Annotated in this window: 48 protein-coding genes (2 of these 48 cut by a window edge); 27 read left to right on the forward strand and 21 right to left on the reverse strand. The window is 60.4% G+C overall.

Annotated features, from left to right (window positions below; translation table 11 throughout):
* The 5 genes from lpxC to mutT all read left to right on the forward strand — a co-directional run.
* Window positions 1–722: the 3' portion of a UDP-3-O-acyl-N-acetylglucosamine deacetylase gene (gene lpxC / locus OQE62_RS03505; protein WP_265720609.1), read on the forward strand. It extends 190 nt beyond the left edge of the window; only the last 722 of its 912 coding nucleotides appear in the window; the start codon falls outside the window, past its left edge; the stop codon is at window positions 720–722.
* Between the two features lie 312 nt (window positions 723–1034).
* Window positions 1035–1970 carry a M23 family metallopeptidase gene (locus OQE62_RS03510; RefSeq protein ID WP_265720610.1) on the forward strand — a complete coding sequence of 312 codons (936 nt, stop codon included), beginning with the start codon at window positions 1035–1037 and terminating at the stop codon, window positions 1968–1970.
* A gap of 194 nt (window positions 1971–2164) precedes the next feature.
* Window positions 2165–4912 carry a preprotein translocase subunit SecA gene (gene secA / locus OQE62_RS03515; protein ID WP_265720611.1) on the forward strand — a complete coding sequence of 916 codons (2748 nt, stop codon included), beginning with the start codon at window positions 2165–2167 and terminating at the stop codon, window positions 4910–4912.
* A gap of 158 nt (window positions 4913–5070) precedes the next feature.
* The gene (gene argJ / locus OQE62_RS03520) at window positions 5071–6273 is read left to right on the forward strand and encodes a bifunctional glutamate N-acetyltransferase/amino-acid acetyltransferase ArgJ (protein ID WP_265720612.1); all 1203 of its coding nucleotides are present in this window, start codon (window positions 5071–5073) and stop codon (window positions 6271–6273) included.
* Between the two features lie 7 nt (window positions 6274–6280).
* Window positions 6281–6688 (forward strand): 8-oxo-dGTP diphosphatase MutT, encoded by a 408-nt coding sequence (gene mutT / locus OQE62_RS03525; protein ID WP_265720613.1) that lies wholly within the window; start codon window positions 6281–6283, stop codon window positions 6686–6688.
* A gap of 79 nt (window positions 6689–6767) precedes the next feature.
* Here mutT and yacG read toward each other — a convergent pair whose 3' ends face one another.
* From yacG to pilB, 5 genes are all read right to left on the reverse strand, one after another.
* Window positions 6768–6977: a DNA gyrase inhibitor YacG gene (gene yacG, locus OQE62_RS03530; protein ID WP_265720614.1), complete on the reverse strand. Its 210-nt coding sequence runs from the start codon at window positions 6975–6977 to the stop codon at window positions 6768–6770.
* Window positions 6978–7035: 58 nt separating this feature from the next.
* On the reverse strand, window positions 7036–7641 hold the full coding sequence (gene coaE / locus OQE62_RS03535; protein ID WP_265720615.1) for a dephospho-CoA kinase: 606 nt from the start codon (window positions 7639–7641) through the stop codon (window positions 7036–7038).
* A 121-nt stretch (window positions 7642–7762) separates the two neighbouring features.
* Window positions 7763–8647, reverse strand: coding sequence for a prepilin peptidase (locus tag OQE62_RS03540; protein ID WP_265720616.1), 885 nt, complete (start codon window positions 8645–8647; stop codon window positions 7763–7765).
* A 6-nt stretch (window positions 8648–8653) separates the two neighbouring features.
* Window positions 8654–9868: a type II secretion system F family protein gene (locus OQE62_RS03545; protein WP_265720672.1), complete on the reverse strand. Its 1215-nt coding sequence runs from the start codon at window positions 9866–9868 to the stop codon at window positions 8654–8656.
* 202 nt (window positions 9869–10070) lie between these two features.
* Complete coding sequence (gene pilB / locus OQE62_RS03550; protein ID WP_265720617.1) at window positions 10071–11783, reverse strand: type IV-A pilus assembly ATPase PilB; 1713 nt, start codon at window positions 11781–11783, stop codon at window positions 10071–10073.
* 406 nt (window positions 11784–12189) lie between these two features.
* On the opposite strand from pilB, the gene OQE62_RS03555 reads away from it, so the two are divergent.
* From OQE62_RS03555 to OQE62_RS19465, 5 genes are all read left to right on the forward strand, one after another.
* Window positions 12190–12651 carry a pilin gene (locus tag OQE62_RS03555; RefSeq protein ID WP_265720618.1) on the forward strand — a complete coding sequence of 154 codons (462 nt, stop codon included), beginning with the start codon at window positions 12190–12192 and terminating at the stop codon, window positions 12649–12651.
* 397 nt (window positions 12652–13048) lie between these two features.
* The gene (locus OQE62_RS03560) at window positions 13049–14461 is read left to right on the forward strand and encodes a sulfatase-like hydrolase/transferase (RefSeq protein WP_265720619.1); all 1413 of its coding nucleotides are present in this window, start codon (window positions 13049–13051) and stop codon (window positions 14459–14461) included.
* A gap of 120 nt (window positions 14462–14581) precedes the next feature.
* Window positions 14582–15748: a serine hydrolase domain-containing protein gene (locus OQE62_RS03565; protein ID WP_265720620.1), complete on the forward strand. Its 1167-nt coding sequence runs from the start codon at window positions 14582–14584 to the stop codon at window positions 15746–15748.
* A 76-nt stretch (window positions 15749–15824) separates the two neighbouring features.
* The gene (locus tag OQE62_RS03575; RefSeq protein WP_322746557.1) at window positions 15825–16313 is read left to right on the forward strand and encodes a pilin; all 489 of its coding nucleotides are present in this window, start codon (window positions 15825–15827) and stop codon (window positions 16311–16313) included.
* 103 nt (window positions 16314–16416) lie between these two features.
* Window positions 16417–16569, forward strand: coding sequence for a helix-turn-helix domain-containing protein (locus OQE62_RS19465; protein ID WP_377535635.1), 153 nt, complete (start codon window positions 16417–16419; stop codon window positions 16567–16569).
* A 208-nt stretch (window positions 16570–16777) separates the two neighbouring features.
* Here OQE62_RS19465 and OQE62_RS03580 read toward each other — a convergent pair whose 3' ends face one another.
* The 6 genes from OQE62_RS03580 to imuA all read right to left on the reverse strand — a co-directional run bounded on the left by OQE62_RS03580 (window position 16778) and on the right by imuA (window position 24139).
* Window positions 16778–19999, reverse strand: a complete 3222-nt coding sequence (locus tag OQE62_RS03580) for an error-prone DNA polymerase (RefSeq protein ID WP_265720621.1) — start codon at window positions 19997–19999, stop codon at window positions 16778–16780.
* An 856-nt stretch (window positions 20000–20855) separates the two neighbouring features.
* A complete protein-coding gene (locus OQE62_RS03585; protein WP_265720622.1) occupies window positions 20856–21146 on the reverse strand; it encodes a GIY-YIG nuclease family protein in 291 nt (96 codons plus the stop codon).
* A 19-nt stretch (window positions 21147–21165) separates the two neighbouring features.
* On the reverse strand, window positions 21166–21444 hold the full coding sequence (locus tag OQE62_RS03590) for a helix-turn-helix domain-containing protein (protein WP_265720623.1): 279 nt from the start codon (window positions 21442–21444) through the stop codon (window positions 21166–21168).
* Complete coding sequence (locus tag OQE62_RS03595) at window positions 21437–21763, reverse strand: type II toxin-antitoxin system RelE/ParE family toxin (RefSeq protein ID WP_265720624.1); 327 nt, start codon at window positions 21761–21763, stop codon at window positions 21437–21439. The genes OQE62_RS03590 and OQE62_RS03595 overlap by 8 nt, the downstream gene beginning before the upstream one ends.
* 66 nt (window positions 21764–21829) lie before the next feature.
* Window positions 21830–23341 (reverse strand): Y-family DNA polymerase, encoded by a 1512-nt coding sequence (locus tag OQE62_RS03600; protein WP_265720625.1) that lies wholly within the window; start codon window positions 23339–23341, stop codon window positions 21830–21832.
* Window positions 23342–23425: 84 nt separating this feature from the next.
* Window positions 23426–24139 (reverse strand): translesion DNA synthesis-associated protein ImuA, encoded by a 714-nt coding sequence (imuA, locus tag OQE62_RS03605; RefSeq protein ID WP_265720626.1) that lies wholly within the window; start codon window positions 24137–24139, stop codon window positions 23426–23428.
* A gap of 193 nt (window positions 24140–24332) precedes the next feature.
* Between imuA and dcd the strand changes: the two genes are divergently transcribed.
* From dcd to OQE62_RS03620, 3 genes are all read left to right on the forward strand, one after another.
* The gene (gene dcd / locus OQE62_RS03610; RefSeq protein ID WP_265720627.1) at window positions 24333–24902 is read left to right on the forward strand and encodes a dCTP deaminase; all 570 of its coding nucleotides are present in this window, start codon (window positions 24333–24335) and stop codon (window positions 24900–24902) included.
* Window positions 24903–24944: 42 nt separating this feature from the next.
* Window positions 24945–26156, forward strand: coding sequence for a BaiN/RdsA family NAD(P)/FAD-dependent oxidoreductase (locus OQE62_RS03615; protein WP_265720628.1), 1212 nt, complete (start codon window positions 24945–24947; stop codon window positions 26154–26156).
* A gap of 184 nt (window positions 26157–26340) precedes the next feature.
* Complete coding sequence (locus OQE62_RS03620; RefSeq protein ID WP_265720629.1) at window positions 26341–26526, forward strand: hypothetical protein; 186 nt, start codon at window positions 26341–26343, stop codon at window positions 26524–26526.
* A gap of 37 nt (window positions 26527–26563) precedes the next feature.
* Here OQE62_RS03620 and OQE62_RS03625 read toward each other — a convergent pair whose 3' ends face one another.
* Window positions 26564–26836 carry a hypothetical protein gene (locus OQE62_RS03625; RefSeq protein ID WP_265720630.1) on the reverse strand — a complete coding sequence of 91 codons (273 nt, stop codon included), beginning with the start codon at window positions 26834–26836 and terminating at the stop codon, window positions 26564–26566.
* A 93-nt stretch (window positions 26837–26929) separates the two neighbouring features.
* Here OQE62_RS03625 and OQE62_RS03630 point away from each other — a divergent pair, with 93 nt between their 5' ends.
* Window positions 26930–27142, forward strand: a complete 213-nt coding sequence (locus tag OQE62_RS03630; RefSeq protein ID WP_265720631.1) for a DUF3820 family protein — start codon at window positions 26930–26932, stop codon at window positions 27140–27142.
* A 445-nt stretch (window positions 27143–27587) separates the two neighbouring features.
* Here OQE62_RS03630 and OQE62_RS03635 read toward each other — a convergent pair whose 3' ends face one another.
* The 6 genes from OQE62_RS03635 to gltA all read right to left on the reverse strand — a co-directional run bounded on the left by OQE62_RS03635 (window position 27588) and on the right by gltA (window position 34624).
* Window positions 27588–28112, reverse strand: coding sequence for a hemerythrin domain-containing protein (locus OQE62_RS03635; RefSeq protein ID WP_265720632.1), 525 nt, complete (start codon window positions 28110–28112; stop codon window positions 27588–27590).
* A 264-nt stretch (window positions 28113–28376) separates the two neighbouring features.
* Window positions 28377–28922, reverse strand: a complete 546-nt coding sequence (locus tag OQE62_RS03640; protein ID WP_265720633.1) for a Tll0287-like domain-containing protein — start codon at window positions 28920–28922, stop codon at window positions 28377–28379.
* 13 nt (window positions 28923–28935) lie between these two features.
* Complete coding sequence (locus OQE62_RS03645) at window positions 28936–30303, reverse strand: cytochrome c3 family protein (RefSeq protein ID WP_265720634.1); 1368 nt, start codon at window positions 30301–30303, stop codon at window positions 28936–28938.
* On the reverse strand, window positions 30303–32309 hold the full coding sequence (locus tag OQE62_RS03650; RefSeq protein ID WP_265720635.1) for an FAD-dependent oxidoreductase: 2007 nt from the start codon (window positions 32307–32309) through the stop codon (window positions 30303–30305). The genes OQE62_RS03645 and OQE62_RS03650 overlap by 1 nt, the downstream gene beginning before the upstream one ends.
* 215 nt (window positions 32310–32524) lie before the next feature.
* Window positions 32525–33049 (reverse strand): hemerythrin domain-containing protein, encoded by a 525-nt coding sequence (locus OQE62_RS03655; protein ID WP_265720636.1) that lies wholly within the window; start codon window positions 33047–33049, stop codon window positions 32525–32527.
* A 285-nt stretch (window positions 33050–33334) separates the two neighbouring features.
* Complete coding sequence (gene gltA / locus OQE62_RS03660) at window positions 33335–34624, reverse strand: citrate synthase (protein ID WP_265720637.1); 1290 nt, start codon at window positions 34622–34624, stop codon at window positions 33335–33337.
* A 643-nt stretch (window positions 34625–35267) separates the two neighbouring features.
* Between gltA and sdhC the strand changes: the two genes are divergently transcribed.
* From sdhC to OQE62_RS03715, 11 genes are all read left to right on the forward strand, one after another.
* Window positions 35268–35642 carry a succinate dehydrogenase, cytochrome b556 subunit gene (sdhC, locus tag OQE62_RS03665; RefSeq protein ID WP_265720638.1) on the forward strand — a complete coding sequence of 125 codons (375 nt, stop codon included), beginning with the start codon at window positions 35268–35270 and terminating at the stop codon, window positions 35640–35642.
* The gene (gene sdhD, locus OQE62_RS03670; protein ID WP_265720639.1) at window positions 35636–36004 is read left to right on the forward strand and encodes a succinate dehydrogenase, hydrophobic membrane anchor protein; all 369 of its coding nucleotides are present in this window, start codon (window positions 35636–35638) and stop codon (window positions 36002–36004) included. Before sdhC ends, sdhD begins: the two co-directional genes overlap by 7 nt.
* A gap of 3 nt (window positions 36005–36007) precedes the next feature.
* Entirely contained in the window at window positions 36008–37780 is a 1773-nt protein-coding gene (sdhA, locus tag OQE62_RS03675) for a succinate dehydrogenase flavoprotein subunit (RefSeq protein ID WP_265720640.1), read from the forward strand.
* 75 nt (window positions 37781–37855) lie between these two features.
* Window positions 37856–38560 carry a succinate dehydrogenase iron-sulfur subunit gene (locus OQE62_RS03680; protein WP_265720641.1) on the forward strand — a complete coding sequence of 235 codons (705 nt, stop codon included), beginning with the start codon at window positions 37856–37858 and terminating at the stop codon, window positions 38558–38560.
* A gap of 359 nt (window positions 38561–38919) precedes the next feature.
* Window positions 38920–41748, forward strand: coding sequence for a 2-oxoglutarate dehydrogenase E1 component (locus tag OQE62_RS03685; protein ID WP_265720642.1), 2829 nt, complete (start codon window positions 38920–38922; stop codon window positions 41746–41748).
* Between the two features lie 129 nt (window positions 41749–41877).
* The gene (gene odhB, locus OQE62_RS03690; protein ID WP_265720643.1) at window positions 41878–43110 is read left to right on the forward strand and encodes a 2-oxoglutarate dehydrogenase complex dihydrolipoyllysine-residue succinyltransferase; all 1233 of its coding nucleotides are present in this window, start codon (window positions 41878–41880) and stop codon (window positions 43108–43110) included.
* Between the two features lie 330 nt (window positions 43111–43440).
* A complete protein-coding gene (gene lpdA, locus OQE62_RS03695; protein WP_265720644.1) occupies window positions 43441–44883 on the forward strand; it encodes a dihydrolipoyl dehydrogenase in 1443 nt (480 codons plus the stop codon).
* Between the two features lie 146 nt (window positions 44884–45029).
* Window positions 45030–46196, forward strand: coding sequence for an ADP-forming succinate--CoA ligase subunit beta (gene sucC, locus OQE62_RS03700; protein WP_265720645.1), 1167 nt, complete (start codon window positions 45030–45032; stop codon window positions 46194–46196).
* A 2-nt stretch (window positions 46197–46198) separates the two neighbouring features.
* Window positions 46199–47071, forward strand: coding sequence for a succinate--CoA ligase subunit alpha (gene sucD / locus OQE62_RS03705; protein ID WP_265720646.1), 873 nt, complete (start codon window positions 46199–46201; stop codon window positions 47069–47071).
* Between the two features lie 222 nt (window positions 47072–47293).
* Window positions 47294–48523, forward strand: a complete 1230-nt coding sequence (locus OQE62_RS03710; RefSeq protein ID WP_265720647.1) for a pyridoxal-phosphate-dependent aminotransferase family protein — start codon at window positions 47294–47296, stop codon at window positions 48521–48523.
* Between the two features lie 300 nt (window positions 48524–48823).
* On the forward strand, window positions 48824–49504 hold the full coding sequence (locus tag OQE62_RS03715) for a TVP38/TMEM64 family protein (RefSeq protein WP_265720648.1): 681 nt from the start codon (window positions 48824–48826) through the stop codon (window positions 49502–49504).
* A gap of 35 nt (window positions 49505–49539) precedes the next feature.
* On the opposite strand, the gene mltF is transcribed toward OQE62_RS03715, so the two are convergent.
* Window positions 49540–51027 carry a membrane-bound lytic murein transglycosylase MltF gene (mltF, locus tag OQE62_RS03720; protein WP_265720649.1) on the reverse strand — a complete coding sequence of 496 codons (1488 nt, stop codon included), beginning with the start codon at window positions 51025–51027 and terminating at the stop codon, window positions 49540–49542.
* A gap of 377 nt (window positions 51028–51404) precedes the next feature.
* Between mltF and purL the strand changes: the two genes are divergently transcribed.
* Window positions 51405–55277, forward strand: coding sequence for a phosphoribosylformylglycinamidine synthase (purL, locus tag OQE62_RS03725; RefSeq protein ID WP_265720650.1), 3873 nt, complete (start codon window positions 51405–51407; stop codon window positions 55275–55277).
* A gap of 317 nt (window positions 55278–55594) precedes the next feature.
* Complete coding sequence (locus OQE62_RS03730) at window positions 55595–55918, forward strand: TfoX/Sxy family protein (protein ID WP_265720651.1); 324 nt, start codon at window positions 55595–55597, stop codon at window positions 55916–55918.
* Between the two features lie 99 nt (window positions 55919–56017).
* Here the strand turns inward: OQE62_RS03730 and OQE62_RS03735 are convergent, their stop codons facing one another.
* Together OQE62_RS03735 and OQE62_RS03740 are read right to left on the reverse strand one after the other, a co-directional pair.
* Window positions 56018–56284 carry a hypothetical protein gene (locus tag OQE62_RS03735; protein ID WP_265720652.1) on the reverse strand — a complete coding sequence of 89 codons (267 nt, stop codon included), beginning with the start codon at window positions 56282–56284 and terminating at the stop codon, window positions 56018–56020.
* A gap of 280 nt (window positions 56285–56564) precedes the next feature.
* Window positions 56565–57671: the final stretch of a xanthine dehydrogenase family protein molybdopterin-binding subunit gene (locus tag OQE62_RS03740; RefSeq protein WP_265720653.1), read on the reverse strand. 1158 nt of this gene lie beyond the right edge of the window; 1107 of the gene's 2265 nt are visible here — the last part of the coding sequence; the start codon falls outside the window, past its right edge — the gene reads right to left on this strand; the stop codon is at window positions 56565–56567.

The following is a 57671-nucleotide window of genomic DNA, read 5'->3' on the forward strand; positions in this document are numbered from 1 at the left end:
CCACCCTGGTCAAGGACGATGTGCGCATCGCCACCGTCGAGCACCTGCTGTCCGCCATGGCGGGCCTGGGCATCGACAACGCGATCGTCGAACTGAGTGCGCAGGAAGTGCCGATCATGGATGGCAGCGCCGGACCCTTTGTGTTCCTGATTCAGTCCGCGGGAATCCAGGAACAGTCGGCGGCGAAGAAGTTCCTGCGTATCAAGAAGCCGGTAACTGTGGAGGAGGGCGACAAAGTAGCCAGCTTCCTGCCGTTCAACGGCTTCAAGGTGTCTTTCACCATCGATTTCGACCACCCGGTGTTCCAGAACCGCAACCTGAGCTCCTCGGTGGATTTCTCCAGCACTTCCTTCGTCAAGGAAGTGAGCCGCGCGCGCACCTTCGGTTTCATGCACGAGATCGAGTACCTGCGCTCCAAGGGCCTGGTGCAGGGCGGCAGCGTGGACAACGCCATCGTGATCGACCAGTACCGGATTCTGAACGAGGGTGGGTTACGCTATGAAGACGAATTCGTGAAACACAAGATTCTGGACGCCATCGGCGACCTCTACTTGCTGGGCACCAGCCTGATCGGCGAGTTCGAGGCGCACAAATCCGGACACGCGCTCAACAACAAGTCCCTGCGCAACCTGATGGCGCAGGAAGACGCCTGGGAAATGGTGACCTTCGAAGACGAAGAGGAAGCTCCCATTTCCTACGTCAAGCCGATACTGGCAGTCTGAGCCAGATATCGAGAAGCCGGCATGAAAATTGCCGGCTTTTTCATGAGGCACTTCCCTGTGCTTCACCCGCTTTGCGGGCAGCCTTTGGCTGTGCAGAACGGCACTCTTGCCGTTTTGTGTTTGTGTGGGGCCCGTTGCGGGTTGCCACCGGCGCATGAAATGTGCGCCCGTTACAATTCCCGACAACCGGCCGCTGTAACATGGGATGGAATGGCCGGTTGCGAAGCCATCGGAAAGGCGTGAATGCGGGGCGGTAAATGCCCGCCGAAAGAGCATACCAAAACAACAAACAGCGAATTTCACGCGCCTGTTATGAAGATAATCCTGGTTAACGATCGCGGCGTCACGCGCACTTTTGGCTTCGGCGGCCTCAGCAAGGCCCTGCTGGGCCTGTGCCTGCTGAGCCTGCCGGTGGGCGCCTTCCTGGCCGGCGTCAACCTGCCGGTGGCGGAGTCGGATGTCTTCGACTCCCGCACCGCCAAGGCCTGGGGCAAGGCGCTGCGCAAGCAGCGGGAACAGATCAAAGAGGCCGACCGCGAGGCCCGCGAGCAACTGACCGCACTCACCGTCAAGCTGGCGGAGATGCAGGCGCGCCTGACCCGGGTGGATGCCCTGGGTGAACGCCTCACCACCGCGGCCAAGCTGGACGAGGGCGAGTTCCAGTTCGGCGACACCCCGGCCGTGGGCGGCCCGGAAGACCCGGCCATCGCCGGCGCCTCGGAAATGCCCTACCAGCCGCCGGAATTTCTCGAGGTGATTGGTGACCTTTCGGACCAGATCGAAAACCGCCAGATGCAGCTCGGCACCCTGGAGACACTGCTGGCCGATCGCCAACTGCAGGAAGAACAGTTTATCGCCGGCCGCCCCATCGCCAGCGGCTGGATGTCTTCCCGCTATGGCTATCGAACCGATCCCTTCAGTGGCCGCCGCACCTGGCACAGCGGGCTGGATTTCGCCGGCAAGAACGGTTCCGATGTGGTATCGGTAGCCGCCGGCGTGGTTACCTGGGCTGAAGACCGTTACGGCTATGGTCAACTGGTGGAAATCAACCACGGCAATGGCTACAAGACCCGCTACGGTCACAACAGCGAACTCAAGGTGAAACTGGGCGACGTGGTCAAGAAGGGCCAGGTCATTGCCCTGATGGGTTCCAGCGGCCGCTCCACCGGCCCCCACGTACACTTCGAGGTGTACAAGAACAACCGCCCGGTCGACCCCGCCAGCTATATCCGCCGCACTGGCAGATAGCGTCTATCCTTCCTAGTTGCGCAACAGACAGTCTCCCGGGAGCGCTACGGCTCAAGGAGAAAGTTGCTAGTCGTTGCGCCTTCCTGTTTACTTGCACCCCTCGTTGCAAAGCGCGCTCGACACGGGTGTCGGTATCAAAATTCCCCCGGCCCAGGCGGCCGGCAGCGCAAATAAAATGAAGTGGTTTCTGGATAATGATTGGCAATCTGATTAAATCGGTCTTCGGCTCAAAAAATGACCGTGAGCTCAAGCGTATGCGCCGCGCAGTGGCAAAGGTCAACGCGCTGGAGGAAGAGTACCGGGGGCTGGACGACGCCGCCCTCAGGGCCAAGACGGAAGAGTTCAGGAAGCGCCTCGCCGATGGCGAGACCCTCGACCAGGTACTGCCCGAGGCCTTCGCCGCGGTGCGCGAGGCCAGCGACCGGGCCCTGGGCCTGCGTCACTTCGACGTACAGCTGATCGGCGGCATGACCCTGCACGAGGGCCATATCGCCGAGATGCGCACCGGTGAGGGCAAGACCCTGGTGGCGACACTGCCCGCCTACCTGAATGCACTGGAGGGCAAGGGCGTTCACATCGTCACCGTGAACGACTACCTGGCCGGCCGCGACGCCAACTGGATGCGCCCGGTGTACGAATTCCTCGGCCTCACCGTCGGCGCGATCGTCTCCCAGCAGCCCCCGGAAGAAAAAAAGGCGGCCTACCAGGCGGATATCACCTACGGCACCAACAACGAATTCGGCTTCGACTACCTGCGCGACAACATGGTGCTGCGCAAGGAAGACCGGGTGCAGCGCCCGCAGAATTTCGCCATTGTCGACGAGGTGGACTCCATCCTCATCGACGAGGCGCGCACGCCACTGATCATTTCCGGTGCCGCGGAGGATTCCTCCCACCTCTACCTGGCCATGAACAAACTGGTGCCGCAGTTGCAGCGCGTCGAGGAAGAGGACGGCGACGGCCACTACAGCGTCGATGAAAAGACCCGCCAGGTGGAACTGACCGAACAGGGCCACCAACTGGTGGAGGAGCTGCTGTCCCGCAGCGGCCTGATGAACGAGGACGAATCCCTCTACGCGCCGGGCAACCTGGGCCTGCTGCACCATGTGCACGCCGCCCTGCGCGCCCACGTGCTGTTTCACAAAGACGTGGACTACATCGTCCAGAACGGCCAGGTGGTACTGATCGACGAACACACCGGCCGCACCATGGCCGGCCGCCGCCTGTCCGAGGGCCTGCACCAGGCCCTGGAAGCCAAGGAGAAGGTGCAGATCCAGAGCGAGAGCCAGACCCTGGCCTCCACCACCTTCCAGAACCTGTTCCGCTTCTACCCGAAGCTGGCGGGCATGACCGGCACCGCCGATACCGAGGCCTTCGAGTTCCGCCAGATCTACGGCCTGGACGTGGTGGTCATCCCCACCAACGTGCCCCGGCAGCGGGAGGACCTGAACGACCTCGTCTACCTGACCAAAGAAGAAAAGATGGAAGCCATCGTCGAGGACATCGAATACTGCCGCGACAAGCAGGCGCCGATCCTCGTGGGCACCGCCTCCATCGAGACTTCCGAGGAGATGGCCCAGCGCCTGACCAGGGCCGGCATCAAGCACCAGGTCCTGAACGCCAAATACCACGAGCGCGAGGCGCAGATCATCGCCCAGGCCGGTCGCCCCGGCACCGTCACCATCGCCACCAATATGGCCGGCCGCGGCACCGATATCGTGCTCGGCGGCAACTGGGAGGCGGAAGTGGAAGAGCTCCGCGAGAAAAAAGGTACGGAGCCCAGCGAGAACGAGATCGCGAAGATCCGGGAAGACTGGAAGCAGCGCAACGCCACGGTGATCGAGGCCGGTGGCCTGCATATCATCGGTACCGAGCGTCACGAATCCCGCCGTATCGACAACCAGCTGCGCGGCCGCGCCGGTCGCCAGGGCGACCCGGGTGTGACCCGCTTCTACCTGTCCCTGGAAGACAACCTGATGCGCATCTTCGCCTCCGACCGGGTGAAGAACTTCATGCAGATGCTGGGCATGGACCGGGGCGAGGCGATCGAACACCGCATGGTGTCCAACGCCATCGAGAAGGCCCAGCGCCGCGTGGAAGGCCGCAACTTCGATATCCGCAAACAGCTGCTGGAATACGACGATGTCGCCAACGATCAGCGCCAGGTGATCTACAGCCAGCGCAACGAACTGCTGGAAGCGGAAACCATCAGCGACACCATCACCGCCATCCGCGACGACGTGGTCGACGAAATCATCTCCGGCTTTGTACCGCCGCAGAGTGTCGAGGAACAGTGGGATATTCCCGGCCTGGAAAAACAGCTCGCCGGCGAATTGGCGCTGGAGCTGCCTATCCAGCAGTGGCTGGACGAAGACCGCACCCTGCACGAGGAAACCCTGCGCGAGAAGATCATCGCCGCCGCCCAGGACGCCTACAAGGCCAAGGTGGAGCGCATCTCCGAATCCTCCGGCGACGCCAACCTGATGCCCACCGTCGAGCGCCAGATCATGCTGCAGGTGCTGGACCAGCTCTGGAAGGAACACCTCTCCAGCATGGACCACCTGCGCGCCGGTATCGGCCTGCGCGCCTACGCCAACAAGAACCCCAAGCAGGAGTTCAAGCGCGAATCATTCCACCTGTTCCAGAGCATGCTGGATAGCCTCAAGCACGAGGTGGTGCGCGTCCTCGCCCACGTGGAGCCGATGACCCGCGAGCAGATGGAGGAGATGGAACAGCGCCGCCTGGAGCAGCAGCGCAAACAGCAACTGGAACTCCAGCACGCCCAGGCCTCCGCCATGCCGGAAGCGGAAACCCGGGAACAGCAACCCGTCCCGGAACCCATGCGCCGCGGCCCCAAGGTCGGCCGCAACGACCCCTGTCCCTGCGGCTCCGGCAAGAAGTACAAGCAGTGCCACGGCAAACTGACCTCCTCCACGACCTGATAATTGGCGGGCCCCGTACCCCGAAAGCATCACTCCCCTCTCCCCCCGGGAGAGGGGCCGGGGGAGAGGGCTCCTCCGGCTCCCGGTGGCGTACCTGATACCACCAAACCCTGCCGGTGCGCACGGCGCCCCCTACAAAACTCACCGCCGCGATGAAAATGACTCAAGACTCACTCCCCCAGATCCCCGGCATCCGCCTCGCCAGCGTCCCCGCCAGAATCAAGGACTGGCAGCGCGACGACCTGCTGCTGATCGAGCTGAACGAAGGCGCCATCGTCTCCGCCACCTTCACCCAGAATACCTTCTGCGCGCCCCCGGTGACGGTGGCGAAGGAACATATCGCGGGCGGCAACATCCGCGCACTGCTGGCCAACGCCGGCAATGCCAACGCCGCCACCGGCGAGCGCGGCCTGCGCGACGCCCGCGCCTGCTGCGCCGCGGCGGCCGACGCCCTGAATATTGCGGAACAGCAGGTATTGCCCTTCAGCACCGGCGTCATCGGCGAACACCTGCCGCTGGAAAAGATACTGCAGGCGATTCCCACTGCTGCGACCCATCTCGATGGCAGCGGCTGGGATGCGGCGGCGCACACCATCATGACCACGGACACCCGCCCCAAGACCGCCACCCGCAGTGTGGAAATTGCCGGCGAGCAGATCCGCATTGCCGGCATCGCCAAGGGCGCCGGCATGATCCAGCCGAATATGGCCACCATGTTGGCCTATGTCGCCACCGACGCCGCCATCGCCGGGCCGCTGCTGGACGAGCTGGTGAAAGAAGCCGTGCAGGCCTCCTTCAACCGCATCAGCGTCGACGGCGACACCTCCACCAACGACGCTTGCGTGCTGATTGCCAGCGGCGCCACGGGCCCGCAGCTGGGCGATCCCCGCAGTCCGGAATACGAGCACCTGAAAGCCGCCATCACCGAAGTGCATATCGAGCTGGCCCAGGCCATCGTCCGCGATGGCGAGGGCGCCACCAAGTTCGTCACCGTGCAGGTGCGCGGTGCTGCGTCCAGTGAAGAGGCGCTCAAAGTGGCTTTCGAGGTGGGCGAGTCCCCGCTGGTGAAAACCGCCCTCTACGCCTCCGACCCCAACTGGGGCCGTCTGGTCATGGCCATCGGCAACGCCGGCGTGGAAGGGCTGGAGACGGAAAAGGTGAACATCTACCTGGACGATGTGCAGGTGGTAGAGGCCGGCGGCCGCGCCCTGGATTACACGGAAGAGGCCGGCGAGCAGGTATTCTCCCGGGCCGAGTTCGCCATCACCGTCGACCTGGGTCGCGGCGACTGCAGCGAACATATCTGGACCTGCGACTTCTCCCACGAATACGTCACCATCAACGCCGAATACCGAACCTGAGGTCATTATGGGAAAAGTGATTCACGTGGCAGTGGGCGTGGTGATGCGCGAAGACGGCAAAATCCTCATCGCCCGTCGCCCGGACCACCTGCATATGGGCGGCCGCTGGGAATTTCCCGGCGGCAAGGTGGAAGAGGATGAGACAGCACAGCAGGCCCTGGGCCGCGAACTGCTCGAGGAAGTCGCCATAGAGGCAAAGAAACTGCAGCCGTTAACGGAAATCCGCCACGACTACCCGGAAAAGACCGTGCTGCTGGATACCTGGTGGGTCACGGACTTCGAAGGCGAAGCGAAAGGCTCGGAAGGCCAGCAGATTGCCTGGATTGACACCGGCGAACTGGGCGATCACCAATTCCCCGACGCCAACGCCCCCATCCTCGAAGCCATCCAGAAAGCAAAACCGATCCCCACGTAGGGTGTGCCCCCTATACGCGAACGCGTATCTCCCCTCTCCCACCGGGAGAGGGGCCGGGGGAGAGGGGGAAGAATGGCCCTCAATGCCGGGTCCGGGAAGGATCCAGGTCCCCACTCAAAACATCGTCGTAAACCGGCTGCCCCGGAATCTTGTGGCCCTCACTGGCCCACTCCCCCAGATCGATCAGCTTGCAGCGCTCGCTGCAGAACGGACGGTGCGGGAACTTCTCATTCCACTCCAGGGATTTCTTGCAGGTGGGGCAACTGAGGGTAGGGGACTCTTTCGACATAACACATCACAAACTGAATTCAACGGTGGCGGCAGTGTAAAGGCTCGGAGCCGGTGTGTCAGTCAGTAGGCTGACTGGCCATTTCCCGGTATTTCCGGTGCAGCGCCTCAACCTGCTCTTGCAGCCCTGCCAGACTCCCACTGTTATCCAACACATCGTCCGCCTTCTCCAGCCGCCCCTGTCGGGAGAGCTGGGCCGCCATGATCTTGCGGATCTGCTCCGGATCGTTGCCGTCCCGTGCACTGGCCCGCTCCAACTGCAGCGTCTCGGGCAAATCCACTACACAGACCCGATCCACGAGTTCAGTCTGCCCGGATTCGATCAGCAGCGGCGATTCCAGAATCGCATAGGTGCTCTCATTGGCCCGCAGCGCCCGCACAATCTCCTCGCGGATCAGTGGGTGCAGCAGGCCCTCCAGCCAGCCCCGCTCGGCGGGATTGTCGAAGATCAGCCCGCGCAGCCTGGCCCGATCCAGCGCCCCGGTATCCCGCAGCACATCGGCACCGAAGTGCTCCGCGATCTTCTCAAGCGCCGGCTGCCCGGGCTCAACCACAACCCGCGCCGCCCAGTCCGCATCCACCACATTGACTCCCAGCTTCCGGAAGCACTCCGCCGCCGCGGACTTGCCGCTGCCGATACCGCCGGTCAACCCCACAATAAACACGACAACTCTCCTTGCCCTCCAGGCTTTGTTCGTACCCCGTGAAACAGGTCAGTTGTTGTAGAAGGGAGGCCTCTGCGGCCTGACGAGGCCCAAAACACAAAACAGCGGACCGAAAGGCCCGTCAGTGACCGAGCCCCGAAAACGCCAGATACCACCCGATAAGCTGCTCCCCCCAAAGCATTGCAATCCACCCGGCCCCGGCCAGGTAGGGCCCGAACGCAATCGGCAGGTTCTTGTCCCGCCCGGCAATCGCACTCCATACCAGCCCGGCTACCGCACCAACAGCCGCAGACAGGAGAATCACCAGCGGCAACATCTGCCACCCGAACCAAGCCCCGATGGCCGCCAGAATCTTGAAATCCCCGGCCCCCATGCCCTCCTTGCCGGTCGCCAGCTTGAAGAGGTGGAACACCGACCAGAGCGCCAGGTATCCGGCGATGGCCCCGATCACCGCATCCTGCAGCGGCACAAACAGGCCCCACAGATTGATCGAGAGCCCGGCCCATAGCAGCGGCAGGGTGATATTGTCCGGCAGCAGTTGCCTGTCGAAATCGATCCCGGTCAGCGCGATCAACGCCCAGGTAAACACACAGCCCGCCAGCGCCTGCCAGGTAAAGCCCAACTGCCAGACGACAATAACGGTCAGGATTCCCGTCACCAGCTCCACTACCGGATAGCGCCTGGAAATGGCCGTACCACAGAACCGGCACTTGCCGCCCAGCATCAGATAGCTGACCAGCGGCACATTGTGCCAGGGCCTGATCTCCGCATCGCAGTTGGGGCAGTGGGAGTGGGGCAGGATCAGGTTGAAGGGGGCTTCCAGTTCTTTCTTCTCTGCCGGATCGAGTTCGGTTTCAAAGTAGCTGTGGAAGTCGCGCTTGTACTCGCGCTCCATCATGATCGGGAGGCGGTAGATGACCACGTTCAGGAAGCTGCCGAGTAGCAGGCCCAAAATAAAAGCGCTGCCGAGGAGCAGCGCTTGGTTTGAAACTAAAAAATTCAGCATTTGGTTCTAGATTACGTTGCCAAGGTTGAAAATTGGCAGGTACATGGCAACCATCAGGCCGCCAACCAGAACACCCAATACTGCCATAATCATGGGTTCCAGCAGGGTGGTGAGGTTGTCGACCAGATTGTCTACTGCTTCTTCATAAAAGTCCGCAGCTTTTGCCAGCATCTCGTCCAGAGAGCCGGATTCCTCGCCGATTGCGGCCATCTGTACCAGCATGGTCGGGTAAAGGCCAGACTGGCGCATAGCTGCATTCAGGGGAATACCCGTAGCAACGGAGTCGCGAATTTTTAACGTGGCCTCCTCATATACGCTGTTCCCTGTAGCGCCTGCCACAGATTTAAGTGCGTCGATCAGGGGGACGCCCGCAGCAAACGTAGTGGACATTGTGCGCGCAAAACGCGCAGCGATGGAATTGTAGGTAATAACGCCCAGTACAGGTACGCGCAGCATAAGCCGGTCAAAAAATTCTGCTACCTTCCGGTTGCGTTTTTTTATTTCAATGGTACCACCGATACCGATGACCAAGGAGATTAATGCCACAAACCAGTTTGCCTGCATCCATTCCGAAAGGTTGACAACGAAAAGAGTGAAAGCAGGCAGATCTGCGCCAAAGCCGGCAAATGTCTCTGCAAACTGAGGTACTACCTTGATCAACAGGATCGAAGTTACAATGATGGCGACCACGATCACCGCAATTGGGTAGGTCATGGCCTTTTTGATCTTTTTCTTCAACGACTCCGTTTTTTCTTTGTAGGTGGCAATGCGGTCCAGCATGGTTTCCAGTGCACCGGACTGCTCGCCGGAAGCCACCAGGTTACAGAAGAGATCGTCGAACTGGAGCGGATGCTTGCGCAAGGCATCGGCGAATGCAGTACCCGATGCGACATCGTCGCGGATCTTGTAGATCAGCTCTTTAAGCCCCTGGTTGTCCAGGCCGTCAGCGACGATCTCAAAACTCTGCACTAGTGGCACACCCGCCTTCATCATGGTGGCCATCTGGCGAGTGAACAGCGCGATATCGGTAGGTTTTACTTTCTTGCTGCCGCCGCCAAACAGGGGTTTAGGCTTTTTTTGTACCCGGTTGGCAATAATGCCCTGTTTGCGTAGCTGTGCTTTCACAAGTGCCGAGCTGGTCCCTTTGATCTCTCCCTGGACCTTGGTGCCTTTGCTATCTACTCCCTTGTAGGTATAGGCGACTGTTGCAGCGTTGGCCATGATTGTTGTTCCCGATGTTTGTTTTACTTCGACCGCTACTTGAGGCCGCGTAGGGTGGATAAGGCGCAGCGTGTCTATCGTCATTGTTCGATGGGCACGCTGCGCCTTGCCCATCCCGGTATCTGATCGGCGCTGTAGGAGCCTGCTTGCAGGCGAACTTGAAGCCAATTTTCCAGGCCGGCAGGCTCCTGCGGAAATCCTTCTAGTCCTTGGTGACCCTGTTGGCCTCCTCCAGGCTGGTGGTGCCCATCACCACCTTGCGCAGCGCGGAGGTGCGCAGGTTGTTGAACCCCTCTTTGTGGGCCTGGTCGGCAATCTGAATCGAGTTGCCACCTTCCATTATAATTCGGGAGATGCCATCGGTGATGCGAACCACTTCATACACACCCACGCGCCCCTTGTAGCCCTTGGAACACTGCTCGCAGCCGACCGGCTGGTAGATCTTCCAGTCCTTGCGCTCGATCGTGACCGCATCGAAGCCTTCCTGCTTCAGCACTTCGTCCGGCAGGTTGACCGGCTTCTTGCATTCGCTGCAGAGCCTCCGCGCCAGTCGCTGGGCAATGATCACACTGACCGAGGTGGCGATATTGAAAGTGGGGACCCCCATGTTCATCAGGCGGGTCAGGGTTTCCGGCGCCGAGTTGGTGTGCAGGGTGGACAGCACCAGGTGGCCGGTTTGCGCCGCCTTGACTGCGATTTCGGCCGTCTCGAGATCCCGGATTTCACCCACCATCACGATATCCGGGTCCTGGCGCAGGAAGGAGCGCAGGGCCTCGGCGAAGTCCAGCCCCACCTTGTTGGAGACATTGACCTGGTTGATGCCCTCCAGGTTGATCTCCACCGGGTCCTCCGCCGTGGAGATATTGAGCTCCGGTGTATTGAGGATATTGAGGCCGGTATAGAGGGAGACTGTCTTGCCCGAGCCGGTGGGCCCGGTCACCAGGATCATCCCCTGCGGCTGGGCCAGCGCATCCATATAGATCTTTTTCTGGTCCTCTTCATAACCCAGCGCGTCGATGCCCATCTTGGCCGAGGAGGGGTCGAGGATACGCAGGACGATCTTCTCCCCCCAGAGGGTCGGCAGGCTGTTGACCCGGAAGTCAATGGCCTTGGTCTTGGACAGCTTCATCTTGATGCGGCCGTCCTGGGGGACCCGGCGCTCGGAAATATCCATCCGGGACATGACCTTCAGGCGTGCGGAGATACGGGTGGCCAGTTGGATGGGCGGCCTGGCTACCTCGTGCAGTACCCCGTCGGAGCGCAGGCGCACGCGATAGCTCTTCTCGTAGGGCTCGAAGTGGATGTCCGAGGCCCCGGTGCGGATCGCGTCCAGCAGTACCTTGTTCACAAAGCGTACTACCGGGGCCTCGTCGCCCCCGGGTTCGTCGTCGGCCTCCTGAGCCGAATCGTCGCCGCCCACCTCCAGGCCGTCGAGCTCGTCATCGTTCATGCCCTGCAGGCCGGCGCCCATATCGCCGCTGTCGGAGAGGTAGCTGTCGATGGCCTTGGCCAGCTTGTCCGCCTCCACCAGTACCGCGTCGGTATTCAGGCCGGTGTTGAAGTTGATCTCGTCCAGGCCGGCGAGGTTGGTGGGGTCCGCCACCGCCACAAACAGGCGGTTGCCCCGCTTGTACAGTGGCAGGGTAAAGTGTTTGGTGATCAGCTTCTCGTCAACCAGGCCCCGCGGAATCAGGTCGAAGTTGTAGCTGCCGAGATCGAACAGGGGGGAACCGAAAGCCTGCGCGGCAATATTGGCCAGCTCCCGGCTCTTGACCAGCTTGGCCTCCACCGCATGCTGGGCAAACGGCTGGTTCTCCCGCCTGGCCGCCTTGCTCGCCGAGGCGGCAGTGGCCTGGTCGAGAACGCCGTCGGTTACCAGCCGCTTGGCCAGGCCGCTCAGTTGAATATCGCTCATTAAGTAACCGTCTGAATCTGGTGCTTGTTATCTGCGCCGGCCGGCTGCTTTTTGTTCGATCTGTCGCCGGAGCCTCGTTTGCCAAGCCTTCAAATATATCGAAATAAGGCCGCCGGGCCAAATACTTGGGGCCTCTTTTTGAGAAGGCGTTGCAAGAATACGGAGAAAGTGCAAGGGGAGAAATTGACGTTTTTTGTCAGGCTTTGATGGGCGGTGTCAGGTGTTGGTAGCCGCGCTTTTCCGTGTCGGGACATGCCTGTGACTGACCTCCCATTTGTGCTTGTTGTGTTGGATCTCGCGCTTGCCAGAATTGGCACAAACCTTGTATCTTATTCCGCGACTTCCTCACGGGATGCGTTCCCTTACGGGATTCACCAAACCAAAAGTCTGTATGGAGACGGTTACAATGAAGAAACAACAGGGTTTTACTCTTATTGAATTGATGATCGTGGTGGCGATCATCGGCATTCTGGCTGCTGTGGCTATTCCGCAGTATCAGAATTACGTATCCAAGTCACAGGTTACCCGCGTGATGCAGGAAACTGGGGCTATGAAAACGATTATCGAGACTTGCCTGCTCGATGGGCGTACTACTATCGGCACTGGCGCGGGTGAGTGCGATCTGGGCTGGACTGAAAGCAATTTGATCGGTGGCTCTGCAAATCTGGAGGGAGGCAAATTAAAAGTCACTATTGGTGAAGATGCCGATACCCAGAGCTCAATTGCTGCTACCTTTGGTGAGAATGCTGCCACCTCCATTGCTGGCGATTCGCTGACTTGGACTCGCTCTACTGCTGGCATTTGGTCTTGTGATACGGATGTCGACGATAATTACAAGCCGACAGGCTGCACTGGTTCCGGTTCCTAATACAATATAGAAACCGACCGAATAAACGCCCCATATACTGTGGGGCGTTTTTTTGTCTGTGCAATTTTCACGCTGGAAATATAAAATAGCTGGATAAAAACATTATATTTGATTTTACCTTGATAGGTGGCTCCGCTGTAGGTCTCGCCAGTAGGAGTCGATAGTTTAATTTTCGGTAGATTAAGCGTGCATGTTCAAAAGGAATATGGAAGTTATGGATTCAGGGCTATATGTAATTCTGCGCTAATACGCCGACCCAATACTATATATTAGACTACAGGCTGGCACTATTACTGTGAGTCTCATTTTTTCCGCGCTAGTGCACAGTGTTTGCTAGAGTGCTGAGATTTATAATCTAAAAAAAGAATCGGGTTTGTTGTTTACTTCAGGGGGGGGGATGTTAGAAAAGGAATATTCGTGGAATTGGGGGAATTTTTTCTGGGCCATATTGGTCGTTATTCTTGCACCTAATCTATTTTTCGGTGTGCTGGCGCAGCACTTGGACCTTGGGCGACCTTATATCAATATTGATTATGCCTTGGTAATGTTGGTTGTCATTCTGAACCAACGTTTACTAGGTATATTCTTTCTATTCTTATCTTTTTTCTTTGATGCCCTTGGCTTGGTAGGGCAGGTTTTCCCTATTCTGCGCTTGACTGACATTTTCTACGTGTTCTCATTTGTTGGAATTACACCTTGGATATACAAGTTCTATATCCTTGTGTTTATCTTGGTTTATATTTTCTGCTGCATGCTATGCATGAGAAAAAGTAATTCAAGAAAGAGACTCGAGATTCTTTTCTGTGTCAACGTTTTGGTTCTTGGGTATTTTTATACGGCTATATTTGGGGGGGAGGATGGAAAGCGAATATGGCGACATACCGAGAACCCAATAATAGATAGTCAGATTGTATTCGGTCTTGAGAGTCGCGAAACAGGCTTTGTTCAGGGGTTGGATGCTGAGGGTGCTCTCTTTGAAGATGTGAAGATATCAGGCGCGACGGCTCCGTGGTTCGATGCTAACAAGGAAGTTGATGAGAAGGTATTGCTAATTGTTAGTGAATCTTGGGGGGTGACGGATAAGAAACTGCAAGAAGCTATATTGGCTCCAATTCTAGATTTGCGTGAGAGTTTTACGGATTGGAAACGGGGCAGTATCGATTTCAGAGGGATTACCGTCCAGGCTGAGATGAGGGAGCTTTGTCAGCTCCATCCCCTTCATTTCAATTTTGAAGAGCATACAGAAGAATTGAAGCAGTGTTTACCTAATCTTTTGAAGAAAAGGGGGTATAAAACCCATGCCTTTCATGGCGCTGCTGGCCTGATGTATGACCGTATGAGATGGTATCCCGATGTCGGCTTCGATAAAATGACTTTCTTTGAGAGTCATGTGTGGCCTCGCCGTTGCTACTCATTTCCCGGTGCGTGCGATTCAGATATGGCTGACTACGTAAAAAAATCCCTGGAAGCGAAAGGAAAAGTTTTCTCATATTGGTTAACCCTAAATAGCCATTATACGTATGACAAAAGGGATATACACTCGGATTACCTGGACTGCGAGCACTTTAATTTGAAAGTCGGAAGCCAAAGCTGTAGAAATTTCAAACTGCATGCTCAGTTCTTTAATGACCTCGCCGGGTTGCTTAAGAGTCCTGTAATGTCGAATACTAGAGTGGTTGTAGTGGGCGATCATGAGCCGCCGATAACAAATGCGAAGGAGAAAGAGCAGTATTTTACAGAAGGTAAAGTGCCGTGGATCTCCCTTAAGGTTAAAAATATAAGGGGCGCTGAAACTGTCGCAAAAGGGTAAATTTATTTTGGGCGCTAAATGTCAGAGATAATAAAAGACTGCCTTCAGTACAGGTTGAGTGAATAGTGTGGACGATGCTGTTTGACTTTTGGTTGGGCTTTAAATTTTTGAGATAATGCGATGTTAAGTAAGTCAGTAAAGCAAGCCATCGTGCTGCTATTTATGACATTGGTGTTTTTTCTTGGGGTTCACTTTTGGCTGACTGATAAAAAAGGCGTACTGCAGACTGTTTATCCTCTGCCGGCTTCCTTTTCAGAGCTGACCATAAAGTGTGATGGTCGAGCGCCGTTCTGGCTTAAAGACATGATGCGTGATGGATTATGGGAGCTTAAAGCTCTCTCTTCCCAGATAGCTTATATTAATAGTGATGGTAAGTTGCATCATTGTGAAAGTGGCTGGCAACGACGTAGTCTTTTCTCTGAGCGGACTTCAAAAAATTCTCGTTATCGCTACGGTAGTCTTACTAAGCCAATTACCTCAGCTGCTATTTTGTTGTCGGTTGAAAAGGGCATTCTTTCTCTTGATACTTCTTTTCTATCCCTTCTTTCTGGGGGCGGCTTTGAAAAAAAATCACAGGTCTCTCCTCAGGGAAAGCTTTCCGTAGAAGCGTTAATGCGTCACGAGTCTGGTGTGGTCGGTGAGATTTTTGTCGAAAAGAAAAAGCCCTGGTGCCCTTATCAAATGACAGAGTTGGGAAGGGTCAAGTTTCATACCTTAGAAGCTGGTAAGCACGAGTATTCGAATCTGGGCTATTGTATTCTTGGTGAGGTGATTTCTCGAAAACTGAACGGAGACTATCGGACTATAGTTAGCGATATGTTCGACTTTTACTCTCTTGGTATAAGGTTTGCTGGGGAGCAGGGCTTTCCAGATGAAGTGTGGCACGACTATCGTTTCCATGATTTTTATGGTCCAAGTGTACTGCCAGAATTTGATTACTATGCAGTTTCGTCGACAGCTGGCATGACAGGTAGCGCAACTGCGTATGCATTACTGATGCGGGACATTCTGGCTAGAGATATTGCTGATTTTCTCGGGACTGATTCTGATAGATGTAATTTTTATCAGATTCGACAATGTTACGGAAATGCGTTTTATCAGTATATAGCTCCGAACGGTGATTCATTTAATGTTAAAGAGGGCTATATGCCTGGTTCTTCGGGAGTTGTAGTAATCAATGACGATAAAGAGATTTTTGTGTGGCTGGGAAATTCAGATACTCTAAATGCCAGAGATGGCGAGCGCATGAAAAATTTTATTGATGTATTGGCGCGAGGTCCATTTTAGATACGGGGAGGTCGATCTTGGATAACCTTGTGATCAGTTTTTCTATTTATAGATGCCTTTGGGAAGGATAGTCGTAATGGAAAAGCAATATGGATTTACTCTTATAGAGGTGATGATTTCAGTGGCCATAGTTGGTATTCTGGCGGCTATCGCAATTCCTCAATATTACGATTACGTAGCACGTGGTCAGGTGAGTCGTGTAGTTAGTGAGATTTCCTCACTGAAAACATCGGTAGAAGATGAGTTAATGAGAGGGTTGGCGCCGTCGATCGATGAGAGTTCTGTCGGCTCCCCTCAAGCTGAGTTGGGATTTAGAGGGTCTGATCTATTAGGCACGGCGGGAAACTTGACGGCTAGTGACTTGACTATTAACGGTTTTGCTGTCGGTGATCTAACAGGTTCTCTTGATGTAATTATAGGTGGAAATGCCAGTCCATCTATAGCGGGAGCATCTATTTCCCTTGTTCGCTCAGATCAGGGGCTTTGGACTTGTCAAGTGGATGGGACTGGTGCCGGTGCTGGTTGGAAAGTTAGTTATATTCCAGCTGGCTGCGATGGTTCTTAAGTATTGATCGATCTTCGCTTGCCGAGCTTCTGTTTAGCCTGAGTTGGAGGGGTGAGGTGGTGTAGACTCCTGCCCCTTTAACCACCACGTTGAAGTTGCACAGATGGGCTATCACCACCTCACCGGGGAAGAACGGTACCAGATTTCTGTCTTGAATAAAGCCGGGCACAACCAAATCGAGATTTCGGAGTTGATCGGGCGCAACCCGGCAACGATAAGCCGGGAGCTGCGACGCAATCGCGGGGTCAGGCGTTAGCCAAAAGAAAGGGCGCTGCACTTCGTATTTGAATCCGGGCATGGTGACAGTGAGGTGAGTCAAGAAACAGGCGGTGGGGAGTCTGGTGAGATTCGGGTATCCTGGAGCCTGGGTAGCGCGTCTCTGGGGCAGGTCCTGCCGTTATATGAGTCTGCATCGGATTGGTTGGTGCGCGCGGCGCACTCTGCGTTTACTGGGAAAAATACCTTCAATGAAAGCTTCTCACCGCCTGTATTCCCTGCCACGCCAGGCAGCGGATCTTCTGCCCCACCAGGTGAACTACTGAATAGCCTTTATCCGTGCTGACCTGCACGGTGCCGCCGATCTCCAGAATATTTCCCCGTTTTATCTCCGCCCGGTAGCGCTGCTGTACCTGCTCCCATAGCACCACATTTACCACCCCGGTTTCGTCCTCCAGGGTCAGGAATATTACGCCGGAGGCACTGCCGGGGCGCTGGCGGCAGGTGACCAGGCCGGCGATGGTTGCCCACTGGCCGTTGTGGAAATGGGGCAGCTGTTGTGCCGTGTTGTGTTTGCGGAATCGGTCCCGGCGGCGCAGCAGGGCGATGGGGTGTTCTCGCAGGGTCAGGCCGGTGCTGGTGTAGTCGCTGTAGCTGTTGTCCTCGGTGGAGTTGCCGGGGGTGTGTTCGGTCACTGTGGTGTCTTCCGCTTCCGGGTTGAGGGAGCGCCAGGTGTCCAGATAGCGGTTTTCGGTCAGGCTTTTGAAGGTGTCGGCGCTGGCCAGGGCCGTGATCTGGTCTTTGGGGAGCCGGGTCAGGGTGCGGAACTGGGTGAGGGAGGTGAAGGTGTGGGATTCCCTCAGGGTGGTAATGGTGGTTGCGGAGGTTTCATCCAGGCTCTTGATCAGGCGCATGCCGAGGCGGAGGGGTGGTTGGTTCTGGTTTGTTGGTTGTTGATGGGGGCCGTCGGGCGTGTTGATGGGCACGCTGCGCTTTGCCCATCCTACAGTTGTTGTGTTGGGTGTTGGTGATTCGGGGGAGTGGCACTCGAGGTGGCTTTGTTCGAGGCCCTCTCCCCCAGCCCCTCTCCCAGAGGGAGAGGGGGGCGGCAGTTCGAGGTTGTGGTGCCAGGTGCTATTGAGAATGTCGATTGGTAGCACTTTCACGTTGTGACGTTGGGCGTCGTAGACCAGTTGGGCGGGGGCGTAGAAGCCCATGGGTTGGCTGTTTAGGAGGCCGCAGTAGAAGGCGGCCGGGTGGTGGTGTTTTACCCAGGCTGAGAAGTAGGCGAGCAGGGCGAAGCTGGCGGAGTGGGATTCGGGGAAGCCGTAGGCACCGAAACCTTTCATCTGGTTGAAGAGTTGTTCGGCGAAGTCGGTGCTGTAACCATTGGCCTGCATGCCGCGGATCAGCCTGTCGCGGAATTTGTACAGGTCTCCGTTCTTGCCCCAGCTGGCCATGGCGCGGCGGAGTTCGTCGGCCTCGCCGCCGCTGAAGCCGGCGGCGACCATGGAGAGCTGGATCACCTGTTCCTGGAATATGGGGACCCCTTTGGTGCGTTCGAGCACCGGTTTCAGTTTTTCGTGGGGGTAGGTGACCGCTTCCTCGCCGTGTTTGCGGCGCAGGTAGGGGTGGACCATGTCGCCCTGGATGGGGCCGGGGCGGACGATGGCGACTTCGATCACCAGTTCGTAGAAGCTCTCCGGTCTCAGCCTGGGCAGCATGCTCATCTGCGCGCGGGACTCGATCTGGAAGACGCCGACGGTGTCGGCGCGGCAGATCATCCTGTAGACGTCCGGGTCTTCGCGGGGGATATCCTGTAGCTCGAGCCTGGAGCCGTAGAGGGCGATAGCATTCAGGGATTTGCGCAGGGCGGTGAGCATGCCCAGTGCCAGGACATCCACCTTCATCAGTTTCAGGTCTTCGATATCCTCTTTGTCCCACTGCACGATGGTGCGGTCCTCCATGGCCGCGTTCTCGATTGGCACCAGGTGGTAAAGCGGTTGTTCGGTAATCACGAAGCCGCCCACATGCTGGGACAGGTGGCGGGGGAAGCCGTGGATCTGTTGCAGCAGTTGCGGCAGGGCCCTGCCGATGGTGCTGTGCGGGTCCAGGCCGACTTTCTGCATCTGCTGCGGGAAGTCTTCCATTTTGTCCCACCAGGCGCGTTCGGCAATCAGTTGTTCGATGGTGGCGGCGCCGATACCCAGGGCCTTACCGATATCCCGCAGGGCACTTTTGAAACGGTAAGAGATCTTGGTGGCGGCGAGGCCGGCGCGGTCGCGGCCGTATTTGCGGTAGATGTACTGGATGATTTCCTCGCGCCTTTCGTGTTCGAAGTCCACGTCGATATCCGGCGGCTCGTTGCGCTCGCGGGAGATAAAGCGCTCGAACAGGAGCTGGACTTTTTCCGGGTCCACTTCGGTGATCAGCAGGCAGTAGCAGACCACGGAGTTGGCGGCGGAGCCTCGGCCCTGGTAGAGAATGTGCTGGCTGCGGGCGTACTGGACGATATCGTGGATGGTGAGGAAGTAGTGTTCGTACTCCAGTTCGGCGATGATCTCGAGTTCACTGTCGATCTGCCTGGCGATACGCTCGCTGGGTCCTTCTGGCCAGCGTATTTTTGCACCGGTCTCAACCAGTTCGCGCAAGTGGGCGCTGACGGTTTTGTTTTTTGGCAGCACTTCGGATGGGTACTGGTAGCGCAGTTCGCCGAGGCTGAAATGGCAGCGGTCGGCGATGGCGAGGGTATTCTCTAGCGCATCGGCGGGGTAGAGGGACTGGATATCCCCGGGGCTGCGCAGGTAGCGCTCGGCGTTCTGTTCGATCCGGTAGCCGAGCTGGTCCAGGGTGCAGTGGTGGTAGTTGGCGTTGAGCACATCCTGCAGGGGTTTGCGGCTGCGGCAGTGCATCAGGGCGGCACTGGTGGCCACCAGTGGCAGTTGTTCGCTGCGGGCAAATTCTATCAAGGCGTGGTTGCGGCGGTTCTGCTGTGGCAATAAGTGGTTGCTGAAGGCGATATACAGGCGCTTGCCGAAGTGCTCTTTCAGTGGCTGTAGCATCGCCAGCGGCTCCCGGCCCGGTAGCCAGATGGCGATGCTTTTGTGGCAGAGGTCGAGCAGGTCACGCAGGTGGGTGCGGTAGTGGCCTTTTTCCTCGCGCAGGCGCGAGCGGGAGATCAGTTGGCAGATCTCGCTGTAGGCGGCCTGGTCCGGGGCCAGCAGTACGACTTTTTCGCCTTCTTCGGTCTGGAAAAGACTGCCGCAGATCAGTTTGAGTTGGCTGCCGGCGGCTTTCAGGTTTTGTAGCTCCCTGTAGGCGCGGACTACGCCGGAAAGGGAACACTCGTCGGTGATGGCCAGGGCCCTGTAGCCGAGTTGGTGTGCGGTCTGCACCAGTTCCTGCGGATGGGAGGCGCCCTGGAGGAAGGAGAAGTTGCTTTGGCAGAAGAGTTCGGCGTAGTACTGCATGGGTGCGTCACTCGTGTTTGTATCGAAGCCGCTATTCCAGCGGAGGCGTTATCCCGGTATCGGATCGAGTCCGGTATGACAAAATGATCCGGGATTCGATTGAGGGGCCCCGTTCCCTGGATTCCGGCCTTTGCCGGAATGACGGCAGGGGGCCTTGTCATCCCGGACTTGATCCGGGCTCCAGTTGAGGGGCCCCGTTCCCTGGATTCCGGCTTTCGCCGGACTGACGGCAGGGGGCCTTGTCATCCCGGACTTGATCCGGGATCCAGTTGAGGGGCCCCGTTCCCTGGATTCCGGCCTTCGCCGGAATGACGGCAGGGGGGGCCTCGTCGTCCCGGACTTGATCCGGGATCCAGTTGAGGGGCCGGTTCCCTAGATTCCGGCTTTCGCCGGAATGACGGCAGGGGGCCTTGTCATCCCGGACTTGATCCGGGCTCCAGTTGAGGGGCCCCGTTCCCTGGATTCCGGCTGACGCCGGAATGACGGCAGGAGGCCTTGTCATCCCGGCCTTGATCCGGGATCCCGTTGAGGGGCCGGTTCCCTAGATGCCGGCTTTCGCCGGAATGACGGCAGGGGGCCTTGTCATCCCGGCCTTGATCCGGGATCCAGTTGAGGGGCCCCGTTCCCTGGATTCCGGCTTTCGCCGGAATGACGGCAGGAGGCCTTGTCATCCCGGACTTGATCCGGGATCCAGTTGAGGGGCCCCGTTCCCTGGATTCCGGCTTTCGCCGGAATGACGGCAGGAGGCCTTGTCATCCCGGACTTGATCCGGGATCCAGTTGAGGGGCCCCGTTCCCTGGATTCCGGTACCGGATCAGGTCCGGCATGACGTTCCTTTGCCGGAATGACGAGACGCTTAGAATATTTCGGAGTAGAGGTCTCGCCAGTGTGGATTGAACTGTTCGATTAAATTGAGCTTCCAGATCCTCTTCCAGTTTTTGATGGCTTTTTCTCTGCTGATTGCATTCTCCATAGTGCTGTGCATTTCGTACCAGACGAGATTCTTGACGGTGTACTTTTTGGTAAAGCCATCGATAAAGCCATTCTTGTGTTGCCATATCCTCTGTACCAGGTTGGAGGTGGCACCCGTATAAAGAGTACCGTTGCGCTTGCTACTAAGGATGTAGATACAAGGTTGTCTGTTCACTATTGAACATGCCTTTATATTATGCCGCGTGGAACTCTACAGTGATTTCAAAGCCGCACGCATGTGCGTATTTCTTTAGAACCTTCCAACTGGGGTTGGTGTTACCTCTTTCCAGACGGCAGATATTACTTTTCTGGGTACCCATACGCTGTGCCAGCTCTTCCTGGGTCAGGCCGGCAGCAGTCCTCATTTTCAGGAGTTTGTCGATTAGTTCGAACTCTTCTTCAAGAGCATCGTATTCGTGCCGCACTTCAGGGGTTTGAAGTGCGCGCTCTTTCAGTTTCTGGAGTTCACTCATTGTGATTGATCTCTTTCATTCGGGCTTGTGCCAGGCGCAATTCTTTCACGGGTAGTTTCTGGGACTTCTTGACGAAGGCATGCAAGATATAAATTCTCTTGCCCTGTGCATAACAGAATAGTGCCCTGGCAATTCCCTCGCTGGCTTTCGCCCTGATCTCAAACAGCCCATTGCCCACGGGGGCAGTGTGGGGCGCGCCCAGATTGGCGCCATAGGATTCTATTAGTTCGAGAAGCCTGAGCATTCGCGCCTGTAGCTTGGGTGGCATTTTCAGGATGTCATCCTCAACGCCATCGCAGAAGTTGACTGCCCATTCCACTTTCTTCTCCAATGAAATATTATCATATATGATAACTTATAAGTGTTCAAATTACATACAGAAGGCTTAGGAATATATTCCCTGCAGATACCAATCCTCCGATGTCAGGTCCTGAAACACCCAGTAGAGCCCCCCTTCCTCCCCTCGGGCGATGTAGTAATCCCGCCCGTGGCGGCCGTGTTGCCACCAGTAGCCGTCGATCCGCTCAGGGCCCTGTAGCAGCTTGATCTCGCCGCGGTAGAAGAGGCGGTGTTCGCGGCTCTGCAGTTTGTCCGGGCGCTGCAGCAGCCAGGTGGGTCGGGGGGCGTTGACGGGGTTTAGCTGATGGCCCTTCCTGTTCCGGCCGCTCTGCAGTACCAGGGTATCGGCGCTGGCCCAGGCCTGTTCCGGCAGGTGGCTCTCCCTGAGGGTGACACCGGAGAGGGCCTCGTGACCCAGGCGGGCCTGGAGTCTGTCCAGTAGCTGGTGGCTGCGCTGTAGCGCGGTGTTCTCGCCGAACAGGTCGTCGTCCAGTGCTTGTTGATCCAGGGGGTGCAGCCGGTCGCAGGTCAGGGTGAGGGCCTGTATCGGCTGTTCCAGGGTCAGTCTTTCCAGTTGCAGCCTGGTCAGTGCGATCAGCCGCTGCGGGTCCAGCAGCGGGCGCGAGGTTTCCACGCTGAAGACTTTGCAGCCCCGCTTTCCGAAATCCAGCTTCCAGCGCAGCTGCTGGCTGTAGAGCTGGCGGCGCTGCAGTTGCTGGCAGAGTTCGCGAACCAGGCGGCCGGCGGGAAACAGCAGTTGTTCGCTGTTGTCCAGCGGGCTGGGGAAAAACAGCTCGTTGTGGAATTCCGGCGGTGGCGTGTAGCTGGGTACCGGGTCGTGGCGGCCGCCGTTGAGGCGCGCCAGGTAGTCGACGAAACCGCGGCCGAAGCGGCTGCCCACTTCGGACAGGGGAATGGCCAGCAATTGGCTGACCCGCTTGATACCGCAGGCGTAGAGCTTGGCGATGGTCTTGTTGTCGCAGTCGAGCAGTTTGCTGGGACAGAAGCTGATCCACTGGCGCCACTGCTGGGCCGTGGGCGGGGTCCCGGTTTCCCGCAGCCACTGGCGGTGTTCCGGTAGCTGGCTGAGCATGCGCGCGGCGCTGGGGCTGTGGCCAAGGCCCATGAAGGTACTGATGCGCATCTGGCGCAGTTCGCGCTTGAGTTGTTGTAGCAGCGGCTGCAGGCCGCCGCTGGCCTTGAGACAGCCGGAGAGTTCCAGATAGAGGCAGGCGAAGCGGTTGTCGCCGGCGTCGATGGAGCCGGCGGCCTGGGGGGAGACTACCGGGGTGAAGCTGTAGCCCCATTGGGCCAGTTGCTGCAGTTGCTGCTCTTCCCGCCGGGTGTCGCGCTGCAACAGTTGCAGGTCGGCGCAGAGGGCGCAGGCGGTGGCGATGGTGAGGCCGGTTTCCACGCCGCGTTCGGCGGCAGGGCGGTTGGCGTCTACGATCAGTTGCTCTTCCACCACGGCCTGGGCGGTTTTCCGGTCGCCGTCTCGCTGGGCGCGGGTCAGGACTTCCAGGGGGAGTTTGGGGAATTGGAGGCAGAGCCAGAGCATGGTGTGTTTCCGTTTTTCCAGACGTTACGTAGAAACGGGGCCTGGCGGCACCGGTGCGCACGGCGCACCCTACGCCAGTCCCCATCAATGCAGGGGCCGGTCGCGGCGGGTCAGGTCCGGGTTGCGGGCCAGGTGGAGTTGCTGGCCGGAGCGGCCGCCGAGCTGTTTCAGCAGTTTTACTGCCAGTTGTTCGCCGTCGCTGGCCAGGCCCAGGCGCAGGCTGGCCGGGGAGGGGCTGGTGGCGGTGGAAGCGGGGCGGAAATGGAAGTGGCTGCAGTCGCCCTCGCGGGCGGCGAGCTGCAGGCGGCGGAGGTCTTTGTCTACCGGGGCCTGCCGGCCCTGCCAACTGAGCAGGGCGCCGCAGCAGCCGGATTGCAGGGACTGCTCGACTGCCCAGAGCTCGTCCTTGTGGCCGCGCGGGTGCAGGATCAGCAGCTTTTCCAGCTGTACGCCGGCGCTGGCCAGCGCCGGGGCGTAGGGGATGAAGGGCGGGTTGACCAGTACCACCATCTGTTCGCGCCGGGTCATTTCCGCCAGGGCCGGCAGCAGCAGGGACATTTCGCCCACGCCGGATTGGTTCACCAGCAGCTCGGTGGTGGCGCCGCGGGGCCAGCCGCGGCCGGCGAGCAGGGCGTCCAGGGCGGCGTAGCCGGTGGTGATGCCGCGGCGACTGTTTTCCGGGGAGACGCCGTTGGCGGCCTGCCAGATATCCGGCCGCGCGAGTAGCCGGCTCAGCCGCTGGTGTCTGGAGTCTTCGCTTAACTGCTTGTTTTGCAATATATTTTCGGCGTTGCTCACGATTTTTGGCCCTCTCTTTGCACCCCGTTGGGGTGTGACTGTATATATGTACAGCTATTACTGGCAATTTATACAGTAGTTGGTCCGGGGCAACAAGGGGATGGAGTTCTGACTGGCACTTTTTTGTACAGCGCAAACCGGCTATTATTCGGCCTCTTCAGAAACAGCCACAAAAGTACCCAGGGGGAGCGGAGTGAGTATCAAGTCCGACAGGTGGATTCGCCGGATGGCCGAGCAGCACGGCATGATCGAGCCGTTCGAGGCAGGCCAGGTGCGCCACAATGGCAGCGGTGAGCGGCTGATCTCCTACGGCACCTCCAGCTACGGCTACGACGTGCGCTGTTCCGGCGAGTTCAAGATCTTCACCAACGTGCATTCCGCCACCGTGGATCCCAAGACCTTCGACGAGAACAGCTTTGTCGATGTGGAGGGGGACTCCTGTGTGATTCCGCCGAATTCCTTCGCGCTGGCGCGCACTGTGGAGTATTTCCGTATTCCGCGCTCGGTGCTGACGATTTGTCTCGGAAAATCGACGTATGCCAGATGTGGCATCATAGTCAACGTAACGCCCTTGGAACCCGAATGGGAAGGTCACGTCACCCTGGAGTTCTCCAACACCACCAACCTGCCGGCCAAGATCTACGCCAACGAGGGCGTGGCGCAGATGCTGTTTTTCGAATCCGACGAGGTCTGCGATGTGTCCTATAAAGACCGCGGCGGCAAGTACCAGGGCCAGCGCGGCGTGACGCTGCCGCGGGCCTGATCCCCTCCGGATCGCGGCCGAAGGGCCGCGGAACCTCTTTTCATGAATAAACCTTCTGCAAATACCCTGCCCGGGCGTGTCGATGTCTTGATCGTCGGCGCCGGCGCCGCCGGCCTGATGTGCGCGGCCACCGCCGGCCGACGGGGCCGCAGTGTGCTGGTGCTGGACCGCGCCAACAAGGTGGGCAAGAAGATCCTGATGTCCGGCGGCGGCCGCTGCAATTTCACCAACCTGTACACGGCGCCGGAAAATTTCTACAGCCGCAATCCGCACTTCTGCAAATCGGCCCTGGCCCGCTACACCCAGTGGGACTTTATCGCGCTGGTGGAGCAGTACGGGATTCCGTACCACGAGAAGACCCTGGGCCAGCTGTTCTGCGACAACAAGTCCAAAGACATTGTCGACCTGTTGCTGGCGGAATGCCGCGCGGCCAGGGCGCAGGTCCGCACCCGCTGCGAGATCGAATCAGTGGCCGCGCGCGACGGCGGGGGTTACCGGCTGCAGACAAGTCTCGGTGCAGTGGAGTGCGAATCGCTGGTGATTGCCTCCGGTGGCCTGTCGATTCCCACCATGGGCGCCACCGGATTCGGCTACGATATTGCGCGGCAGTTTGGCCTCGATATAGTGCCCACGCGTGCGGCGCTGGTGCCTTTTACCCAGCACAAAGACGAACTGGAGCAGCAGCAAGACCTGCCCGGCAGCGCACTGGCGGTAACCGCCAGCTGCGATGAAGGTGCCTTCAACGAGCAGATGCTGTTTACCCACAGGGGCCTCAGCGGGCCGGCGGTGTTGCAGATCTCCAGCCACTGGCGCGAGGGACGGATGGTGGCATTCGACCTGGCGCCGGGTACGGACCTGCCCGAATGGTTAAAGCAGCAGCGCACGGAAAAGCCCGACACCCACCTGCACAGTGTGCTGGCGGATATCTGGAGCAAAAAGTTGGTCCGGTTCTTCCTGCAAAAGCACGGTATTGAAAGCCGGCCCCTGAAACAGTACGGCGAAAAAGCACTGATGGAGATCGGCGAAAAACTGCAGACCTGGAAGCTGGTGCCGTCGGGCACCGAGGGCTACCGCACGGCGGAAGTGACCCTGGGCGGTGTGGATACCGACAACATTTCCTCGCGCACCATGGAGTGCAAAAGCCGGCCGGGGTTGTATTTTATCGGTGAGGTGCTGGACGTGACCGGCTGGCTGGGCGGGTACAATTTCCAGTGGGCCTGGGCCTCGGGGCACGCGGCTGGGGAAGCGGTTTGATCCCGAAAGCGGGTAGGGTGCGCCGGCCGACTCGTTGTCTGTAAGCGGACCCAGTGGCGCCCTGCTGCCGGTGGCTGTTTGCTCAACAGCCTCATCGGCAATCGTTTCACAAACAGCCCCCGGCAGCAGGGCCTTCACACCCGGCTTCAGGATTCTTTTCACCCGTTGCGCAGAGGTTCGACAAATGGGCGATGTGATTCGTTTCAAGAAGAAAACCCCTTGGCAGAAACACAAGGGCAAAAGCCTGTGCCGCGAGGGGTTTCACAAGTGGGTGGTGGTGACGGAGCGCAAGTTCGATGTAAAGCGGGGAAAGCTGGTCACCGAGTACCGCTGCCAGCGCTGCGGCAGGTCGAAAACCAGGCTGTTGTAGGGAAGGTCGGGGAGCCCGGCCGGACTCCCCGGGCGGCTCAGCGCCTGTACACGCGGTTGCCGTGCCGATCGTAGCGGTAGTGCTTTTTCTTCTCGCGATCGTACAGCCAGCCGCCGACGCCGCCGAGAACAGCGCCCGCCGCTGTGGCCCCCGGTTCGCCGCCGCTGATCAGGGCCCCGGTCACCGCGCCGATACCGACACCGGAACCGACCCGCCGGTCGCTATCGCTCATGTTGGCGCAGCCCACGGTCGCCAGGCTGGCGGCAAGAATTGAGGCCAGCCCCATACGTCTGACAGATTCGAATTGCATAGAAACTCCCGGTAATGCTCAGTTCAGGGATTACCCGGAGCAGTGTAGGGTGGCGGAATCCCATCGACGATATTTTTCTGGACGGAAACCGATATGCTGGAAAAACAGGATCTGCTGGATATTGCCCGCACTCCCATGCCCTTTGGCAAGTATACCGGGCGTATGCTGATCGACCTGCCGGAGGAATACCTGCTCTGGTTTGCGAAAAAAGAGTTTCCTGCCGGGCGCCTGGGCAGGCTGATGGCGCTGACGCTGGAGATCAAAATCGAGGGGCTCGAGGGGTTGGTGAAGCCACTGAAAGAGTAGCTGTTCGCATGGGGCCCCGGGTATCGGCGCGGTGCGCCTGTATCGCGCCCTGTCGTCATTCCGATGAATGCAGGAATCCAGGTTTCGTGACTCGCCTCTGGATCCCGGGTCGAGCCCGGGATGACGCCGCGTCCACCGGCATGGCGAACTCATTGGCAAATAGTTTGGAATCACGTCCGCCGACACTAATATATAAATACCCGGGCGAGAGCAGTCCCCGAGGGAAAAGGGGAGCAAGAAGAAGCGGTCCGCAACTGGAGACTGGACTGACCCGTAAATAGACCCACAGCGGGTGACCACTGGTCTGATAGCAAAGACTTCAGCGAGGTGAACAGCGGGAGTAGAGCCAGTCAGCTTCGTAAGAGGGAGCGGTCGAAATGAATTCGGCCGCTTTATTCTGTCCGCAGGTTTTCCCCGCCACTGTATACATCGAAAGTACCTGTCGTCAGGCGGGTTCGTAGAGGATGTAGAGTTCCTTCTCCTCGAGCGAGACCCGGCGGGTCAGCGCCTCTCCCACCTTCCGGTAGTCCCGCTCGAAGCTGCGCAGCATCTGCTCGGAAAACGCCTCGTGGTTGTAGCGTTTGCAGAAATGCATCACGGCGTTGGCAATCTCGTTCATGTCCGTGCGGAAATCCTTCACTACCTGCAGGGTGTGCACATCCCCGGCCAGGTGCTGTTCCAGGTAGACGTAGAAGCGCACATTTTCCTTGATCAGGTGCGCCTGGAAACCGGATTTGAAGAGGGTCAGAAGGTGTGCCAGCCGGTAGAAATCCCGCTGCTGGAAGCCTTCGTCCCAGATTCGCTGGAAGAGGTCCACCAGAGTGGCGTGGTCTTTCTTCAGCGAGTGGACCAGGGTGGGGTCGTAGCTGATGGTGCGGCCCCCGGTTGCGGTGGCGTGGTTACTGCGCTGGTAACGCTCCTCGAAGTTGGCGTTGTCGCTTCGGAACAGGTCGGTAATAAAACTGAACATACTTCCCCCTTCAGGTTTTTATCGGTGCAATTCCGTTTTCGGTCGCTGTAGTTTGGCAGTACCGACTGGGAAGTGGAGGTCCGGATCTCCGAGAGAAGCTAGTGCAGTTACGCGTTGTGCAGCGGACTTTTCTTCCGTCTTGAGATGGGGGTCAAGTTTTCAGGAGGGAGGTGGCGCCAGCGGTTTCAGAAGCGCGTCGATCAGATAGGGGGTCGTATTTTCCGGGGCGATCCCCTGGCCGCCCCGGAAAATGCGGCAGAATCATCAGAGCGGAATACGCACCACGACACCGCCCATGGTTTCGTCCAGTTCGAAATCCGTGCGCGGACTATCGATATGGTCGTTGTGACAGCTGACGCAGGCCGGCGAGACGGCTACGTCCGGGTAGATGGCAGTGAAGTATTCCGTGTCGCCCAGGGTTTCTCGGCCGTAGAAATTTTTCCCCGGGTTGTCGATCACGAACTGCAGCCCCTCTTTTTCCAGCTCGGTGCGCGGCTTGTTCTGCTTGTTGATCGCCCACAGGGATAGCAGCGCATAGTTGAAACCGGCCTCCTTCTCCGCCACCCGCTCGGCGCCCATGCGCATCATTTGGGCCGGCAGCGGCAGGGCGCTGTTATCTTTCCAGTGTTCGTCGGCTTTGATCACCTTTTCCTCATTCTGCAGCCGGTTTACCACATTGTTGGTGTAGCTGGCGCGGTCGGCCTCGATCACGGCAAAGATGGCGTCGGCCATCCGTTCCGGCGCGATCCCCTGCTTCTGCCCGCAGGCGCTCAGCAGGGCGGCGGCGACGATGAAAGTGACAATACGCATGGTGTTTCCCCTCCTATTGGGATTTTTTGTTGTTGGCGATTTGTTTGATCCGCTCCCGGATCAGGTCGAAGGTCCTGTGCCCGGCATCGGGCTTGCGGTTGAAGTTGTGTGCGATCAGCGCTTCGTCCGCCAGTGCGGCGAGCGCGAACTCGGCCCCGTGGCAGTTCAGGCACACCGGCAGCATCTTGTCGTTGGGGCGCAGGTTGTGGTTCTGGTTGTGGTTGACCAGGATGCGCTCGCCTCCCTGCGGGCCCGGGTGTGTTTCCCGCGGCAGGTGGCAGCCGGCGCAGCTGACGCCGGCAGGATCGCCGGCGCTCCACTGGCGGAAGTGTGCGGACTCCGTGAAAGCCTGGCTGTGCTCGTCGTTGTGGCAGCCGAGGCAGGCTTCCACCGCGGCGAACTGCAGATCGGTTTCGTGCGGTCCGTGGCAACTGGTGCAACTGAGCTCGCCGCTGGCCGACTCGCGCATCGGCAGTAGTGCCTGCTGTGGCGACATGGCGCCGGCGCGCTCGACGAAATCCTGTGGCAGCCTGGAGGAGAGACGCATACCGTGCTTGCCCTGTGTAAACGTCTCGCGCTGTTCGCTGTGGCAGCTGCCGCACCGGGCGACGATTTCGGCACTGGAAAACTGCATCTGGCCGTCGGTGTGGCAGCCGCTGCAGTTGACGTCCACACGCGCGTGCACGCTGTCGGCCCAGGTCCCGGCGATATCTGCGGAAGCGCCGGCTGAGATGTCCGCATCTCCTGTCTGCAGGGGGGGTGTGTCCGGGTGTTCCCGCAACCAGGCGTGCATCGCGGTGCGCGCCGGTAGACGGGCATCGGGCAGCAGGCCGGGTTGGCCGGCGTGGGCGATCAGGAAATCCTCGTACAGGTTGCGGTTGTCGTGAAAGTTGTGACAGCCGGCGCTGGCGCAGCTGTCGAAGGCGAGTTCCCGATGGCTCGGCCGGTTTTCGGCGATATCGCTGTGGCAGTGGAAACAGAAATCCCCGGCCAGGGTGACGCCCATATCGCGGGTGATCTCCGGCTTGTGCTCTACATGGCAGGTGACGCACTGGCGCGCGTCCAGCTTGCCGAGCAGCGCGGCATTGCGCGGATCCAGGAATTTTGTCCGCGGGTGCGAGTCGTCGGCGATTTCCAGTTCTTCGGCGTGGCAGTCCAGGCAGGCCTGCTGCATGGCGTCGGCGCCGGAGAAGCCGTCGCTGTGGCAACTGCTGCAGGCCATTTCCATCTGGTGGTGGCCGTGTGTGGGTTCGCCGCTGATAAACAGGGACTTGTCGGACAGCTCCAGGTTGTAGGTCGCCGAGGCGGCGATCAGCAACGTGACTATCAGCCCCCAGTGCCAGAAGCGAAAGCGCCGGAAGTTGAAGCGAGAACCTTTCATCAGAAGTAGTAGACCGCGAGTATGTGGTAACCGATCAGCGCCGGCATTGCCCAGAGGAGGGCGTAGTGAACCCGCGACCACCATTTGCGGTGTTCGCGCAGTTTGATGTCCGTCCAGTGGTGGTTGCGGGCCATGAAGACGCCGACGAGGGCGCCGGTAGTGGTGGCGGCGAGAAAGTCCAGCATCAGCACCAGGTTGAGGTTTTCACCCAGGCGGAAGCCGGTATGGACCACCAGCACCGCCAGCGCCGCGCCGCCGATCACGCTGTGTACATAGCGCCAGTGATCCACATGGCCGTAGTGCAGCCGGCGCCAGCGCTTGCGCAGGCTGAGGGTGGCGGTAAGCAGGCAGCACGCCAGCAGGGTGTAGCCGCTGACCTGTTTCCAGAAGTTGTCGTACCAGAGTTCCTGCCAGTACCAGTGACTCTGCACGCTCTCGGAAACCGGTGCCGGCGGCATCAGCAGGGCCAGGGCAATCAGCAGCAGGGAGATGATTGAGGTCACCAGGATGCCGCGCGCGTGGCGCATCACCAGGTTGGGGGCGGGGGCGTCCAGCAGTTCTGCCACCAGCGGGCCGCAACTGCCGCACACGGATCCGGCGTTGGTCGCCTGCTGCAGTTCCATCGGCGTGCGCTTGCCCTGGGAGATGGCCCGGCAGAGCTCGCCCTTGCTGACATTGTTGCACTGGCACACCAGGTAGCTGTCGGGCTGCGCCTTGATACCGCGCTCGGCGCGCTTTTCCCACAGCCGGCCCTCGCGCTCGAAGCGCTGCAGGGCGCGCCCGATGACCGTGTCGCCGTCGGCGACGGCCTGGCGCAGGCGGTTGGCCTCATCCCAGTTGCCGATATACACGGCGCCGACGATGCGCTGGCCGCTGAGCCGCAGCAGCCGGTAGAGCCCCCTGAAGCGATTGCGGTAGACGTATTGCTGCTGGCTGTTTTCCTCGCCGCCGATCACGGCACAGGGAATATGGGCGATCTTGAGCTGGATATCCGTGGGGCTGCCGCGGTAGGGGCGTGGGTCCGACAGATCGCGGGTTTCGCGACAGATATGGGCGCAGCAGGCCTCCGCCTGCTCGTAGCCGGGGCGCACGAACTGGTAGATCCGCCGCGCGAACTCGGCGCATTCGCCCACGGCATAGATATGCGGGTCGGAGGTGCGCATCCACTCGTCGGTGACGATACCGCGGCCGGTTTCCAGTCCGCAGGATTCCGCCAGGGTGACCGCCGGGCGGATACCGGTGCAGAGCACCACGGCGTCGGTCGTCATTGTCCCACCGTCGGCGAAGCGCAGCCTCTCGGCGCGGCCGTCGCCCTCGATGGCCGCCAGCGGCTCGCCGGTCCGGAGCTCGACCCCCAGTGCGGTCATCGCATTCTGCAGGTACTCGGCGCCCTCGTCTCCCAGCAGCCCGCCGAGTATCTGCCCGCGGGATTGCAGGGTCACGCGGTTGCCCCGGGTCTTGAGCGCCGCGGCGGCCTCGAGGCCCAGGGCGCCGGCGCCGATTACGCAGATATGGCGGTCGCTGTCGCGCAGGCGGATCAGGGCTTCGGTATCGCGCAGGCTGCGGAAGGGGTAGACGTTGGACAGGTCTACGCCGGGGATGTCCGGTACGGCCGGTTCCGAACCGGTGGCCAGGATCAGTTTGTCGTAGGGCTGGCGCCCGCCGCCGGTATCGATCAGAACCCTGTTTTCGCGGTCGATGGTGCTGATGCGACGGCTGTTGAAAGTCGCCAGGCGGCTGTCCGGGTCGCTGTGTACCGGGTTGTCGAGATCGGCCAGGGAGAGTTGGTCGGCCAGGTACTGGGAGAGTTTGACGCGGTTGTAGGGGTTGGTGGCTTCGTCGCCAAACACCACCACCTGCGCCCGTCCGCTGTACTCCAGCAGCTTCTGGGCACAGCGGATACCGACGGGGCCGTTGCCGACAACGGCGTATACCGGATAGCCGGAGTCGGTGGGGTTGTTTATCGACCTGTGGGGAGAAGCTGGTAGCTCGAGTTCATCGGCCATGGTTCCCCCCGGAAAGACTGCTGTTGATCAATGGCTATACCCTGTTCCGGATTTTTATTATCGCCTGACTGCAGTTTCCGCTCTCTTAATCTAATAATTATTCTTAATATAGAGTTTAAATGCTTAATGTGAAAATAAAAAGAAAAAAACGCCAAACAAGCCCGGTATCCGGGAGGGGAGGGAGCGGGTACCGGGGGCACCGCTCGCCGGCATGGTTATGCCGGCTGGTAGAGGGTGTAAAGCTCCTGCTCTTCCAGGGTCACGCGCCGGGTAAGGGCCTCGCCGATCTTCTGGTAGTCGCGCTTGAAGTCCCGGATCATCTCGGCGGTGTAGGCCTCGTGGCTGTAGCGCTTGCAGAACTGGACCACGGCGTTGGCGATCTCGTTCATGTCGGAGCGGAAGTCCTTCACAATCTGTAGTGTGTGTGCATCGTCGGCCAGGGTCTGTTCCAGGTAGACATAGAAGCGCACATTCTCCTTGATCAGGTGCGCCTGGAAACCGGATTTGAACTCGGTCAGCAGTCCGGACAGCTTGCGGAAGTCCTGCCGTTCGTAACCCTCGGACCAGATGCGCTGAAAGATATCGACCAGCGCGTGATGGTCTTTCTTCAGCGCGTTGACCAGTGTCGGGTCGTAACTGATGGTGCGGTTGGGTTTGCCCCCGGCCACGGTGCTGCGGGCGTAGCGCTCGTCATTCGCATCGCTGTCGCCGCGAAAAAGGTCGGAGATGAAGTTGAACATGAATGGTTGCCCCTGCTGATGGCTGTGACGCGGCGCCCCATGCGCCGCGTGGAAATGCCCCGTCTCACCGGCTTCCATCTCGGGGAATGGCTACAGTGGACCGGAGTTCTAAAGTCTGGAGAAGTTAGAGGAAAACGGACTTCTCTGCAGGGTACCAATTGAGATTTGGGATATTTGTCACGTTTTGCGCAGTGAAATTGCAGGCGGGTGCCAGCTGCGGTCGGTGGGGGGGGGCGGGCAATAAAAAACCCGGCATGTGCCGGGTTTTTTCGTCGGGCCGCGATCTCAGCGATCTTCCAGCGGTTTGTAATCGCGCTGGCTGTAGCCGGTGTACAGCTGGCGCGGGCGGCCGATCCTGTATGGGTTGGAGATCATTTCGTTCCAGTGGGCAATCCAGCCGGCGGTGCGGCCGGTGGCGAAGATCACGGTGAACATGTCGGTGGGGATACCGATCGCCTTCATGATGATGCCGGAGTAGAAGTCCACGTTCGGATAGAGTTTCTTCTCGACGAAGTACTCGTCTTCCAGCGCGATCTTCTCCAGTTTCTTGGCGATGCGCAGCAGCGGATCGTTCTCCGCGCCCATGGCACCGAGTACGTCGTCGCAGATGCCCTGCATCACGCGCGAGCGCGGGTCGAAGTTCTTGTACACGCGGTGGCCGAAGCCCATCAGGCGGAAGGGATCGTTCTTGTCCTTGGCCTTCTTGATGTACTCGTCGATACGGCTCTCGTCGCCGATCTCCTGCAGCATGCTCAGCACCGCCTCGTTGGCGCCGCCGTGTGCCGGTCCCCACAGGGTGGCGATACCGGAGGAAATGCAGGCGAAGGGATTGGCGCCGGAGGAGCCGGCCAGGCGTACCGTGGAAGTGGAGGCGTTCTGCTCGTGATCGGCGTGTAGCAGGAAGATGATATCCATCGCCTTGGCCACTACCGGATCGATCTTGCTCGGTTCACAGGGGGTGCCGAACATCATGTGCAGGAAGTTTTCGGAGTAGCTGAGGCTGTTGTCCGGGTACATGAACGGCTGGCCCTTGGAATGCTTGTAGCACATGGCGGCCAGGGTCGGCATCTTGGCAATCAGTCGGTCCGCGGAGATTCTGCGGTGTTCCGGATCGGTGATGTCGAGGGAATCGTGGTAGAAGGAGGCGAGGGCGCCGACCACGCCGCACATCATGGCCATCGGGTGAGCATCGTAGCGGAAGCCCTTGAAGAAATTGACCAGCGACTCGTGCACCATGGTGTGGTTCATGATGCCATTGAGGTACTGTTTCTTCTGCTCGGCGTTCGGCAGTTCGCCGTTCATCAGCAGATAGCAGGTTTCCAGGTAGTCGGAGTGCTCCGCCAGCTGCTCGATGGGGTAGCCGCGGTGCAACAGCTGCCCCTTGGCACCGTCGATATAGGTGATCTCGGATTCACAGGACGCGGTGGACATGAAGCCCGGATCGTAGGTGAACAAGCCCTTGCCGGCCAGGCTGCTGACGTCGACAACGTCGGGACCGAGGGTGCCGGAGTGGACGGGCAGATCGAGGGCGCCGTCGATACCGTCGACCGTGAGTTGCGCTTTCTTATCGGACATTGCGGACTCCTAAAAACTGTTCTTGTACCGGCTCCTGCGCAGACAATTTGCTGCCAAATTGCACTTGGGCCCACACTTTTCACAAGTCTCCTGCTGTCGCTCCCGGGGGCGGCACGGCTGCCTTTCAGTCGGTCGGAGTGCCCGGTTGTACTGCAGGTACATTCGTGCAGTTTTGACTGTTACGACAGGGCAGACATGCCGCACTCCGGGACCGCCCCGTTGCGGAAATCTGTGAGAAATGCGGGCCAGCCGGGCTTCTGAGCGGGGCCAAACTTAAGTTGCGCGCCGCAAATTGTCAATCCGGAAAGAGTGAACAACCAGTCCCGAAACGACAGGAAATGCGGCGGGCGCCACCACTGGTAGAGCTTTCACCTGTATCCGGCGGGGTTTGTCTGCGGAAATTCCGCCGTCCCGGAATGGGGCGGGAAGCCTTGGGGCCGGGCCGCACAATGACCCCGGGGCAGAGGACGTTCGTTGTGTTTTCAGGACCGAATGCCTATAATCCGCGGCGCTTGCGCCATGGTAAGGCCACTTTGTTCAAGGCTCGCACAGGTCGAATGCAAAGTGATCAGCAGGCGGTTCGCCCCTCCATTTGAAAGCAAACGGGCGCCCGGTCGTTCAGGGCAATAAGGTGTTTTATCCTGTGAACAAAAACAGACCTGTCAATCTAGACATTTCCACTATCAAGCTCCCCGCTGCCGCTCTGGTTTCCATCTTGCATCGTATCTCCGGCGTGGTCCTCTTCGCCGTTGTGGCACTGCTTCTGTGCATGCTCGATGCCAGCCTCGAATCCGAGCAGGGCTTCGCCGACGTAGCGGCGGCCCTCAGCAGCCTTCCCGCCAAACTCATCCTGTGGGCTTCACTGGCGGCGCTTATCTACCACCTGGTGGCCGGCATTCGCCACCTGTTCATGGATCTGGGGGTCGGTGAGTCCCTGGAAGGTGGTCGCCGCAGCGCGGTCGCGGTGCTGGTGTTGAGTGTAATCCTGATTCTGTTGGTGGGGGTGTGGTTATGGTAAGAACAGTAACAAGTTTTGGTCGCAGCGGTACATTCGACTGGCTGTACCAGCGTGTCACCGCGGTCGTTCTGATCGCTTATACCTTCTTTATTGTGGGTTTCATCTTTCTCAGTGACGACTTCGGCTACGAAAGCTGGTCGGCACTGTTCGCCCAGCCCTGGGTACGCATTTTCAGTCTGGTGGCTCTTCTGTCCACCGTGGTTCACGCCTGGATCGGCCTCTGGTCCGTGGTGACCGACTACATCACCAACCGCATGATGGGGGGCAAGGCCACTGTGCTGCGCCTGATTGTGGAAGTGCTGTTGGCCGCGGTTGCGGTGATCTATGTGGTTTGGGGCGTCGAAATTCTGTGGGGTGTGTAACTGATGGCGAATATGAGAACCATAAGCTTTGATGGCATCGTAATCGGCGGTGGCGGCGCGGGTATGCGCGCGGCCCTGCAAATGGCCCAGTCCGGTTTCAAGACTGCGGTCATCACCAAGGTGTTCCCGACCCGTTCGCACACCGTATCCGCCCAGGGCGGTATTACCTGCGCTATTGCCAGTTCCGATCCGCAGGACGACTGGCGCTGGCATATGTACGACACCGTAAAAGGTTCCGACTATATCGGCGATCAGGACGCCATCGAGTACATGTGCTCCGTGGGTCCGGAAGCGGTGTTCGAACTCGAGCACATGGGCCTGCCTTTCTCCCGTACCGAGCAGGGCCGTATCTACCAGCGCCCCTTCGGTGGCCAGTCCAAGGACTTCGGCCGCGGCGGCCAGGCGGCGCGCACCTGTGCGGCGGCGGACCGCACCGGCCACGCGCTGCTGCACACGCTGTACCAGAACAACGTCAAGCACGACACCGTGTTTCTGAACGAGTGGTTTGCGATCGATCTGGTGAAGAACCAGGACGGCGCCGTGGTGGGCGTGATTGCCATGTCCATCGAGGACGGCGAAGTGGTGTTCATCAAATCCAAGGCCACGGTGCTGGCCACCGGCGGCGCCGGCCGTATCTTTGCCTCCACCACCAACGCGCATATCAACACCGGCGACGGCGTGGGCATGGCCCTGCGCGCCGGCTTCCCGGTGCAGGATATCGAGATGTGGCAGTTCCACCCCACCGGCATCCACGGTGCCGGCGTGCTGGTGACCGAGGGCTGCCGCGGCGAAGGTGGCTACCTTATTAATAAGGACGGCGAGCGTTTCATGGAGCGCTACGCCCCCAACGCCAAGGACCTGGCTTCCCGCGACGTGGTGGCCCGCTCCATGGTGCTGGAAATCCTCGAAGGCCGCGGCGCCGGCCCGGACGGCGACCATGTGTTCCTGAAGCTGGACCACCTGGGTGAGGAAGTGCTGCACTCGCGCCTGCCGGGCATCTGCGAGCTGGCGGAAACCTTTGCCCACGTGGACCCGGTCAAGGCGCCGATCCCGGTGGTGCCCACCTGTCACTACATGATGGGCGGTATCCCCACCAATGTGCACGGCCAGGTCCTGACCCAGGACGCCGCCGGCAACGATCAGGTGGTTGAAGGTTTCTACGCCTGTGGTGAGGTGGCCTGTGTGTCCGTACACGGCGCCAACCGCCTGGGCGGCAACTCGCTGCTGGACCTGGTGGTCTTCGGCCGCGCTTCCGGCCTGTTTATCGAGCAGAGCCTGCGCGAGGGTATCGAGGCCCGCGAGGCCTCCGAGTCCGATATCGAGGCGGCCATGTCGCGCCTGAACCGCCTGGAAGAGAGCACCGAAGGCGAGAAGGCGGCCGACCTGCGCAAGGAGCTGCAGGGCGTGATGCAGAATCACTTTGGCGTATTCCGCCGCGGCGATTACATGGCCGAGGGCGTGAAGAAGCTCGAAGACCTGCGTAGCCGTATCGAGAACGTGCAGCTCACCGACAAGAGCCGCGCCTTCAACACCGCCCGTGTCGAGGCGCTGGAACTGCAGAACCTGCTGGAAGTGGCCGAGGCCACGGCCATTGCCGCCGAGACCCGCACCGAGAGCCGCGGCGCCCACGCCCGCGAGGACTACCAGGAGCGCGACGACGAAAACTGGCTGTGCCACTCCATGTTCTTCCCCTCGGAAAAACGGGTCGGCAAGCGCGCGGTCAACTTCGCGCCCAACACCGTGGACACCTTCGAGCCCAAGGCACGAACCTATTAAACGCCCGGTATCCCGCAGGAGCCTGCGAGGCAGGCTTCTGCGGGGCGAGACCGGTTAAATCGGAAAGCCTGTAGAATGTTGAAAGTAAGCATTTACCGTTACAATCCGGAGACCGACAAAGCGCCCTACATGCGGGATTACGAGCTGGACACCGAAGGCAAGGACCTGATGGTGCTGGACGTGCTGGAGCTGCTGAAAGCGGAGGACCCGACCCTGGCCTTCCGCCGCTCCTGCCGCGAGGGCGTGTGTGGTTCCGACGGCATGAACATTTCCGGCCGCAACGGCCTGGCCTGCACCACGCCGCTGTCGGAAGCGGCACCCAAGGGCAAGCTGGTGTTACGCCCGCTGCCGGGCCTGCCGGTGATTCGCGACCTGGTCGTGGATATGGAACAGTTCTACGAGCAGTACAAGAAGATCGAGCCGTATCTGCAGAACGATACCCCGGCACCGGCGATCGAGCGCTTGCAGTCCCCGGAAGACCGCGAGAAGCTGGACGGCCTGTACGAGTGCATCCTCTGCGCCTGCTGTTCCACCGCCTGTCCGTCTTTCTGGTGGAACCCGGACAAGTTCATCGGCCCGGCCGGCCTGCTGCAGGCCTACCGCTTCCTGGCGGACAGCCGCGACGAGGCTACCGACGAGCGCCTGTCCAACCTGGACGATCCCTTCAGTGTCTTCCGTTGCCACGGTATCCAGAATTGCGTGAACGTTTGCCCGAAGGGCCTCAATCCGACCCGCGCAATCGGCCATATCCGCAATATGCTGTTGACCCGTGCTGTGTAGCAGCGACGGGGCAGAATTGAGCCCGGTTGGGCCCGCACAGCGGGCCCGGCGCCAACGGCGGCGCCTATCCAACTACTAGAATGCCGGCCAATGAGCCGGTGCTGAATGAAAAAGGGGGCTGGTGCTAGTCGGGCTCTCCGGAGCTGCCATCCGTGGCGCAACCTGGAGGATTCTTTCTGGCCCCGGCCCCGCCCGCCGGCCCGGCGCTGCACGTAATCGCGGTGCCTTCGGCCCATGGCGGGGCGCCAAACCGCGCACAAAGCAGTGCTTTGCGCGCGCCTGGTTTGGCCCCCTTTTTATGAGTGAAAGGAAAGCGCAGTGCCCGAACCCCAGGCGCTGCAATCGAGGTAGGCATCAAAATGCACGAAAGTACCATGGAGCAGCTGTGGCGTAGCTCCCATATCTCCGGGGGCAATGCCGCCTACGTGGAGGAGCTGTACGAAACCTATCTGCACGACCCCAACAGCGTGCCGGAGGAGTGGCGCAGTTACTTCGACAGTCTGCCCAGGGTCAGTGGTGGCAGCGACGTATCCCACTCGGCGGTGCGCGCCCACTTTGAACTCCTGGCCAAGAATCGCTCCCGCCCGCTGGCCGCTCCCGGGGCCGGCTCCATCAATGTCGAACACGAACGCAAGCAGGTCAAGGTCCTGCAGTTGATCAACTCCTACCGCCACCGCGGCCACAAGAAGGCCACCCTGGACCCGCTGGGCCTGATGGCGCGGGAGCAGGTTCCCGATCTGCAGCTCAACTACCACGGCCTTACCGAGGGCGACTTCGACACCACCTTCCAGACCGGCGATCTCTTCCTCGGCAAGGGCGAGGCCACCCTGCGCGAGATCGTCGGCGCCCTCAACCGCACCTACTGCGGCAACCTGGGCGCGGAGATCATGCACCTGTCCAACCTGGACGAACAGCAGTGGTTCCAGCAGCGCCTGGAGCGCAGCCAGTCCACGCCCAACTTCGGCGCCGACGTGCGCACCGAGATACTGCAGCGCCTGTCCGCCGCCGAGGGCCTGGAGCGCCACCTGGACTCCAAGTACCCGGGCACCAAGCGCTTCGGTGTCGAGGGCGCCGAGAGCCTGATCCCGATGCTGGACGCACTGATCCGCCGCTCTGGCACCTATGGTGTGAAAGAGGTGGTCATGGGCATGGCCCACCGCGGCCGCCTGAACACACTGGTCAACATCCTGGGCAAGAATCCCTCGGACCTGTTCGAGGAATTCGAGGGCAAGAAGACCCTGGATACCTCCGGCGACGTGAAATACCACCAGGGCTTCTCCTCCAACGTGATGACGCCGGGCGGCGAGGTGCACTTGGCGCTGGCCTTCAACCCGTCGCACCTGGAGATCTGCGGTCCGGTAGTGGTGGGCTCGGTGCGCGCCCGTCAGGACCGCCGCGGGGACACCACCGGCGAGCAGGTGATGCCGATCAATATCCACGGCGACGCCGCCTTCGCCGGCCAGGGCGTGGTGCAGGAAACCCTGCAGATGTCCCAGACCCGCGGCTTCTATACCGGCGGCACCGTGCATATCGTGCTCAACAACCAGGTGGGTTTCACCACCAGCAAACAGGACGACGCCCGCTCCACCGAGTACTGCACCGACGTGGCCAAGATGATCGACGCCCCGGTGTTGCATGTGAACGGCGACGATCCGGAAATGGTGGTGCTGGCGGCACTGCTGGCGACGGATTACCGCTACGAGTTCAAGAAGGACATCGTCATTGATCTGGTCTGCTACCGCCGCCGCGGCCACAACGAGACCGACGACCCGTCCGGTACCCAGCCGCGCATGTACCAGACCATCCGCAAGCACAAGACCACCCGCACCCTGTACGCGGAAAAAGTGGTCAATGACGGCGTGCTCGACAAGCCGGCCGCGGACAAACTGGCCAGCGACTACCGCGACCGGCTGGATCGTGGCGAGGATGTGGCCACCGGCCTGGTACAGCAGCCGGACGAGTCCATGTTCGTGGACTGGGGCCCCTATCTGAACCACGACTGGCAGACACCGGCGGACACCGGCATGGAGCTGGCGAAGCTGAAAGATGTCGCCAAGCGCATGACCACGGTACCGGATGGTGTGGTGATGCAGCGACAGGTGTCCAAGATCTACGAGGACCGCCGCAAGATGGCCGGCGGCGCCCAGCCGTTGAACTGGGGCATGGCCGAGACCCTGGCTTACGGCACACTGCTGGACCAGGGCTATATGGTTCGCCTGACCGGTGAGGACGTGCGCCGCGGTACCTTCTCCCACCGCCACGCGGTGGTGCACAGCCAGAAAGACGGCTCCTGCTACGTGCCGCTGCAGAATATGTACGAGGACCAGCCGGCGTTCGATATCTACGACTCACTGCTGTCGGAAGAGGCGGTGCTGGCGTTCGAATACGGCTATGCCACCACCACGCCCAAGTCGCTGATTATCTGGGAAGCCCAGTTCGGCGATTTCGCCAACGGTGCCCAGGTGGTGATCGACCAGTTCATCACTTCCGGCGAACACAAGTGGGGTCGCATGTGTGGCCTGGTGATGCTGCTGCCGCACGGCTACGAGGGCCAGGGGCCGGAGCACTCCTCTGCGCGCCTGGAGCGCTTCATGCAGATGTGTGCCGAGCACAATATCCAGGTGTGCAACGCCACCACCCCGGCACAGATTTTCCACCTGCTGCGCCGCCAGGCGATCCGCCCGATGCGCCGCCCGCTGGTAATCATGAGTCCCAAGTGGATCCTGCGCCACAAGCTGGCTACCTCCAGCCTGGACGAGCTGGCCAAGGGCCGGTTCCAGAACGTGATTCAGGACGACGGCGTGGACCCGGCCAAGGTCAAGCGCCTGGTGCTGTGCTCCGGCAAGGTCTACTACCATTTGCTGGAAGCGCGCATGGAGAAGGAACTGGAGGATGTGGCCCTGGTGCGCATCGAACAGTTGTATCCCTTCCCGGACGAAGAGTTTGTCGATGCGGCGTCCGCATTCGAGAAGCTCGAGAGCGTGGTCTGGTGTCAGGAGGAGCCGATGAACCAGGGTGCCTGGTATCACAGCCAGCATCATATGCGCCGCCTGCTGGCAGAGACACACCCGAAGCTGGAGCTGGAATACGTCGGCCGTGCAGCCTCTGCCGCTCCGGCGGCAGGGTATATGTCCACGCACCTGGAAGAGCAGAACAAGTTCATCAACGAGGCGCTGACGGTTAAATGACAGGGCCCGGGACCTTCGGGACCCGGGACCCGGTAACAGCAGTGCCCCTTCGCTCCTTTCCCGCTTGCGGAAAGGGCGGGGGAGAGAGCAAAGAAATTAACGCAGAGTCAATCTCAGGAAACAGGAACAATGACGATCGAGATTAAAGCGCCAACTTTCCCGGAATCCGTTCAGGATGGCAGCATTGCCACCTGGCACAAGAAGCCCGGTGAAGCCGTGTCCCGCGACGAGCTGATCGTGGATATCGAAACCGACAAGGTGGTACTGGAAGTTGTCGCCCCGGCTGACGGCGCCATCAGTGAGATCATCAAGGACGAGGGCGACACCGTCCTGTCCAATGAAGTGATCGCCAAGTTCGAGGAAGGCGCCGGTGGCGGCGAATCCAAGGACGAGGGTGCTAAAGAGGAAGCCGGGGAAGAGAAGAAAGCGGAAGCGCCCAAAGAGGAAGCACCCAAGGAAGAGGCCAAGGGTGGCGACGGCGATCAGTTGGTCAACCCGGCCGCGCGCAAACTGGCGGACGAGAAGGGTGTCGACCTGTCCACCGTAACCGGCACCGGCAAGGGTGGCCGTATCATCAAGGAAGATGTACAGAAAGCCGAGAAGGCTCCCGCTGCGGCACCGGCTGCGGCCGCTGCGGAAGTCGCCACTGCCGGCGGCGAACGCGTGGAGAAGCGCGTGCCCATGACCCGCATGCGCAAGCGCATCGCGGAGCGCCTGCTGGACGCCTCCCAGTCCACGGCCATGCTCACCACCTTCAACGAGGTGAACATGAAGCCGATCATGGATCTGCGCAAGAACTACAAGGAGCTGTTCGAGAAGAAGCACAACGGTACCCGCCTGGGCTTTATGGGCTTCTTTGTGAAAGCGGCGGTTGAAGCGCTGAAACGCTACACCGCGGTGAACGCCTCCATCGACGGCAACGATATCGTCTACCACGGTTACCAGGATATCGGTGTTGCGGTTTCCTCTCCCAAGGGCCTGGTGGTGCCGATCCTGCGCAACGCCGAGAACATGGGCCTGGCGGATATGGAAAACAATATCCGCGACCTGGGTGTGCGCGCCCAGGGCGGCAAGCTGTCCATCGACGAGATGACCGGCGGCACCTTCACCATCACCAATGGCGGTGTCTTCGGTTCCCTGCTGTCCACACCGATCCTGAACCCGCCGCAGACTGCGATCCTGGGCATGCACAAGATCCAAGAGCGCCCGATGGCGGTGGACGGCAAGGTGGAAATCCTGCCGATGATGTACCTGGCGCTGTCCTACGATCACCGCCTGATCGACGGCAAGGAAGCGGTCGGCTTCCTGGTGGCGATCAAGGAAATGATTGAGGATCCGGCGCGGATTCTGCTCGAGGTTTAACGGGGGCTATTTCTGGCTCCGTGGCGGCGCTGCTACCGGTATTGTTTTGCGAGACACGCCGTGAATACGTCCCTGTAGGCTTGTCCGCGAGGTCCCTCTCGCGGACAGTCTCGCAAAACAATACCGGCATCAGCGCCTTCGCATCGAACTTTGATGTCGTCACAAAACCGATGTAGGAGCGGGCCATGCCCGCGATCGCGGCCGCAGGCCGCCCTGGGAACGCCGAGCTGGTCTTTAACGCTGAAGGCTTCTTGTGAGTGCTGAAGGCTCCAGCTCGGCAATGCGGCCGCAGGCCGCACATTGAACACACCAAAAAATTTGGAACTGATCATGTCGGACAAATTTGACGTAATCGTAATTGGCTCCGGTCCGGGGGGATACGTAGCAGCAATCCGCGCGGCACAACTGGGCCTGAAAACCGCCTGTGTAGAAAAATGGACCAACAAGGACGGCAAGGTGGTCAACGGCGGCACCTGCCTGAACACCGGCTGTATTCCGTCCAAGGCGCTGCTGGACAGCTCCTGGAAATACCACGAGGCCAAGGATTCCCTCGACGTACACGGCATCGACACCGGCAAGGTGAAGATCGACGTGAAGAAAATGATCGAGCGCAAGGACGGCGTCGTGAAGCAGATGTCCGGTGGCATCTCGGGCCTGTTCCAGGCCAACAAGGTCACCTCCATCGAGGGCACCGGCAAACTGCTGGCGGGCAAGAAAGTGGAAGTCACCGACCACGATGGCAAGAGCACCACTTACGAGGCGGACAATGTGATCCTGGCGTCCGGTTCCGTACCGGTGAATATCCCGCCGGCCCCGGTGGACAACAAGATCATCGTCGATTCCACCGGCGCTCTGGAATTCACCGAAGTGCCCAAGCGCCTGGGCGTGATCGGTGCCGGTGTGATCGGCCTGGAGCTGGGTTCCGTCTGGAGCCGCCTGGGTTCCGACGTGGTGGTACTGGAAGCCTTGGACAACTTCCTGTCCGTCATGGACCAGCAGATCGCCAAGGAGTCGCAGAAGATCCTGAAGAAACAGGGTCTGGATATCCGCCTGTCCTGCCGTGTCACCGGCACCGAGGTGAAGGGCAAGGAAGTGGTCGTTACCTACCAGGACAAGGACGGCAATGAGCACCAGGAAACCTATGACAAGCTGATCGTGTGTGTGGGCCGTCGCCCCTATACAGAGGGCCTGCTGTCCGAAGACGCGGACGTGAAAATGGATGAGCGCGGCTTCATCTACGTCAACGACCTGTGCATGACGTCTGCTCCGGGTATCTGGGCTGTCGGCGACGTGGTGCGCGGCCCGATGCTGGCCCACAAGGCTTCCGAAGAGGGCGTGGTGGTCGCCGAGCGCATCGCCGGCCAGAAGCCGATGATGAACTACGACGTGATCCCCAACGTGATCTACACCCACCCGGAAATCGCCTCCGTGGGCCGCACCGAAGAGCAGGTGAAGGCCGACGGCGAGCCCTACAACGTGGGCGTTTTCCCGTTTGTCGCTTCCGGCCGCGCCGTAGCCGCCAACGACACTTCCGGCATGGTGAAAATCATCGCCCACGCGGAAACCGACCGCGTGCTGGGTGCCCATATCGTCGGCCCGTCTGCGGCGGACCTGGTGCAGGAAGTGGCGATCGCGATGGAGTTCGGCTCCAGCGCCGAGGATATCGGCATGACCGTATTTGGTCACCCGACGCTGTCCGAGACAGTGAAGGAAGCGGCCCTGGCGGCCAATGGCCATGCGATCCATATCGCCAACCGCAAGAAGCGCAAGTAAGCGCGACATTTCATATCGGGGCGGCTGACCGCCCCGTTTTATTGGCAGGATTTGAAATTTGCAAAGGCGGAAATTTCAGATTTTGTGTTAGGTGCAGAGCAATCTGCAATTGGTAAACACATTTCTAATGTGAATTGGTATTGATTATGAACTTGCATGAGTATCAGGGCAAACAACTGTTTGCGGAATACGGATTGCCGGTTTCCAAAGGCATTGCAGCGGAAACCCCGGCAGCGGCAGCAGCGGCGGCAGATGAAATTGGCGGCGACAAGTGGGTGGTAAAAGCCCAGGTACACGCCGGCGGCCGCGGCAAGGCCGGCGGTGTAAAGCTGGTGGACTCCAAAGCCGAGATCGAAGAATTCGCCAAGAAGTGGCTGGGTGAGAACCTGGTTACCTTCCAGACCGACGAGAATGGCCAGCCGGTTTCCCGCATCCTGGTGGAGAGCTGCACCGATATCGATCAGGAACTCTACCTGGGCGCCGTCGTCGATCGCACCACCCGTCGCATCGTTTTCATGGCCTCCACTGAAGGTGGTGTGGAAATCGAGAAGGTAGCGGAAGAGACCCCGGAAAAAATCCTCAAGGCCACCATCGACCCGCTGGTGGGCGCGCAGCCCTACCAGGCGCGCGAGCTGGCGTTCAAACTGGGCCTGAACCCGACCCAGGTGAAGCAGTTCACCAAGATCTTCCTGGGCCTGGCGAAAATGTTCCAGGAAAAGGATCTGGCACTGCTGGAAATCAACCCGCTGGTGATCACCGACGAAGGCAACCTGCACTGCCTGGACGCCAAGGTCGTGATCGACGGCAACGCCCTGTACCGCCACGCGGACCTGCGCGAAATGCACGATCCGTCCCAGGAAGACGCACGCGAAGCGCACGCGGCCAAGTGGGATCTCAACTATGTCGCCCTGGATGGCAATATCGGCTGCATGGTGAACGGCGCCGGCCTGGCCATGGGTACCATGGATATCGTCAACCTGCACGGCGGCAGCCCGGCCAACTTCCTCGACGTGGGTGGCGGCGCCACCAAAGAGCGCGTGGTTGAGGCCTTCAAGATCATCCTGTCCGACGAGAACGTCAAAGCCGTTCTGATCAATATTTTCGGCGGCATCGTACGCTGCGACATGATCGCCGAAGGCGTGGTCGGCGCGGTGAAGGAAGTCGGCGTGAAAGTGCCGGTTGTCGTTCGCCTCGAAGGCAACAATGCCGATCTGGGTGCCGAAGTGCTGAGCAACAGTGGTCTGAACATTATTGCGGCCACCAGCCTGACTGACGCTGCACAACAAGTCGTCAAGGCCGCGGAGGATAAATAATCATGTCTGTACTGATTAACAAAGACACCAAAGTCATCTGCCAGGGCTTCACTGGTTCCCAGGGCACTTTCCATTCCGAGCAGGCCATCGCCTACGGCACCAAGATGGTCGGCGGTGTCACCCCGGGCAAGGGCGGCCAGGAACACCTGGGCCTGCCGGTTTTCGACACCGTGAAAGAAGCGGTTGAAGCCACCGGCGCGGAAGCTTCCGTGATCTACGTTCCGGCTCCGTTCTGTAAGGATTCCATCCTGGAGGCGGCCAACGGCGGCATCAAGCTGATCGTCTGCATCACCGAGGGTATTCCCACCATGGATATGCTGGATGCCAAGGTGAAGTGCGACGAGCTGGGTGTGCGCCTGATCGGCCCCAATTGCCCGGGCGTCATCACGCCGGACGAGTGCAAGATCGGCATCATGCCGGGCCACATCCACAAGGCGGGCAAAGTGGGCATCGTGTCCCGCTCCGGTACCCTGACCTACGAAGCGGTCAAGCAGACGACCGATCACGGCTTCGGCCAGTCCACCTGCGTGGGCATCGGCGGCGACCCGATCCCGGGTTCCAACTTCATCGACATCCTGGAGATGTTCGAGAAGGATCCGAAGACCGAAGCCATCGTCATGATCGGCGAGATCGGCGGTACCGCGGAAGAAGAGGCGGCGGCCTACATCAAGGAGAATGTCTCCAAGCCGGTGGTTTCCTACATCGCCGGCGTCACCGCGCCTCCCGGCAAGCGTATGGGCCACGCCGGTGCGATCATCTCCGGCGGCAAGGGCACCGCGGATGAGAAGTTCGCCGCGCTGGAAGACGCCGGTGTCAAAACCGTGCGCTCCCTGGCCGAGATCGGCGACGCGCTGAAGGAAGCAGCCGGCTGGTAAGCTGGCTCCCGGGACCGCGGAGCTCCAGCTCCGCACTCGGGCCGAAGGCCCGCCCCAAAAAGGCCGCCTCGCGAGAGGTGGCCTTTTTATTGACATTCCGTTTCCCCGAATTTACCGTCCCACACCCGCCAGACAAAATCTGGCTCTCGCTGTTTCCCCCTCGGCCAAAAGCCTTCCGGTCAGCAGTTTTTACTGTTTTTCCACTGGCTTCCAGGTCGAACCATGAGTGCCCTCAATCCCACCCCGCCGCAAAGCCGGGAACCCATCGCCGTTCCCAGCGTACAGCCCCTGCACCAGATCCTGCCCGGAGAACCCCTGTTGATGATGGGGGCCGGTCCGGTGCCGATTCCGGACGCAGTGGCGCGGGCCAACGGCCAGGTGATCAACCACCTTGGGGCCACCATGTCCACGATTATCGGCCAGGTGAAGTCCATGGCGCGCTACGTGTTCCAGACGCGATCCCAGTGGGTGATGGGCATTGCCGGTCCCGGGTCGGCGGCGATGGAAATGGCCATCAGCAATCTGGTCTGGCGGGGCACCCGGGTACTGTGTCTCGACAACGGTTATTTCAGTGCGCGTATGGCGGAGATGTGTCGTCGTTGCGGTGGCGATGTACGTTTACTGGAGTGCGAGGCCAAAGCCCAGGCGGATATCGATGCCGTGGTGCGGGCCATCGATGAATTCTGCCCCGAGTGCGTCACCCTGGTTCAGGGGGAAACCTCCAATACCATCTGCAACCGGAACTTGGACTGCATTGCCGCAGAGGCAAAAAAGCGCGGCTGCCTGACCATTGTCGATGCGGTCTGCACCCTCAGCACCATGCCGCTGGAAATGGATAATTGGCAGATAGACGCGGTGATTACCGGCGGCCAGAAAGGCCTGGCCTCTATTCCCGGTGTCTCCCTGCTGGCTTTTTCCGAGGAAGCCTGGAAGCGCATTCACCGGCGCCCGACAACCCCGGTGCACTGGTGCCTGGATGCGCTGCTGGCGGAGAATTTCTGGCACAAGGGCTCCTACCACTACACGGCGCCGGTCTCCGGCGTGCTGGCGCTGCACGAGGCCCTGCGCCTAGTCTGTGAAGAGGGCCTGAGTGAGCGCTTTGAGCGCCACCAGCGCTGCTCCACCGCACTGCAGAACGGTATCGAGGCCATGGGGTTGAAACTCTACGCGCCCGGCGCCTGTCGGCTCAATTCGGTGGTCGGCATCGAAGTGCCCGAGGGTGTTGCCAACAGTGATATCTGCGCGCAGATGTCGCGCAAATACCGGGTGGAAATCGCCGGCTCCTTCGGTTTGCCGATTGTGCGGGTGGGGCAGATGGGCGAGCAGTGCCGCGCCCAGAATCTGTACCGCACGCTGCACGCCATCGGCTGCACCATGAGAGATTTGCAGGTGCCGGTGGACTTGCCCAGTGCCATGGCCGAGCTGGAGATCTGTCTTCTCCGGGGTGAGTAGCCTAGTGTGGTGTAAGGTATTAAATGCAGATATCAGCGGGCCGCTAAGCGGCCAGATGCAAGGCGCACTTGCGCAGGCATAGTGGTTCTATGTCGAGCAAGTGCAACGCCGCAGATGGCTGCTTAGCGGCCCGCCCGGAGGGAGCCTCCCTCTTCACTTGGTAGAGAGGGTCCACAGCGGCGCTAGTCTACAATCCCAGGGGGCTTCTCATGCCGTCGACTCGGGGAATGCTGGACGCGGTCTGGCGGCGCGAATTGCGCGTGCATTTCGAAATGGAATTGGATCGGTAGCCGGGTCTTTATGGGCAGGAAATTTTTACTGATTGCCGCACTACTGGCGCTGGGTCTGGCTTTCTATTCCTTCGATTTACACCACTGGCTGACACTGGATAACCTGAAGCAACAACAGCAGCAGTTTATCGACTGGCGCCAGCAGTCCCCCATCCTGGTGGGCCTGCTGTTTTTCGGGCTCTATATCCTGGTCACCGGCGTGTCCCTGCCGGGGGCGATCATCATGTCGCTGGCGGTGGGTGCGCTGTTCGGGCTCTGGTGGGGCACGCTGATTGCGTCTTTCGCATCGAGTATCGGTGCCACCATCGCCTTTCTCGTATCCCGCTACCTGCTGCACGACTGGGTTCAACAGCGTTTCGGCGGGCGCCTGCGGGCAATCCATCTGGGGATGGAGCGAGAGGGCCGCTTTTTCCTGCTTGCGCTGCGACTGGTGCCGATTTTCCCATTTGTGCTGATCAATATCCTGATGGGCTTGACCCATATCCGCACCTGGCCGTTTTACTGGGTCAGCCAGATCGGCATGCTGCCGGTAACCGTGGTTTTCGTGAACGCGGGTACACAACTGGGGCAGGTCGAAACGCTTTCCGACATTCTGTCGCCCGAGTTGATTCTGTCTTTCGCGTTGCTGGGGCTATTTCCGCTGCTGGCGCGGTGGCTGCTCGGGCTGATCAAGCGGAGGAGGGCCGGGTAACAGGTGCGCGCGGCGCACCCTACTGAGCGTCCCGATCAAAGCGCCGAGGCTGCCGCGGCCGTCTCCGCCTTCATCGTCGCCACATCCGCCAGCGCTTCGGCTTTCCGTTCGCTGGCTTCGGCCTCGGCCAGGCGCTCTTCCTCGATGCGGCTGCTCCAGCTCAGCAACGTCTGGTAGTGGCGGATGTTCTGTACGTAAGTGACCGGTTCCCAGCCGCGGGCGTAGCCGTGTTTGGTATTCTTGTAATACTGGCGCTTGGCCAGCAGCGGCAGGTGTTTGCGCACTTCCTGCCAGCGGTCCGGGTTGCCGCCCATCTTTTCGGTGAGTACACGCGCGTCCTCCAGGTGGCCGTAGCCGACGTTGTAGGAGGCGAGTGCCATGAAGGTGCGGTCTGGTTCGCGGATGCGCTCGGGGAGCTTGTCGCGGATCTGCGCCAGGTAGCGGGCGCCGCCCTCGATGCTCTCCTCCGGGTCCAGTCGGTTTACACCCAGTTCCCGCGCGGTGCTGCGGGTCAGCATCATCAGGCCGCGCACACCGGTGCGGGAGCGGGCCCTCGGGTTCCAGTACGACTCCTGGTAGCTGAGTGCTGCCAGCAGGTGCCAGTCGAGGTTGTAGTCGGCGGCCGCCTGCTGCAACTGCTCCCGCCATTTGGGCAGGCGCTCGCGGGTGCGCCGGGCAAAGGCCTGGGCGCCGCCGGCGTTCAGTTTGCTGACGTGGCCGAAGAACTCCTCCCGCAGCTCGGCCACCAGGCCGCTGGTGTTGGCCCGCAGCATGAAGCGCCGCGCGGCGCGGTAGAGGCTGTCGTCTTCACCTTCGGGGAAGGCCCAGGCCACCGGCTGGAACTGGCTCAGGTTGAAGGCCACATAGGTGTTGGCGTAGAGGCCGCGGTGGACCGAGTAGGCGTTGGAATCCACTACGGCGTAGTGGTACTCGCCCTCGTCGACCATCTCGATCAATTCCATCGCGTCCACGTCGGAGAGCTCGTCCCACTCCAGGCCCGGGTAGCGTCTGGACAAGCGGTGCAGTTGTTCCGAGTGGGCACTGCCGGCGATCAGGGCGATACGTTTGCCTTCCAGGTCGCCGATGGAAGTGGGGCGCTCCTCGCCCAGGCGATAGATCACCTGCTGGCGTATCTCGAAGTAGGACGGGGTAAAGCGCACCTGTTCACGGCGCTCCGGCGTGACGGTAAGCCCGGCGGCGGCCAGGTGGGCGCCCTCCTGGGGATCTTGCAGGAGGGAGAACATCCGGTTCAGGTTGTGGACGTCGCGGATTTCCAGCTCCACGCCCAGTGCCGCGGCGAAGGCGCTGAGCATGCCGTACTCGAAGCCGGTGTGGGCGCCGCTGGCGTCTTCGTAATAGGTGGTGGGGCCATTCTGGGACAGTACGACCAGTTTGCCGGAGGTCTTCACCTTCTCCAGCGTATCCGGGGTCTTGCTCGCCACGATCAGTGAGGCACAGCAGGCCAGCACCAGACCCTTGGTCAGGCGGCGGCTGTAGCGCAACAGGCGGCGTTTCATGATCATAGGCAGTCCCCTCTAGTCCCTTAGTTCTTATCTTTCGCTTTCGTGGCAGCGGATACCGGCGGTGCTCGTCCTGAGCGTCGAGGCCGGTATAAAGGTTGCCAATTTTACCTGATTAGGCGGGAAATTGCCCAAACCGGAAACTGGCTGTGTGATCTGTCGAGTTGCATCTATGGGCTAATTTTAGTAGATCAACCCGGAGCCCCGGCCGGCAGGACGACTTGCCCGCCAGTTTTGTTGTCTGTCCGGCAGTGTTGGAGCGGCGTCGCTTCGGGTACAATTGCGCCCTCTCCAATTCCCGGGGCTCTGCGCAATCTTCCGCCGCGCGGAGCTCCCAGCCTGATTCAGGTTCACATTCAGACAAGAGGCAAACTCCCGCAATGCTAGTTCTGCGTGGTGCTCCCGCACTGTCGAAATTCCGCCATCAAAAGTTACTCAGCCAACTGCGCGCCCTGCAGCCCGCCATCGAAGAAATCTACGCCGAGTATGTCCACTTTGCCGACAGCGATGAACTGGGCGACAGGGACAGGGCGGTGCTCGAGCGACTGCTGCAGTACGGCCCCTCCCGGGAGCAGCACGAGCCGCAGGGCGAGCTGCTGCTGGTGGTGCCGCGCCCGGGCACCATCTCGCCCTGGTCCTCCAAGGCCACGGATATCGCCCACAACGCCGGCCTCGAGCAGATCCAGCGCCTGGAGCGGGGTATTGCCTACTATATTACCGGCATCGAATTAACCGACGCTGAACGGGAAAGACTGGCGCCGCTGCTGCACGACCGTATGGTGGAAGCGGTGCTGGCCGATTTCGATCGGGCCGAGCAGCTGTTCCGCGAAGAGCAGCCGCGCGAGCTGGGCAGCATCAACCTGCTCGACGGCGGACGCACCGCGCTGGAAGAGGCCAATGTGAACCTGGGCCTGGCGCTGGCGGCCGACGAGATCGACTACCTGATGAAGAGCTTCGAGGAGCTCGAGCGCAATCCCACCGACGTGGAACTGATGATGTTCGCCCAGGCGAACTCCGAGCACTGCCGCCACAAGATCTTCAACGCCAGCTGGACCATCGACGGCCAGGAGATGGAGCACTCCCTGTTCGGCATGATCCGGAATACCTACCGCATCGGCGGCGACAATGTACTGTCCGCCTATTCGGACAACGCCGCGGTGGTGGTGGGCAGCGAGGCCGGCCGCTTCTACCCGGACCCGGAGACGAAGGCGTACGGTTTCAGCGTCGAACCGATCCACCTGCTGATGAAGGTGGAAACCCACAACCACCCCACTGCGATCGCCCCCTTCCCGGGCGCCGGCACCGGCGCCGGCGGCGAGATCCGCGACGAGGGCGCCGTGGGCCGCGGCTCCAAGCCCAAGGTGGGCCTGACCGGCTTCACGGTCTCCGACCTGCAGATCCCGGACTACCTGCAGCCCTGGGAAGTGGACTACGGCAGGCCCGGACGCATCGCCACCGCACTGGACATCATGATCGACGCTCCCGTCGGCGGTGCTGCCTTCAACAACGAGTTCGGCCGCCCCAATATCTGTGGCTACTTCCGTACCTTTGAAGAGGATTTCGACGGCGAGCGCCGCGGCTACCACAAGCCCATCATGATCGCTGGCGGTTACGGCAATATCCGCGAGGAACATGTGGAAAAGCCGGAGTTCGAGCCCGGCGCCAGGCTGGTGGTGCTGGGCGGCCCGGCGATGCTGATTGGCTTGGGCGGCGGCGCCGCCTCCAGCATGGCCAGCGGCTCCAGTTCCGAGGACCTGGATTTCGCCTCGGTACAGCGGCAGAACCCGGAAATCGAGCGCCGCTGCCAGGAAGTGATCGACCAGTGCTGGCAGTTGGGGGGCAAAAACCCCATCGCCTTTATCCACGACGTCGGCGCCGGCGGCCTGTCCAACGCCTTCCCGGAACTGGTGAAGGACGGCGGCACCGGCGGCAGCTTCGAGCTGCGCGACGTGCCCAACGACGAGCCGGGCATGAGCCCGCTGGAAATCTGGTGTAACGAATCCCAGGAACGCTATGTACTGGCAGTGATGCCGGATGATCTCGAGTACTTCGAGAGCATCTGTGAGCGCGAGCGCGCGCCCTATGCGGTGGTGGGCGAGGCCACCGAAGACAGGAAATTGCTGCTGAACGACAAGAAGTTCGACGCCAAACCGGTGGACCTGCCCATGTCGGTGCTGTTCGGCAAGCCGCCGAAGATGCACCGCGAGGTGGAAAAACGCGCTGTCGACACCAGGGAATTCGAGACCGCCGGCATCGACCTGAACGAGGCCGCCGAGCGGGTATTGCGCCTGCCCTCCGTGGCCAGCAAGAGCTTCCTGATCACCATCGGCGACCGCACCGTGACCGGCCAGGTATCCCGCGACCAGATGGTGGGCCCCTGGCAGGTACCTGTGGCGGACTGTGCCGTGACCACCGTCGCCTACGACAGCACCGCCGGCGAGGCCATGGCCATGGGTGAGCGCACCCCGGTGGCGCTGCTGGATGCACCGGCCTCCGGCCGCCTGGCAGTGGGCGAGGCGATCACCAATATCGCCGCCGCGCCGATTGCGAAGCTATCCGATATCAAGCTGTCCGCCAACTGGATGTGCGCCGCCGGCCACCCGGGCGAGGAGGAAAAGCTCTACCGTACCGTGGAAGCCGTGGGTATGGAACTCTGCCCGGAACTGGGTATCACCATCCCCGTGGGCAAGGACTCCATGTCCATGCGCACCGCCTGGAACGACGGCGGTCAGGACAAGGCGGTCACCGCGCCGCTGTCGCTGATCGTCTCCGCCTTCTCGCCGGTCACCGACGTGCGCAAGGTGGTGACACCGCAACTGCGCCGCACGAAAAAGGGCGAGAGCGAGCTGATCCTGGTGGACCTGGGCGCGGGCAGGAATCGCCTCGGCGGCTCGGCGCTGGCGCAGGTCTACAGCCAGCTCGGCAGCGAGCCGGCGGACCTGAATGATGCCCGCCGCCTGAAGGGCTTCTTCGAGGTGATGCAGGAGCTGCTGGCCGAGGAGAAGGTCATCGCCTACCACGACCGCTCCGACGGCGGCCTCTTCGCCACCCTGGCGGAAATGTGTTTTGCCGGCCGCGCGGGCATGGACGTAGAGATCTTCGATCTGGGCGAGGACCCGGTGGCGGCGCTGTTCAGCGAGGAACTGGGCGCGGTGCTGCAGGTGCCGGCCAGCGACGCCGGTATGCTGGAGCGGCGCTTCGCGTCCGCGGGCGTGCCGGCGCACCGTATCGGCAGCCTCAACGAAGATGGTCAGTTGCGCATTACCCGCGAGGGCACCGAGATCTTCCGCGGCTCCCGCGCCCGTATGCAGGAAGTCTGGTCCGAGACCAGCTATCGCATCCAGGCGCTGCGCGACAACGCCGACTGCGCCGCACAGGAATTCGCCGCCATTGCCCGCGAGGACGACCCGGGCCTGTCGGTGCAGCTGACTTACGATATCAACGAAGATATCAGCGCACCCTACGTCAAAAAGGGCGCGCGGCCGAAAGTCGCGGTACTGCGGGAGCAGGGCGTCAACAGCCAGGTGGAGATGGCGCATTCATTCCACCGCGCCGGCTTCGAGGCCGTGGACGTGCATATGAGCGATATTCTCGCCGGGCGCGTTAAACTGGACGACTTCAAGGGGCTGGTGGGCTGTGGCGGCTTCTCCTACGGCGACGTACTCGGCGCCGGCGAGGGCTGGGCCAAGACGATCCTGTTCAACGCCCGTGCGCGGGACCAGTTCGAGGACTTCTTCAACCGACAGGACACCTTCGGCCTGGGGGTGTGCAACGGCTGCCAGATGTTCTCGGTGATCAAGGAACTGATCCCCGGCGCGGATCACTGGCCGCGCTTCGTGCGCAACCTGTCCGAGCAGTACGAGGCGCGCTTTGCGCTGGTGGGGATCGAGGACTCCCCGTCGGTGCTGTTCCAGGGCATGGCCGGTTCCCACATGCCGGTGGCGGTCGCCCACGGTGAAGGGCGCGTGGAGTTCGCCGACGAAAAGGCGCTGGAAGCCTGTGAACAATCCGGCACCATCGCCATGCGCTACCTGAACAACCGGCGCGAGATCACCCATACCTATCCGGCCAACCCCAACGGCTCGGCCAACGGTATCACCTCGCTCTGTTCCGAGGACGGCCGCGTCACCATCATGATGCCCCACCCGGAACGGGTCGCCCGCGCCGTCAGCAACAGCTGGCACCCGGACGACTGGCAGGAGGATTCCGGCTGGATGCGGTTGTTCCGCAATGCGCGGGTATTTGTCGATTAACCTGGAGCGCGGAGCTCCAGCTCCGCAAGCGGGCCGCAGGCCCGCCTTTCGGCTGGAGACGAGATTCGCCTCTGCAAATCGTGTCCTTTCCACTTTCTTCGTCGAGTACGACATTCCCCTCGCCTGCGGCAGCTTTCCCATTCCCTGCTATACTTGAAAAGTTATTCACAATAATTTTTCGCGTATGGCGCTGGCTTTTTTTAAACGAAACCCACCCCATCCACTTATCTGCCTTCCGCCGCAGAGAAAATCTTTCGCGCCTTGTGAATCCACCCTGTTCCCTTTCCGTACGGCAAGGATCCGTTAAGGAGACTGTTATGGCTTACAACGAAAACCTGGCAGAAAAAGTACGCGAGCTGTTGCAGGAGAGCGACGGTCTGTCGGAAAAAAAGATGTTCGGCGGTCTCGCCTTTATGCTGAACGGCAATATGGCCTGCGGCGTGGTGGGCGAGGAACTGATGGTGCGTGTGGGACCCGACGGCTACCAGGAGGCACTCGCCGAGCGCTACACGCGGCCGATGGACTATACCGGCCGGCCGCTGAAGGGCATGGTCTATGTGGAAGAGGACGCGGTGGCCGCCGATCTCGACAACTGGGTCAACCGCGGTGCCGAGTTCGCCAGCACCCTGCCGCCGAAATGAGCGGGTTGTTATTCAGCGCGGATCTATAAGGGTTATGGCCCCGGCGCTATACGCAGAGTGCCCACGGCGCGTGTAGCGGCACTGAATGGAGCGCGACTGTCAGGCGACCAGGATCATCGCGGCCAGGCCCACAAACATCGCCGGCCACCACCACTTGCTGCCCTCAAGATATTCCAGCAGGGAAAAGAAGCCAAATGCCAGCAGAAAAGATATGCCGGCTCCGGCCAGCAGCCAGAGATCGAGGCCGCCGAAGAGTGCGCCCAATACCAGTACCGCGGCACCCCAGATCAGGGAGCAAAGCATCACATTGCTGGTTTGAATAAAGGCGTAGATCAGTGCGATCAGCAGTGGGATTTTAATCAGCATCGGCTTTCCGTCTTCTTGTTATTGTTGCCCCGCGAGGTGTTCACCTGTATGGGATGGGTAAAGGAGCGCGGCAATGTGCCCATCTATTGGCTGTTGATGGGCACGAGCCCGCCATGGGCAGCGGGCATGCAGAAAACGCATGAAGCAGTTTTCTGCCTTCGCTTTGCCCATCCTACCAGAACAGGGAATCTCGTGCCGTAGGAGCCTGCTTGCAGGCGAAAAGGTCGGGGCCCGTTAGCCATTCGTCTGCAAGCAGGTTCCTACAGGTGTATACGGCGTTCTAACCAATTTTCAGGTGCTTGTTGATCGGCAGCTCCCGGATTCTTTTCCCGGTCGCAGCAAAAATCGCGTTGGTAATGCTCGGCGCAACGGGGGGCACGCCCGGTTCGCCCACGCCGGCGGGCGGCTCGTCGGAGGCCAGCACTTCCACCGACAGGGGCGGCGACTGGTGTATGCGCAGCAGCGGGTAGTCGTGGAAGTTGCTATTGCTCACCGCACCGTTTTCCATTTTGATTTCGCCCATCAGCGCCAGGCTCATGCCGAAAATCATCGCCCCTTCCATCTGCGAGTGCACCCGGTCCGGATTCACCGCCAGGCCCACATCGGCGACGCAGTGCATTTCACCGATTGCCAGCTCGCCGTTCTGTACCTCCACACGGGTGGCAATCCCCACGTAGGACAGGAAGCTGCGGTGTACGGCAATGCCCCAGCCCTCGCCATTGCCCTCGCTGTGGTCGCCGCGCAGGTCTAGGTCGGCCCTGGTGGCCACGCGCCGCAACACATTCTTCAGCCGCGCGGTGTCCACCGGGAACTTCTCCAACGCCTCGCCGTAGTTGCCGTACTCGAAATCCCCCTGGCTGGGATCGATATGCCGGTCGGGGCCGATCAAATTGAGCAGAAACCGGTCCGGGCGCTCGCCGCTGTGATGGGCCAGTTCGTCGGCAAAGCTGCAGACGCCGAAGGCGTTCTGGATATTGGAGACCGAGCGTAGCCAGCCGATACGGGTATGGTATTCGGCCCGCTGGGTTTCCATGCGGCGGTTGGGCACGGCAAAGGGCATATCGCTCAGGCCCAGGTCCAGCTCCGAGGTGGACGGGTGATCGACGCCCGCCTGGAAGGTGCCACTGATGGACGGAAAGGCGGCGCGCTGCAGCCAGCCGCTGACCTTGCCGTCGCCGTCGAAACCGGCCTCGTAGTGCTCGACACTGGCGGCGTGGTAGTAGTCGTGGCGGATATCGTCCTCGCGGCTCCAGACCACCTTGACCGGCCGCTGCATTTTTCTCGCCAGCAGTGCGGCTTCGACCACGAAATCCGGCTTGGACTTGCGCCCGAAACCGCCGCCCAGCAGGGTGACGTTGACTTTGACCTCTTCCGGTTTCAGGCCCAG

Source organism: Microbulbifer halophilus (assembly GCF_026183675.1).
In the GTDB taxonomy this organism is placed as follows: Bacteria; Pseudomonadota; Gammaproteobacteria; order Pseudomonadales; family Cellvibrionaceae; genus Microbulbifer; species Microbulbifer halophilus.

Coding starts and splice junctions, on each gene's coding strand:
- OQE62_RS03510 (WP_265720610.1), top strand. CDS start 1,035: ATGAAGATAATCCTGGTTAACGATCGCGGCGTCACGCGCACTTTTGGC.
- secA (WP_265720611.1), top strand. CDS start 2,165: ATGATTGGCAATCTGATTAAATCGGTCTTCGGCTCAAAAAATGACCGT.
- argJ (WP_265720612.1), top strand. CDS start 5,071: ATGACTCAAGACTCACTCCCCCAGATCCCCGGCATCCGCCTCGCCAGC.
- mutT (WP_265720613.1), top strand. CDS start 6,281: ATGGGAAAAGTGATTCACGTGGCAGTGGGCGTGGTGATGCGCGAAGAC.
- yacG (WP_265720614.1), bottom strand. CDS start 6,977: ATGTCGAAAGAGTCCCCTACCCTCAGTTGCCCCACCTGCAAGAAATCC.
- OQE62_RS03540 (WP_265720616.1), bottom strand. CDS start 8,647: ATGCTGAATTTTTTAGTTTCAAACCAAGCGCTGCTCCTCGGCAGCGCT.
- OQE62_RS03545 (WP_265720672.1), bottom strand. CDS start 9,868: ATGGCCAACGCTGCAACAGTCGCCTATACCTACAAGGGAGTAGATAGC.
- pilB (WP_265720617.1), bottom strand. CDS start 11,783: ATGAGCGATATTCAACTGAGCGGCCTGGCCAAGCGGCTGGTAACCGAC.
- OQE62_RS03555 (WP_265720618.1), top strand. CDS start 12,190: ATGAAGAAACAACAGGGTTTTACTCTTATTGAATTGATGATCGTGGTG.
- OQE62_RS03560 (WP_265720619.1), top strand. CDS start 13,049: ATGTTAGAAAAGGAATATTCGTGGAATTGGGGGAATTTTTTCTGGGCC.
- OQE62_RS03565 (WP_265720620.1), top strand. CDS start 14,582: ATGTTAAGTAAGTCAGTAAAGCAAGCCATCGTGCTGCTATTTATGACA.
- OQE62_RS03575 (WP_322746557.1), top strand. CDS start 15,825: ATGGAAAAGCAATATGGATTTACTCTTATAGAGGTGATGATTTCAGTG.
- OQE62_RS19465 (WP_377535635.1), top strand. CDS start 16,417: ATGGGCTATCACCACCTCACCGGGGAAGAACGGTACCAGATTTCTGTC.
- OQE62_RS03580 (WP_265720621.1), bottom strand. CDS start 19,999: ATGCAGTACTACGCCGAACTCTTCTGCCAAAGCAACTTCTCCTTCCTC.
- OQE62_RS03590 (WP_265720623.1), bottom strand. CDS start 21,444: ATGAGTGAACTCCAGAAACTGAAAGAGCGCGCACTTCAAACCCCTGAA.
- OQE62_RS03600 (WP_265720625.1), bottom strand. CDS start 23,341: ATGCTCTGGCTCTGCCTCCAATTCCCCAAACTCCCCCTGGAAGTCCTG.
- OQE62_RS03615 (WP_265720628.1), top strand. CDS start 24,945: ATGAATAAACCTTCTGCAAATACCCTGCCCGGGCGTGTCGATGTCTTG.
- OQE62_RS03620 (WP_265720629.1), top strand. CDS start 26,341: ATGGGCGATGTGATTCGTTTCAAGAAGAAAACCCCTTGGCAGAAACAC.
- OQE62_RS03625 (WP_265720630.1), bottom strand. CDS start 26,836: ATGCAATTCGAATCTGTCAGACGTATGGGGCTGGCCTCAATTCTTGCC.
- OQE62_RS03630 (WP_265720631.1), top strand. CDS start 26,930: ATGCTGGAAAAACAGGATCTGCTGGATATTGCCCGCACTCCCATGCCC.
- OQE62_RS03635 (WP_265720632.1), bottom strand. CDS start 28,112: ATGTTCAGTTTTATTACCGACCTGTTCCGAAGCGACAACGCCAACTTC.
- OQE62_RS03640 (WP_265720633.1), bottom strand. CDS start 28,922: ATGCGTATTGTCACTTTCATCGTCGCCGCCGCCCTGCTGAGCGCCTGC.
- OQE62_RS03645 (WP_265720634.1), bottom strand. CDS start 30,303: ATGAAAGGTTCTCGCTTCAACTTCCGGCGCTTTCGCTTCTGGCACTGG.
- OQE62_RS03650 (WP_265720635.1), bottom strand. CDS start 32,309: ATGGCCGATGAACTCGAGCTACCAGCTTCTCCCCACAGGTCGATAAAC.
- OQE62_RS03655 (WP_265720636.1), bottom strand. CDS start 33,049: ATGTTCAACTTCATCTCCGACCTTTTTCGCGGCGACAGCGATGCGAAT.
- gltA (WP_265720637.1), bottom strand. CDS start 34,624: ATGTCCGATAAGAAAGCGCAACTCACGGTCGACGGTATCGACGGCGCC.
- sdhD (WP_265720639.1), top strand. CDS start 35,636: ATGGTAAGAACAGTAACAAGTTTTGGTCGCAGCGGTACATTCGACTGG.
- sdhA (WP_265720640.1), top strand. CDS start 36,008: ATGGCGAATATGAGAACCATAAGCTTTGATGGCATCGTAATCGGCGGT.
- OQE62_RS03680 (WP_265720641.1), top strand. CDS start 37,856: ATGTTGAAAGTAAGCATTTACCGTTACAATCCGGAGACCGACAAAGCG.
- OQE62_RS03685 (WP_265720642.1), top strand. CDS start 38,920: ATGCACGAAAGTACCATGGAGCAGCTGTGGCGTAGCTCCCATATCTCC.
- odhB (WP_265720643.1), top strand. CDS start 41,878: ATGACGATCGAGATTAAAGCGCCAACTTTCCCGGAATCCGTTCAGGAT.
- lpdA (WP_265720644.1), top strand. CDS start 43,441: ATGTCGGACAAATTTGACGTAATCGTAATTGGCTCCGGTCCGGGGGGA.
- sucC (WP_265720645.1), top strand. CDS start 45,030: ATGAACTTGCATGAGTATCAGGGCAAACAACTGTTTGCGGAATACGGA.
- sucD (WP_265720646.1), top strand. CDS start 46,199: ATGTCTGTACTGATTAACAAAGACACCAAAGTCATCTGCCAGGGCTTC.
- OQE62_RS03710 (WP_265720647.1), top strand. CDS start 47,294: ATGAGTGCCCTCAATCCCACCCCGCCGCAAAGCCGGGAACCCATCGCC.
- OQE62_RS03715 (WP_265720648.1), top strand. CDS start 48,824: ATGGGCAGGAAATTTTTACTGATTGCCGCACTACTGGCGCTGGGTCTG.
- mltF (WP_265720649.1), bottom strand. CDS start 51,027: ATGATCATGAAACGCCGCCTGTTGCGCTACAGCCGCCGCCTGACCAAG.
- purL (WP_265720650.1), top strand. CDS start 51,405: ATGCTAGTTCTGCGTGGTGCTCCCGCACTGTCGAAATTCCGCCATCAA.
- OQE62_RS03730 (WP_265720651.1), top strand. CDS start 55,595: ATGGCTTACAACGAAAACCTGGCAGAAAAAGTACGCGAGCTGTTGCAG.
- OQE62_RS03735 (WP_265720652.1), bottom strand. CDS start 56,284: ATGCTGATTAAAATCCCACTGCTGATCGCACTGATCTACGCCTTTATT.